40 protein-coding genes (1 of these 40 cut by a window edge) are annotated in these 45133 nt (G+C 61.8%); 30 read left to right on the plus strand and 10 right to left on the minus strand.

Features of this window, described 5'->3' with window-relative positions; translation table 11 throughout:
* The 3 genes in view from L1075_RS09450 to L1075_RS09460 are tightly spaced (at most 27 nt apart) and all read left to right on the plus strand, a layout consistent with a single transcriptional unit that may run on beyond the window.
* Window positions 1-1260, plus strand: the 3' portion of a protein-coding gene (locus L1075_RS09450; RefSeq protein ID WP_246941581.1) for a sugar ABC transporter ATP-binding protein. Its footprint begins 288 nt before the window's first position; the window shows 1260 of its 1548 coding nt (coding positions 289-1548); its start codon lies beyond the left edge, outside the window; the stop codon is at window positions 1258-1260.
* Between the two features lie 27 nt (window positions 1261-1287).
* Complete coding sequence (locus L1075_RS09455) at window positions 1288-2439, plus strand: ABC transporter permease (protein ID WP_246941583.1); 1152 nt, start codon at window positions 1288-1290, stop codon at window positions 2437-2439.
* A gap of 24 nt (window positions 2440-2463) precedes the next feature.
* The gene (locus L1075_RS09460; protein ID WP_246941585.1) at window positions 2464-3414 is read left to right on the plus strand and encodes a D-ribose ABC transporter substrate-binding protein; all 951 of its coding nucleotides are present in this window, start codon (window positions 2464-2466) and stop codon (window positions 3412-3414) included.
* Between the two features lie 64 nt (window positions 3415-3478).
* On the opposite strand, the gene fba is transcribed toward L1075_RS09460, so the two are convergent.
* From fba to L1075_RS09485, 5 genes are all read right to left on the minus strand, one after another.
* The gene (fba, locus tag L1075_RS09465) at window positions 3479-4543 is read right to left on the minus strand and encodes a class II fructose-bisphosphate aldolase (RefSeq protein WP_246894802.1); all 1065 of its coding nucleotides are present in this window, start codon (window positions 4541-4543) and stop codon (window positions 3479-3481) included.
* A 136-nt stretch (window positions 4544-4679) separates the two neighbouring features.
* Window positions 4680-5843 carry a phosphoglycerate kinase gene (locus L1075_RS09470; protein ID WP_246941586.1) on the minus strand — a complete coding sequence of 388 codons (1164 nt, stop codon included), beginning with the start codon at window positions 5841-5843 and terminating at the stop codon, window positions 4680-4682.
* An 11-nt stretch (window positions 5844-5854) separates the two neighbouring features.
* Entirely contained in the window at window positions 5855-6946 is a 1092-nt protein-coding gene (locus tag L1075_RS09475; RefSeq protein ID WP_246941588.1) for a type I glyceraldehyde-3-phosphate dehydrogenase, read from the minus strand.
* Between the two features lie 139 nt (window positions 6947-7085).
* The gene (locus L1075_RS09480; RefSeq protein WP_246941590.1) at window positions 7086-7814 is read right to left on the minus strand and encodes an LrgB family protein; all 729 of its coding nucleotides are present in this window, start codon (window positions 7812-7814) and stop codon (window positions 7086-7088) included.
* Window positions 7807-8172: a CidA/LrgA family protein gene (locus tag L1075_RS09485; protein ID WP_075368854.1), complete on the minus strand. Its 366-nt coding sequence runs from the start codon at window positions 8170-8172 to the stop codon at window positions 7807-7809. Before L1075_RS09485 ends, L1075_RS09480 begins: the two co-directional genes overlap by 8 nt.
* A gap of 196 nt (window positions 8173-8368) precedes the next feature.
* Here L1075_RS09485 and L1075_RS09490 point away from each other — a divergent pair, with 196 nt between their 5' ends.
* From L1075_RS09490 to L1075_RS09525, 8 genes are all read left to right on the plus strand, one after another.
* Entirely contained in the window at window positions 8369-9421 is a 1053-nt protein-coding gene (locus tag L1075_RS09490; protein WP_075368853.1) for a class I fructose-bisphosphate aldolase, read from the plus strand.
* Window positions 9422-9586: 165 nt separating this feature from the next.
* Window positions 9587-10819 carry a 5-demethoxyubiquinol-8 5-hydroxylase UbiM gene (ubiM, locus tag L1075_RS09495; RefSeq protein ID WP_246941592.1) on the plus strand — a complete coding sequence of 411 codons (1233 nt, stop codon included), beginning with the start codon at window positions 9587-9589 and terminating at the stop codon, window positions 10817-10819.
* Window positions 10820-11120: 301 nt separating this feature from the next.
* Window positions 11121-11345, plus strand: coding sequence for a glutaredoxin-like protein NrdH (nrdH, locus tag L1075_RS09500; RefSeq protein ID WP_040240876.1), 225 nt, complete (start codon window positions 11121-11123; stop codon window positions 11343-11345).
* A gap of 15 nt (window positions 11346-11360) precedes the next feature.
* Window positions 11361-11765: a class Ib ribonucleoside-diphosphate reductase assembly flavoprotein NrdI gene (gene nrdI / locus L1075_RS09505; RefSeq protein WP_040240877.1), complete on the plus strand. Its 405-nt coding sequence runs from the start codon at window positions 11361-11363 to the stop codon at window positions 11763-11765.
* Window positions 11755-13944 (plus strand): class 1b ribonucleoside-diphosphate reductase subunit alpha, encoded by a 2190-nt coding sequence (nrdE, locus tag L1075_RS09510; RefSeq protein WP_075368851.1) that lies wholly within the window; start codon window positions 11755-11757, stop codon window positions 13942-13944. The genes nrdI and nrdE overlap by 11 nt, the downstream gene beginning before the upstream one ends.
* 84 nt (window positions 13945-14028) lie before the next feature.
* Entirely contained in the window at window positions 14029-15009 is a 981-nt protein-coding gene (nrdF, locus tag L1075_RS09515; protein WP_040240878.1) for a class 1b ribonucleoside-diphosphate reductase subunit beta, read from the plus strand.
* 234 nt (window positions 15010-15243) lie between these two features.
* Window positions 15244-16242, plus strand: a complete 999-nt coding sequence (locus L1075_RS09520) for an aldo/keto reductase (RefSeq protein ID WP_246941594.1) — start codon at window positions 15244-15246, stop codon at window positions 16240-16242.
* A gap of 62 nt (window positions 16243-16304) precedes the next feature.
* Complete coding sequence (locus tag L1075_RS09525) at window positions 16305-17360, plus strand: aldo/keto reductase (RefSeq protein WP_246894796.1); 1056 nt, start codon at window positions 16305-16307, stop codon at window positions 17358-17360.
* A gap of 121 nt (window positions 17361-17481) precedes the next feature.
* Here the strand turns inward: L1075_RS09525 and tkt are convergent, their stop codons facing one another.
* A complete protein-coding gene (gene tkt / locus L1075_RS09530) occupies window positions 17482-19473 on the minus strand; it encodes a transketolase (protein ID WP_075368848.1) in 1992 nt (663 codons plus the stop codon).
* A gap of 375 nt (window positions 19474-19848) precedes the next feature.
* Here tkt and metK point away from each other — a divergent pair, with 375 nt between their 5' ends.
* The 9 genes from metK (at window position 19849) to L1075_RS09575 (ending at window position 29101) form a co-directional block, all read left to right on the plus strand.
* Complete coding sequence (gene metK / locus L1075_RS09535; protein WP_246894794.1) at window positions 19849-21069, plus strand: methionine adenosyltransferase; 1221 nt, start codon at window positions 19849-19851, stop codon at window positions 21067-21069.
* Window positions 21070-21292: 223 nt separating this feature from the next.
* The gene (locus L1075_RS09540; protein WP_040240888.1) at window positions 21293-22540 is read left to right on the plus strand and encodes a cation:proton antiporter; all 1248 of its coding nucleotides are present in this window, start codon (window positions 21293-21295) and stop codon (window positions 22538-22540) included.
* Between the two features lie 124 nt (window positions 22541-22664).
* Window positions 22665-23915 (plus strand): TAXI family TRAP transporter solute-binding subunit, encoded by a 1251-nt coding sequence (locus L1075_RS09545; RefSeq protein ID WP_082021258.1) that lies wholly within the window; start codon window positions 22665-22667, stop codon window positions 23913-23915.
* Between the two features lie 44 nt (window positions 23916-23959).
* Window positions 23960-24454 carry a DUF1850 domain-containing protein gene (locus tag L1075_RS09550; RefSeq protein ID WP_040240891.1) on the plus strand — a complete coding sequence of 165 codons (495 nt, stop codon included), beginning with the start codon at window positions 23960-23962 and terminating at the stop codon, window positions 24452-24454.
* A 29-nt stretch (window positions 24455-24483) separates the two neighbouring features.
* Window positions 24484-26655, plus strand: coding sequence for a TRAP transporter permease (locus L1075_RS09555; RefSeq protein WP_246941596.1), 2172 nt, complete (start codon window positions 24484-24486; stop codon window positions 26653-26655).
* 124 nt (window positions 26656-26779) lie between these two features.
* Window positions 26780-27316 (plus strand): helix-turn-helix domain-containing protein, encoded by a 537-nt coding sequence (locus L1075_RS09560; RefSeq protein WP_246894792.1) that lies wholly within the window; start codon window positions 26780-26782, stop codon window positions 27314-27316.
* On the plus strand, window positions 27313-28041 hold the full coding sequence (locus L1075_RS09565) for an AzlC family ABC transporter permease (RefSeq protein WP_246941598.1): 729 nt from the start codon (window positions 27313-27315) through the stop codon (window positions 28039-28041). The genes L1075_RS09560 and L1075_RS09565 overlap by 4 nt, the downstream gene beginning before the upstream one ends.
* A complete protein-coding gene (locus tag L1075_RS09570) occupies window positions 28038-28364 on the plus strand; it encodes an AzlD domain-containing protein (RefSeq protein ID WP_178998272.1) in 327 nt (108 codons plus the stop codon). The genes L1075_RS09565 and L1075_RS09570 overlap by 4 nt, the downstream gene beginning before the upstream one ends.
* A gap of 14 nt (window positions 28365-28378) precedes the next feature.
* Window positions 28379-29101: a helix-turn-helix transcriptional regulator gene (locus L1075_RS09575; RefSeq protein ID WP_246941600.1), complete on the plus strand. Its 723-nt coding sequence runs from the start codon at window positions 28379-28381 to the stop codon at window positions 29099-29101.
* A 14-nt stretch (window positions 29102-29115) separates the two neighbouring features.
* Here the strand turns inward: L1075_RS09575 and L1075_RS09580 are convergent, their stop codons facing one another.
* Window positions 29116-30045, minus strand: a complete 930-nt coding sequence (locus tag L1075_RS09580) for an AEC family transporter (RefSeq protein WP_246941601.1) — start codon at window positions 30043-30045, stop codon at window positions 29116-29118.
* Between the two features lie 188 nt (window positions 30046-30233).
* Here L1075_RS09580 and yddG point away from each other — a divergent pair, with 188 nt between their 5' ends.
* The 4 genes from yddG to sodC all read left to right on the plus strand — a co-directional run bounded on the left by yddG (window position 30234) and on the right by sodC (window position 33763).
* Window positions 30234-31130 carry an aromatic amino acid exporter YddG gene (yddG, locus tag L1075_RS09585; protein WP_246941603.1) on the plus strand — a complete coding sequence of 299 codons (897 nt, stop codon included), beginning with the start codon at window positions 30234-30236 and terminating at the stop codon, window positions 31128-31130.
* 57 nt (window positions 31131-31187) lie between these two features.
* Window positions 31188-32156, plus strand: coding sequence for a cation diffusion facilitator family transporter (locus L1075_RS09590; protein WP_246941605.1), 969 nt, complete (start codon window positions 31188-31190; stop codon window positions 32154-32156).
* Window positions 32157-32310: 154 nt separating this feature from the next.
* Entirely contained in the window at window positions 32311-33174 is an 864-nt protein-coding gene (gene metF, locus L1075_RS09595) for a methylenetetrahydrofolate reductase [NAD(P)H] (RefSeq protein WP_040240911.1), read from the plus strand.
* Window positions 33175-33232: 58 nt separating this feature from the next.
* The gene (sodC, locus tag L1075_RS09600; RefSeq protein ID WP_281504135.1) at window positions 33233-33763 is read left to right on the plus strand and encodes a superoxide dismutase [Cu-Zn] SodC; all 531 of its coding nucleotides are present in this window, start codon (window positions 33233-33235) and stop codon (window positions 33761-33763) included.
* Window positions 33764-33860: 97 nt separating this feature from the next.
* Here the strand turns inward: sodC and L1075_RS09605 are convergent, their stop codons facing one another.
* Complete coding sequence (locus L1075_RS09605) at window positions 33861-34121, minus strand: YheV family putative zinc ribbon protein (protein WP_246941607.1); 261 nt, start codon at window positions 34119-34121, stop codon at window positions 33861-33863.
* A gap of 66 nt (window positions 34122-34187) precedes the next feature.
* Window positions 34188-36239 (minus strand): oligopeptidase A, encoded by a 2052-nt coding sequence (gene prlC / locus L1075_RS09610; protein WP_040240915.1) that lies wholly within the window; start codon window positions 36237-36239, stop codon window positions 34188-34190.
* Window positions 36240-36393: 154 nt separating this feature from the next.
* Here prlC and L1075_RS09615 point away from each other — a divergent pair, with 154 nt between their 5' ends.
* The 3 genes from L1075_RS09615 (at window position 36394) to L1075_RS09625 (ending at window position 39127) form a co-directional block, all read left to right on the plus strand.
* On the plus strand, window positions 36394-37734 hold the full coding sequence (locus tag L1075_RS09615) for a sodium-dependent transporter (RefSeq protein ID WP_246941609.1): 1341 nt from the start codon (window positions 36394-36396) through the stop codon (window positions 37732-37734).
* A 54-nt stretch (window positions 37735-37788) separates the two neighbouring features.
* Window positions 37789-38328, plus strand: coding sequence for a gamma carbonic anhydrase family protein (locus L1075_RS09620; protein ID WP_040240919.1), 540 nt, complete (start codon window positions 37789-37791; stop codon window positions 38326-38328).
* A 127-nt stretch (window positions 38329-38455) separates the two neighbouring features.
* Window positions 38456-39127: a metal-dependent hydrolase gene (locus L1075_RS09625; protein ID WP_246941611.1), complete on the plus strand. Its 672-nt coding sequence runs from the start codon at window positions 38456-38458 to the stop codon at window positions 39125-39127.
* A 32-nt stretch (window positions 39128-39159) separates the two neighbouring features.
* Here the strand turns inward: L1075_RS09625 and L1075_RS09630 are convergent, their stop codons facing one another.
* Entirely contained in the window at window positions 39160-39945 is a 786-nt protein-coding gene (locus tag L1075_RS09630) for a GntR family transcriptional regulator (RefSeq protein ID WP_246941613.1), read from the minus strand.
* Between the two features lie 389 nt (window positions 39946-40334).
* On the opposite strand from L1075_RS09630, the gene lldD reads away from it, so the two are divergent.
* The 3 genes from lldD (at window position 40335) to L1075_RS09645 (ending at window position 45082) form a co-directional block, all read left to right on the plus strand.
* On the plus strand, window positions 40335-41516 hold the full coding sequence (gene lldD / locus L1075_RS09635) for an FMN-dependent L-lactate dehydrogenase LldD (protein ID WP_246941615.1): 1182 nt from the start codon (window positions 40335-40337) through the stop codon (window positions 41514-41516).
* Between the two features lie 78 nt (window positions 41517-41594).
* Complete coding sequence (locus L1075_RS09640) at window positions 41595-42230, plus strand: HAD family hydrolase (RefSeq protein WP_246941617.1); 636 nt, start codon at window positions 41595-41597, stop codon at window positions 42228-42230.
* Window positions 42227-45082 carry an FAD-binding and (Fe-S)-binding domain-containing protein gene (locus L1075_RS09645; RefSeq protein WP_246941619.1) on the plus strand — a complete coding sequence of 952 codons (2856 nt, stop codon included), beginning with the start codon at window positions 42227-42229 and terminating at the stop codon, window positions 45080-45082. The genes L1075_RS09640 and L1075_RS09645 overlap by 4 nt, the downstream gene beginning before the upstream one ends.
* The last annotated feature ends 51 nt before the right edge of the window (window positions 45083-45133 follow it).

Consider the following 45133-nt stretch of genomic DNA (forward strand, 5'->3'; position numbering starts at 1 on the left):
CACCAAGAGCTTAGCCTTGCGCCCAATTTGAGCGTCCGCGATAACGTCTTCATGGGGCGTGAAATCGTCGGCAAGGGTGGTGTCGATTACGCGGAGGAAGCGCGTCAAACGCGCCAACTCATGGAAGAGCTGGATGAGCCCATCGATCCACTCACGCCTGTGGAAGATCTACGTCTCGGGCAGCAACAGATCGTCGAGATTGCCCGTGCGCTATCCGTCAATTCGCGCATTCTGATCATGGATGAGCCGACCTCGGCACTGAGCGCTTCGGAAGTCGAGGTACTGTTTCGCGTGATTCGTGACCTGAAAAGCCGCGGCGTCTCGCTCGTCTATATCTCCCACCATCTCGAGGAAGCCCTGACCATTACCGACCATGCCGTGGTATTGCGCGATGGTCGGATGACGGCCTATGCCGCGCGTCAGGAGATCGATCTCGAGTGGATCGTACGCAACATGGTGGGGGAAAACTTCGATCTCGGTTCCCCACCGACGGGCTATGCGATGGGGGATGCCGTGCTGTCGATCGAGGGCGTCACTGTCGCGGATGCTTCGGTACCCGGGAGAGCGGTGGTCGATAACGTGTCTTTGAGCGTGCGGTCCGGCGAGATCGTCTGCATCTATGGGTTGATGGGGGCGGGTCGCACGGAACTGCTCGAAAGCGTGGCGGGACGCGGCGACATGGACGCGGGCCGGGTTTTACTGCATGGCGAGGACATCTCGCGGCTGAGCATCGCGGAGCGTATCGAAAAAGGCTTGGTGCTGGTGCCCGAAGACCGCCAGCGTGATGGCCTCGTGCAGACGATGTCGGTGGGCGAGAACCTGTCGCTTGCCAGCATCGGTGCCTTTACCAAGGGACTGCTGACATCACGTGAGCGTGAGCACGGTGTAGTGCGGGAATCGATCAGCAATGTCCACATCAAGACCGACGGTGCCGCTGCCTCCATCGGTTCGTTATCCGGCGGTAATCAGCAGAAGGTCGTGATCGGCAAGATGATGGCGACGCATCCCCGGGTCGTGCTGCTCGACGAACCCAGCCGAGGGATCGATATCGGCGCCAAGGCCGAGGTCTTCAGGCTGCTCAGCGAGGGCGCGGCGCAACAGGGCTTGGCCGTGGTGTTCTCGACGTCGGAAGTCGGCGAATGCCTGAGTATTGCCCATCGTGTCGTCGTCATGAGTCGTGGCCGGATTGCGGCCGAATTCGGTGCCGATGCCAACAAAGAAGAGATTATGGCTGCCTCGGGCGAGGCCGTGGTCGCTTGATCCACTTGTAAAGCGGAGATAATCACAATGTCTGATGTCAGCCAAGATAACGGCAATGGACGGGGCAAACTATTCGGCGGCGATTTCGATATAAAGCGTATTCTTCTGGAGGGGCGTGCATTCTTCGCCTTGATCGCGATCATCGTCATTTTCTCGCTTCTTTCCCCTGTCTATTTCTCGACCAGTAATTTCCTGACCATGTCGTCTCACGTCGCCATCTTCGGGCTACTGTCGCTCGGGATGTTGCTGGTCATCCTGACAGGTGGGATCGATCTTTCCGTGGGCTCGACGCTTGGTCTGGCGGGTGTCTTCGCCGGCTTTCTGATGCAAGGCGTGTCCTTCGAAATACTGGGTGTCGTGTTCTACCCCCCTGTCTGGGTCGTGGTCATTCTGACGTGTGGGTTAGGCGCTCTAGTCGGGGCGATCAATGGCGTTCTCATCGCGTACTTCAAGGTGCCCGCATTCGTGGCGACTCTGGGGCTCTTGTACGTGGCAAGGGGCGTCGCCCTGCTGATGACCGATGGTCTGACCTATAACAATCTAGGTGGGGGTCCGGAGCTGGGCAATACCGGTTTCGACTGGTTGGGCTTCAACCGATTGTTCGGGATTCCGGTCGGTGTCCTGATCCTGGCAGCCGTGGCGATCGCTTGCATTCTACTGCTGGCGCGCACGCCGTTCGGTCGTTGGGTGTATTCCACTGGCGGTAACGCCCGTGCTGCAGAACTTTCGGGAGTGCCGGTCAAGCGCGTGCAAGTGCTGGTGTATGTGCTTTCGGGCATCTGCGCGGCCATCGCTGGGCTGGTGCTTTCCTCGCAGCTGACCTCGGCGGGGCCGACCGCCGGGACGACCTATGAATTGACCGCGATTGCCGGTGTCGTCATCGGCGGTGCGGCACTCACCGGTGGCCGCGGCAACGTGCGCGGCACTCTGCTGGGCGCCTTCGTGATCGGGTTTCTCTCCGACGGACTGGTGATCATCGGGGTCTCGTCGTACTGGCAGACCGTGTTCACCGGGGCCGTCATCATTCTGGCGGTCTTGCTCAACAGCATTCAATACAGCGGTCGGAAGAAGCAGAAAGCCTCTTCCGATGGCGAGACGACTTCGCCGCAACCGGATAGCGCCACTGAGCGCTCGCCGGCCTCGGGAAGTACTGCCGGTAAAGCCGGTACACAATCATAAGAGTAAAGGTGGTCGATTATGTTCATGAAAGGAAAACGCCTGCTGATAGCTGCACTGGCCGTGAGCACGCCGCTCTTCGCGAGTGGGGTCGCGGCCCAGGACGAAGGACGTATCTCCATTATCGTCAACGATACCTCCAATCCCTACTGGTTCACGGAAGGCAAGATCGCCGAGGAAACCGCCGAAGATCTGGGCTATCGCGCCGAGGTGAGCTCTCACAAGGGGGACACCAATAAGGAAAGCAACCAGATCGATACGGCCATCACCAATGGTGTCGAGGCGATCATTCTCGATCCGGCCAATGCCGACGGCTCCATTGGCGCGGTGCGCAAGGCCGTCGAAGCGGACATCCCGGTATTTATCATCAATGCCGAAATCAACGAGCAGGGGTTAGCCCAGGCACAGCTGGTGTCGAACAACGCTCAGGGTGCGGCGCTGGGCGCCCAGCAGTGGATCAAGAGTGTCGGCGATTCGGCAAGCTACGTGGAACTCAAGGGTGCGCCCTCGGATAACAACGCTGCCACCCGTTCCAACGGTTACGAAACCGTGCTCAGCCAATATCCTGGCCTCGAGCGGGTCGGCGTCGATGTCGCCAACTGGGATAGAACCCAGGGCTTCAATAAGACGCAGAGCATGTTGCAGGCCAACCCCGACATCGATGGCGTGATCAGCGGTAACGACGAGATGGCGCTGGGCGCGATCTCAGCCTTGAAGGAGGCCGGTAAGCTCGACGATGTCGTCGTGGGGGGCTTCGATGGTTCGCCCGACGCGGTCGAGGCGGTAAAAGCCGGTGAGATGGAATATACCGTGCTGCAGCCGGTGGCCATCTTCTCTGAAATGGCGGTGCGTATGGCGGATAAATACATCAAGAACGGTGATACCGGCATCGACGGCGAGAAGAAGCTCTTCGACTGCTTCCTCATCACCGCGGACAACGCCGATCAATACACCGACCCGTTCGTGCTTAAGCAGTAATCCTTCCTTGAATCGCTTGAGAGCGCCAGTGGCGCTCTCAAGTCACTCCCGGTCTCGATAGGTCTTACGAGACCTGCGGCTTCAACTCGCCACGTGCGTAGCGTTCGAACATGCGCTCGAGGTCGAGCGGGGCGATCTTGCTGGCCTGGCCGGCGGTGCCGAAGGCTTCGAAGCGTGCGATGCACACATCGCGCATGGCGGTGACGCTTTCCTTGAGGAACTTGCGCGGATCGAATTCGCTGGGATTTTCGGCCAGGAAGCGACGTACCGCGCCGGTGGACGCCAAGCGCAGGTCGGTGTCGATGTTGACCTTGCGCACGCCGTGCTTGATACCTTCGACGATTTCCTCGACCGGGACGCCATAGGTCTCGGGAATTTCGCCGCCGTGCGCGTTGATGGTCTCCAGCCATTCCTGCGGTACCGAGCTTGAGCCGTGCATCACCAGGTGCGTGTCGGGGATGCGGTCGTGAATTTCCTTGATGCGTTGGATGGAGAGGATGTCGCCGGTCGGCGGCCGCGTGAACTTGTAGGCGCCGTGGCTGGTGCCGATGGCGATGGCCAGGGCGTCGACCTGGGTGGCGGCGACGAACTGCGCGGCCTCTTCCGGGTCGGTCAGCAGCTGGCTGTGATCCAGCGTGCCTTCGGCGCCGACGCCGTCTTCCTCGCCGGCCTGGCCGGTTTCCAGCGAGCCCAGGCAACCCAGCTCGCCTTCCACCGAGACGCCACAGGCGTGCGCCATTTCCACCGCGCGACGGGTGACGTCGACGTTATAGGCGTAGTCGGCAGGGGTCTTGCCGTCTTCCTTGAGCGAGCCGTCCATCATCACCGACGAGAAGCCGAGCTGGATGGAGCGCTGGCACACGCCGGGGCTGGTGCCATGGTCCTGGTGCATGACCACCGGGATATGCGGAAATTCTTCCACGGCGGCTTGGATCAAGTGACGCAGGAAGGGCGCGCCGGCGTATTTGCGAGCGCCCGCGGAGGCCTGCACGATCACCGGTGAGTCGGTGCGGTCGGCGGCTTCCATGATGGCGCGCATCTGTTCCAGGTTGTTGACGTTGAACGCGGGAACGCCGTAAGCGTGTTCGGCGGCGTGGTCGAGCAGTTGACGCAGGCTGATCAGAGCCATGGGGAGTGTGATTCCTCTAGAAGTACAAGGCGGCCCGCAGGCCGCCGATCGTGACGTAGTGGTTTGAGTGGTCGTTTTAAGTAGTGGCTTGAGTAGTAGTTGTAAGTAGTTGTAAGTCGTGGCGTAGTGAGCCGGGTTACCGAGAGGCGGCTTCGAGAGCCGCTACGGCAGGCAGCTGCTTGCCTTCCACATATTCGAGGAAGGCGCCGCCGCCGGTGGAGATGTAGGAGACGTCGTCGGCGACGCCGTACTTGTCGATGGCCGCCAGGGTATCGCCACCACCGGCGATGGAGAACGCCGAGCTGGCGGCGATGGCGCGCGAGAGCGTCTCGGTGCCTTTACCGAACTGGTCGATCTCGAACACGCCGACGGGGCCATTCCACAGGATGGTGCCGGCGTTTTCGAGCAGTTCGGCGAAGCGCTGGGCGGTATCCGGGCCGATGTCGAGGATCATCTCGTCGTCACCGACCTGGTCGACCGGCTTCACCGTGGCCTCGGCCTGCTCTGAGAATTCGGTGGCGACCACCACGTCGGAAGGCAGCGGAATCTCGACCTTGGCCATGATGGCCTTGGCCTGATCGACCAGGTCCGCTTCATGCAGCGACTTGCCGACGTTGTAACCTGCTGCGGCGATGAAGGTGTTGGCGATGCCGCCGCCGACGATCAACTGGTCGCACTTTTCGGACAGTGCGGTGAGCACGTCGAGCTTGGTGGACACCTTGGAGCCGCCGACGATGGCCAGCATCGGGCGTGCCGGCGTGGCCAGCGCCTTTTCTAGGGCGTCGAGCTCGCCCGCCAACAGGGGGCCTGCGCAAGCGGTGGGTGCGTAGCGGGCCACGCCGTGGGTCGAGGCCTGCGCACGGTGTGCGGTGCCGAAGGCATCCATCACATAGACGTCGCAGAGTGCGGCGTAGGTCTTGGCCAACGCCTCGTCGTCCTTCTTCTCGCCCTTGTTGTAGCGCACGTTCTCGAGCAGCACGATCTCGCCGTCTGCGATCTCGACGCTGCCGTCGAGATAGTCCTTTTCCAGGCGTACCTCGCGTCCCAGCAGCTTGCCGAGGTGTGTCGCCACCGGGCCGAGCGAGAACTCGTCGGCGGGCTCGCCTTCGGTGGGACGGCCCAGGTGGCTCATCAGCATCACCCGAGCGCCGGCGTCGAGCGCAGCCTGGATGGTTGGCAGGCAGGCGCGCAGGCGCGCGTCGCTGGTGACTTGGTCGCCCTTGATGGGGACGTTGAGGTCTTCACGAATCAGTACACGTTTTCCGGCGAGATCCAGATCGGTCATCTTGCGCACGTTCATGGGCGTGTTCCTCACTTGGGTGAAGGGATGTCAGACGACAACGACGATGTCGAGGGTGCGGCGCGCGTCGGTGTGGCGGGAGCGGGCTGGGCGGCAAGCGCCAGCCAGTGCGTTGCCACGTCGAGCATGCGGTTGGCGAAGCCCCACTCGTTGTCGAACCAGCACAGCATCTTGATCAGATGGCTGCCGGCCACGCGGGTCTGGGTGGCGTCCACGATACCCGAGCGCGGATCGTGGTTGAAGTCGACCGACGTCACCGGCTCTTGGGTATAGCCGAGCAAACCGTAGAGCCTTTCTTGGCAGGCGGCTTGCAACAGCGCGTTGACCTGCTCGGCCGTGGTGGCCTCGCGCACCGAAAGCGCCATGTCCATGGCCGAGACGTTGATGGTCGGCACCCGCACGTGCAGGCACTCGAAGCGCCCGGCCAGATGCGGCATGAGGCGCTCGATGCCGCGTGCCAGCCCGGTATCCACGGGGATGATCGAATGCATGGCCGAGCGCGTCAGGCGCAGGTCGGTCTTGTGATAGGCGTCGATCACCGGTTGGTCGTTCATCGCCGAATGAATGGTCGTGGTCACGCCATGCTCCAGCCCCAGCGCCTCGTCGATAACCGTCAACAGCGGCACCAGACAGTTGGTGGTGCAGGACGCGGCTGAGACGACGCGCATCTCGGGGCGCAGCTCGGCGTCGTTGATGCCATGCACGATGGTGGCGTCGACATCGGCTTCTGCGGGCTGCGAGAACAGTAGCCGTTGAGCGCCGGCGGCGATATGTCGCTCGGCGGTGGCGCGGTCCTTGAAGCTGCCCGAGCATTCGAGCACCAGGTCGATGCCAAGCTCCGCCCAGGGCAGGCGCGAGGGGTCGGGCTCGGAGAGCACGCGGATGGCGTGACCGTCGATGATCAGCGCGCCGTCGCGGGTTTCCACCTGGCCGGGAAAGCGCCCATGGGTGGTGTCGTAGCGCGTCAGATAGGCGATGGTATCGAGATCGGAAAGCTCGTTGATGGCCACGACGACCAAGTCCGTCGCATGGCGCTCGATGAGGGCTCGCAGGACACATTGGCCGATGCGGCCGTAACCATTGATGGCGATGCGATAGGACATGGACAGACGCTCGGGAGCCCCGCTTCGACAGTGAAGCGCCGATGTTAGCGCAGTTACGCCCCGCTTGCCCAAGACCGCGTGACGTCGGCATGACATGACACGATTCAGCGAGGTGATCCATGCCACCGCAGGCGAGAGCCTACCCCACGAAATGCCACATCAATGGCAGCCATAGCGCAGTGAATACGCCGGTCAGGCTCATGCCCAGCGAGGCGAAGGCGCCGGCGGTGGGGCCGATGTCGAAGGCACGCACGGTGCCGATGGCATGGCCGTTGACGCCCAACGCGAAGCCGATGACGCGCGGGTCATGGATGTTTCCCCAGCGCGCCAGCAGGGTGATGCTGAGCGTGGCCATCACCCCGGTGATCAGCAAGGCGCCCATCAACAGCGGGACCGAGCCTTGCAACTCCTCGACGATGCCCATGGCGATGGGGGCGGTCACCGACTTGGGCGCCAGCGAGGCCAGCACCGTCGGCGTTGCATCCAGTAGCCAGGCGATGCCCACCGCGTAACCGGCCGCGAGCATGGCGGCGGGTGGCAAGGTCAGCACGATCGGCTTCCACAGTGTTCGAATGTGATGCACCTGCTGGTAGAGCGGCACGCCCAGCGCCACGGTAGCGGGGCCCAGCAGCCAGGTCAGCCAGCCGACGCCACGGCGGTACTCGGTGTAGCCGAGTGGCAAAAGTGCCAGCAAGCCGGCCAGCAGGCAGGCGGCGAGCAGAATGGGGGGACACCAGGCGGGCGAGCGCAGCCAGCTAAAAAGTCTCAGGCCTGCGAAATAGGCCGCCAGGGTGAGCACGATGGCGGTTTCGGGGCGTTGCGGGAGCGTGTGGGCCAGGCTTTCCAGGCGGAGTAAAAGCTCACTCATGCGGTCGCTCCCGGGGCGTGGCAACCAGACGTTGCATCAGCCACAGCGTGGTTAACGAGCTGAGCAGCGTGCCCAGGATCAGAGCGATGAAGATGGTCAGCCATTGGCCGCTGAACTCGTCGGCCTGGAAGAAGATGCCGACGACGCCGGGCATGATGAGCAGCGCCAGCATCCCGATCAGCGGTTGGCTGGCGGCGCCGAGGTCGTGGCTCAAGCGGCGGCGTAGCAGCAGCCAGAAAGTGAGCAATAACATACCGGCTACCCCGCTGGAGATCGGGAGTGCGAATAGCTCGACGGTGATGTCGCCAAGCATCAAAAACGCCGTCAGGATCAGAAAACCCCGTAGGATGGACAGCATGCGGATGGCCCTTGCATGAGTGTGCCGGAGATTGATGCGCATCATACCAGAGCACGTGGCGAATGCCGGACGCGACATTGACGCTTACGTGGCGAGCGTGAATTGCTATGCTCCACAAGCATGTGCCAGCCTGACGATCGACGTCGGCTGCCACGCCGTGCGTATAGCCAGGCTTGGATGACAGGGAGGAAGCTACATGACCGATATCGCAAGGCTCTTGGGGGCTGAGGCGGAAACACTGCTGGAGCATCAATGCCAGACGTTTCGCAAGGAAGATTTATACCTGCCGGGGCCGGATTTCATCGATCGGGTGATGTCGGAAAACGACCGCAGCCCGCACGTGCTGCGCAACATGCAGACGCTGTTCAACCATGGCCGCTTGGCGGGAACTGGCTATCTGAGCTTCCTGCCGGTCGATCAGGGCATCGAGCACTCTGCCGGGGCATCGTTCGCGCCCAATCCGCGTTACTTCGATCCCAAGAACATCGTCGAGTTGGCTATCGAGGGGGGCTGCAACGGCGTGGCCTCGACGCTGGGCGTGCTGTCCTCGGTGGCGCGCCGTTATGCGCACAAGATCCCCTTCATGCTCAAGCTCAATCACAACGAGACGCTGACCTATCCGGCGATCTACGACCAGACGCTGTTCGCCCAGGTCGAGCAGGCGCACGACATGGGCTGCGTGGCGGTGGGCGCAACCATCTACTTCGGCTCGCCCGAGAGCCGGCGCCAGATTCAGGAAATCAGCGAGGCCTTCGAACGTGCGCATGAACTGGGCATGGTCACCGTGTTGTGGTCCTATCTGCGCAATCCGGCATTCAAGCACGAGGGCACGGATTATCACGTTGCCTCGGATTTGACCGGCCAGGCAATCCACATGGCGGCGACGCTCAAGGCGGACATCGTCAAGCAGAAGCTCCCGGAGAACAATGGTGGCTATCGTGCCGTCGGTTTCGGACATACCCACGATAAGGTCTACGACGAGCTGACCAGCGACAACCCCGTGGACCTGGCTCGCTATCAGGTGGCGAACTGCTTCATGGGGCGCGCCGGGCTGATCAATTCCGGTGGTGGCTCCAAGGGCCATTCCGACCTCGGTGAGGCCGTGCGCACGGCGGTGATCAACAAGCGCGCTGGCGGCATGGGCCTGATTTCCGGACGCAAGGCGTTCCAGAAGCCCATGAACGAAGGCGTCGAATTGCTCAACGCCATTCAGGACGTCTATCTCTCCTCCGAGGTCACCCTCGCCTGACCCCAGACGATCTAGTGACACTGAATGACGACCCGGTCTTGCCGGGTCGTCATTCCGACTTTTCGTACATAGCGACCCATTGTCACGCTTGTGCCACGCGAGTGTCGTGCCGATTATGATGGTGGCGTGCCTAGTCTGGGTACGCTCATTCGATGCGGAGGGTGCATGTCGCAACCTGCCAGAGATGTCGCGCTTAAGGATATCGCTATCAAAGATGTCGTGATCGTCGGTGCGGGGCCGGTCGGGCTGTGCCTGGCATTGGAGCTGGCGGCGCTGGATTTGTCGGTGACGTTGATCGATGCCGCGCCGTACACGGCGTTGGCTTCGCCTGACGACGACGGACGTGAGATCGCCCTGACCCATGTCTCGCGCGAGCAACTGGCGGCGGCGGGCATCGACATCCCCGAAGAGCAGATGGCACCGATTCGCGAGGCGCATCTTTATAATGGCGCCAGCCCGAGGGGCATGATCCTGGCCAGTGCACGAGGAAAGGGCCAAGGGAGAGAGGGCCAAGACAGTATTGGCCAACTCGTCGCCAATCAGGTCATCCGGCAAGCCGCGTTCGAGGCGGTGCAGGGCGTCGAGCGTATCGAGCTCGTCACCGGGCGCCGGGTGAGTGCATTGGGCGCCGGCCCTGGCTGGCGTAGTGTATTGCTCGACGATCAGGCGCAAATTCCCGCGCGTTTAGTGGTGGCCGCCGATGGTCGTTTGTCGGCGACGCGCCGACTGGCGGGACTCTCTGCGCAGATTCATGATACCGGCCAGCGTCTGCTGGTGCGCCGCATGGCGCATTCGCGTCCCCACCGGCAGACGACGTGGTCGTGGTTTCACGGCGAGCGTGGCCTGGCATTGCTGCCGTTGGCAGGAAACACCGCGTCGTTGGTGATGACGCTACCGTCGCGCGACGCCGAGCGGTTCAAGGCGTTGTCGTCGGACGCATTCGCGGCGGAGGCGACGCGGCTGTATCAAGGCAGTGTGGGCGAGATGACGTGCCTCGATGCGCTGCACGATTATCCGCTCACGGTCAGCCACGCCGACCGCCTGGTGGCCGATCGCGTGGCCCTGGTGGGTGACGCGGCGCTGGGCCTGCATCCCGTCACGGCACATGGCTTCAATGTGGGATTGGCCAGCGTACGTCGCCTGGTCGAGGCGCTGACGAGTCACGCCGGGACGACGGCAGACGTCGGCGCAGCGGCGGGCCTGGCGAGCTATGCGCGTCACCACCAGCGCGCGATCGTGCCGCTGTGGCATGCCTCGCGTGCTCTGGTGGCGTTGTACAGCGATACGCGGCCGCCAGCACGTCTCGTGCGCCATTTGGCCTTGGGGGCCGCGCGCCAGGCCGCGCCGCTTCAGTGGCTGATGGAAGGCTATCTGGCCAAGTCGCCCGTGCGTCGCTGAAAGGGTGTTTATCCAAGGACGGTACTCGGCAATACAGCGTTGAAAATGGCCTCAAAATGCTAGTTCATCTCGTGTAGACTCCGCTTCTTCGTCCAACTCCGTCGTGTCTTCCTTCGTCTTCTTTGTCGATATCCCGCTAGTTACGTTTCTTCATTTCTTACCAGATATACACCACGTCCAGTTTTGTACTACCATATGTGGTGTATTGAGATGCGGTGCCTGATGCGGCATCGCGTCATCCTCGATAGATTATTTTTCGTCTTACCTCGCTTCGTTGCGAAAACAAAGGCTTATCATTCTCATGAGCATTAAGATTTACAGCAAGCCGGATTGCATGCAGTGCCACGCCACCTATCGCGCCCTCGACAAGCAGGGCATCGACTACACGGTGGTGGATATCAGTACGGATCCCGAGGCGGTACGGACCGTCGAATCGCTGGGCTATCGCCAGTTGCCGGTGGTCGTGGCAGCGGAATCGCAGCATTGGTCAGGTTTTCGTCCCGAGTTGATTCGCCAACTCGCGTGAGGGGAAGGGGGCAGCATGCGCGATGTAGTGTACTTTTCCACGCAATCGGGCAATACGCGGCGCTTCGTCGAAAAGCTCGACGTGCCGGCCCAGCGCATCCCGCGTAGCCGCAACGAAGCCCCGCTGCGCGTGGAACGCCCCTATATCTTGATCTTGCCGACGTATGGCGATGGCGATCCACGTACGGCGGTACCGGGGCCGGTGATCCGGTTCTTGAACGATCCCCACAACCGGGCCTTGATCGAGGGCGTGGTGGCCGGCGGCAATACCAACTTCGGTGCCGCCTTCGGCTTGGCCGGTCGCGTGGTAGCGCACAAGTGCCAGGTGCCGTTGCTGCACCGCTTCGAATTGATGGGAACGCCTGAAGATGTCGCCAAGGTGCATGGCTGCCTGGCGACGGAGATGACAGATGCTGGATGACACCGTGGAAACCACCGAGAATACATCGTCCTTGAACACGTCGTCCGTCGAGCTGAGTCGCACGACGCAGACGCTGGACTATCACGCCCTCAACGCGATGCTCAACCTCTACGATAACGAGGGGCGCCTGCAACTGCAGGCGGACCGTGAGGCGTCGCGTCAGTACTTCCTGCAGCACGTCAACCAGAATACGGTTTTCTTCCATTCACTGGCGGAAAAGCTCGAGTATCTGGTCGCGGAGAACTATTACGAGAAGGAGGTGCTCGACCAGTACGACTTCGCCTTCATCAAGTCGCTGTTCGAGCGCGCCTATGCCGTGAAGTTCCGCTTTCAAAGCTTTCTCGGCGCGTTCAAGTACTACACCAGTTATACGCTCAAGACCTTCGACGGGCGCCGTTACCTAGAGCGTTTCGAGGACCGTGTGTGCATGGTCGCGCTGACCTTGGCGCAGGGTGACGAGACGGTGGCTCGGCAGTTGATGGATGAAATCATCCATGGACGCTTCCAGCCGGCCACGCCGACGTTTCTCAATTGCGGCAAGAAGCAGCGCGGCGAGCTGGTCTCGTGCTTTTTGTTGCGCATCGAGGACAACATGGAGTCCATCGGGCGCTCCATCAATTCGGCGTTGCAGCTTTCCAAGCGGGGCGGCGGCGTAGCGTTCCTGCTCAGTAACATCCGCGAAGCGGGCGCACCGATCAAGCATATCGAGAACCAGTCCTCGGGCATCATTCCGATCATGAAGATGCTCGAAGACGCCTTCTCCTACGCCAACCAGTTGGGCGCACGCCAGGGCGCCGGCGCGGTGTATCTCAACGCGCATCATCCGGACATCTTGCGTTTCCTCGACACCAAGCGCGAAAACGCCGACGAGAAGATCCGCATCAAGACGCTGTCGCTGGGCGTGGTGATTCCCGACATCACCTTCGAACTGGCTCGGCGCAATGAGCAGATGTATCTGTTCTCGCCCTATGATGTGGAGAACGTCTACGGCAAGCCGTTCGGCGACATCAGCGTTACCGAGAAGTACGACGAGATGGTCGATGACGCGCGTATTCGCAAGACCAAGATCAACGCGCGCGAGCTGTTCCAGACGCTGGCCGAGGTCCAGTTCGAGTCGGGCTATCCGTATGTGATGTTCGAGGACACGGTGAATCGCGCCAATCCGATTGCCGGCCGCATCAACATGAGCAACCTGTGCTCGGAGATCCTGCAGGTCAATACGCCGTCCGATTACGATGCGGATCTGGGCTATGAGCGTATCGGCGAGGACATTTCCTGCAATCTCGGCTCGCTGAACATCGCCAGGACCATGGACTCTTCGGACTTCGGCGCTACGGTCGAAACCGCGATTCGCGGGCTGACGGCAGTCTCCGAGATGAGCGATATCCGCTCGGTGCCGTCGATTTCCGAGGCCAACAAGCATTCGCATGCCATCGGCTTGGGACAGATGAACCTGCATGGCTATCTGGCCCGTGAGCATATTCATTACGGCAGCGAAGAAGGGTTGGACTTCACCAACCTGTATTTCTACACCGTGACCTATCACGCGCTGCGCGCTTCCAATCAGTTGGCGATCGAGCGTGGCGTGGCGTTCGCCGGCTTTGCGGACTCGGACTATGCCAGCGGCGTGTATTTCGATAAGTACACCGAACAAGCGTGGGGCCCGCGTACCGCGCGTGTTCGCGAGCTGTTCGACAAGGCCGGCATCCATGTGCCGACCCAGGACGATTGGCGTGCGCTCAAGGCGTCGGTCATGGCGCATGGGCTCTTCAACCGTAACCTCCAGGCGGTGCCGCCGACCGGTTCGATTTCCTATATCAACCATTCGACGTCGAGCATTCACCCGGTGGTGTCGAAGATCGAGATCCGCAAGGAAGGCAAGTTGGGGCGCGTCTATTACCCGGCGCCGTATCTCAACGACGACAACCAGGAATACTACCAGGACGCCTACGAGATCGGTCCCGAGAAGATCATCGACACCTATGCCGAGGCCACGCAGCACGTCGATCAGGGCCTGTCGTTGACGCTGTTCTTCCGCGATACCGCGACCACGCGCGATATCAACCGGGCGCAGATTTACGCCTGGCGCCAGGGTATCAAGACGCTGTACTACGTGCGTCTGCGTCAGGCCGCGCTGGAAGGCACGGAAGTCGAAGGCTGCGTGTCTTGCACCCTGTAAGCTGTCGCCCACGCGACCACTCCATCGAGATTACCGGTGCGCGGGTGACCGTGCCCGCGCACCACTGGAATTGAGAGAATCGTCATGACCGCTACCGCCGCACCGCGTCATCTGACGCGTGTCGATGCCATCAACTGGAACCGCCTCCAGGACGACAAGGACCTCGAGGTCTGGAATCGACTCACTGCCAACTTCTGGCTGCCCGAGAAGGTGCCGCTGTCCAACGACGTGAGCGCGTGGAACACGTTGACCGAGCAGGAGCAGACGCTGACCATTCGCGTCTTCACGGGTCTCACGCTGCTCGACACCATTCAGGGCACCATCGGCGCGCCGGCGCTGATCGAGGATGCCGTGACGCCCCATGAGGAAGCGGTGTTCACCAACATCAGCTTCATGGAGTCGGTGCATGCGCGCTCCTACAGCTCGATCTTCTCGACGCTGTGCGCGACGCGTGATGTCGACGACGCCTACCGCTGGAGCGAAGAGAATCCGCACCTGCAGAACAAGGCCGAGCTGATTCTCAACCGTTACCGCATGGACGACCCGCTGATGCGCAAGGTCGCCAGCGTCTTCCTCGAGTCGTTCTTGTTCTACTCCGGCTTCTATCTGCCGATGTACTGGGCCAGTCGTGGCAAGCTGACCAACACCGCCGATCTGATTCGCCTGATCATTCGCGACGAGGCGGTTCACGGCTACTACATCGGTTACAAGTTCCAGCAGGCGCTGGCCAAGGAAAGCGCCGAGCGCCAGCAAGAGATCAAGGACGCCACCTTCGATCTGCTGCTCGAGCTCTACGACAACGAGGTGCAGTACACAGAGTCGCTCTACGACGACGTGGGGCTGACCGAAGAGGTCAAGGCGTTCTTGCATTACAACGCCAACAAGGCGTTGATGAATCTGGGCTACGAGCCGCTGTTCCCCGGTGCCACTGAAGCGGTCAATCCCGCGATCCTGGCCGCGCTCTCGCCGGGAGCGGAGGAAAACCACGACTTCTTCTCCGGCTCCGGCTCTTCCTACGTCATCGGGCGTTCGGAGCGCACCGAGGACGAAGACTGGGCGTTCTAGGTCGCTCTCAGTACGCTCCTATCAACGTTTGCTGTCGCACTGACAACGTTTGCTGTCGCACTGATCGGTCGGCATCTCCTGGGCGCCCGGCACTGGCTCGTGTCGGGGCGCCCGGGCGTGCATATGTCTTCTGCTTCCCCTCTCGTAAATCTTGTCAAAGCCGTCGGCGGCGGCCACGCTGGATAGCGTTCCGGAACGCGGCACGCATGCCGTCGACAGGCAAAGGAGAGCAACATGGAAAGCATCACCATACCGGGGACCGACCTCACGCCGTCACGAGTGGGGCTCGGCACCTGGGCCATCGGTGGTTGGAAATGGGGCGGTGCCGATGACGCCAATGCGGTGCGTACCATTCATGCCGCGCTGGATCGCGGCATTACGCTGATCGATACCGCGCCGGCTTATGGGTTCGGGCATTCCGAGGAGGTCGTCGGTCGGGCGCTGGCCGAGTATGGGCAGCGCGATAAGGTGGTGCTCGCCACCAAGACGGCGCTCGAGTGGCAGGAAGGCAGCGACGGCGTGGTGCGTAATGCCTCGGCGGCGCGCATCGAGAAGGAGGTGGAAGACTCGCTGCGGCGCTTGCGCACCGAAGCGATCGATCTGTACCAGATCCATTGGCCGGACCCCCAGGTACCGATGGAGGAAACCGCCAACGCCATGCAGCGCCTCTATCGTGCCGGCAAGATTCGCGCGATCGGTGTCAGCAACTTCAGCCCCGAGCAGTGCGATGCCTTTCGTGAGGTAGCGCCGCTGCACAGCGTGCAGCCGCCGCTCAACCTGTTCGAGCGCGATGCCGAGCGCGACATGATTCCCTATGCGCAGCGCGAGGAACTGGTCTTTCTGGCCTATGGCGCGCTGTGTCGTGGCTTGTTGACGGGCAAGATGCACGCGGATTCGGCCTTCACCGGCGACGACCTGCGGAAATCCGACCCCAAATTCCAGGCGCCCCGTTTCACGCAATACCTGGCGGCGGTCGAGGCGCTGACGCAACTCGCGCGCGAGCGTCACGACAAGCCGGTATTGGCCCTGGCGGTACGCTGGGTGCTCGATTCCCACCCCAATGCCATCGCCCTGTGGGGTGCGCGACGTCCGGATCAGGTGACGCCCCTTGACGCGCTTGGCGGTTGGTCGCTGACCGCCAGCGATCTACGCGATATCGATGCCATCATCGATGAGCACGTCACGGATCCCGTAGGTCCCGAGTTCATGGCACCTCCCGCGCGGGAGGGCTGATAGTCGCTCAAGCGGCCGTTCAGCGGACGGCTGTCATTTCGTCATCAATCAGGAGAGCCAACATGGAATATCGTCATCTCGGCCATTCCGGCCTGCGCGTTTCTGCACTGACGCTTGGCACGATGACCTTCGGCGGCGTCGGCAAGATGGCCAGCGTCGGCGACACCGGCCTGGGCGACGCCCAGCGCCAGATCGACATGGCCATCGAGCGTGGCGTCAACTTCTTCGACACCGCCAACATGTACTCTGAGGGCCGCTCCGAGGAGATTCTCGGCGAGGCGCTCAAGGCCAAGCGCGACGATGTACTGATCGCCAGCAAGGTGCGCTTCCCGATGGGTGAGGGGCCCAACGACGACGGCCTGTCGCGTTATCACATTCTGCGCCAGTGCGAGGCCAGCCTGAAACGGCTGCAGACCGACCACCTGGATCTCTACCTGATGCACCAGTGGGACGGCCTTACGCCCCTGGAAGAAACGCTGGAGACCATGGATCAACTGGTGCGCGCCGGCAAGATCCGCTACTACGGGATTTCCAACTGGTCCGCCTGGCATGTCATGAAGGCGCTCCAGGTCTGCGAACGGCACAACTTCATCAAGCCGATCTGCCAGCAGATCCACTACACCGCTCAGGCCCGCGACGCCGAATTCGAGCTAATGCCGGCGGCCGTCGATCAGGGGCTGGGCACCATGGTCTGGAGTCCGCTGGCGGGTGGCTTGCTCTCCGGCAAGTATCGCCGCGGTCAGCGCAATCCCGATGGCACGCGCTTCAGCCAAGGCTGGACCGAGCCACCGATCCATGACGAGGAAAAGCTCTTCGACTTGATCGATACGCTGGTCGAAGTCGCCGATGGGCACGGCGTGTCCGCCGCCCAGGTAGCGCTGGCCTGGACGCTGACCCGACCCGGCGTCTCCACTGCGGTGATCGGCGCCCGCAAGGATGAGCAGCTCAAGGACAACCTGGCGAGCGCCGAGCTCACGCTCAAGCCCGACGAGATCGCCGCCATCGAGAAAGTCAGCCGCCCAGAGCTGCTGTATCCGTATTGGCATCAGCATAATACGGCGGCCAACCGCTTGGGCCATGCCGACCGTGTCTTGCATGCCCCGTATCTCGACGACTGACCTTGGGCGAGACGCCGCGGTAACGCGGCCACACAAAAACGCCCGGCAAGCCATGCTTGCCGGGCGTTTTCGTTGTGCGACGGTCATTAAAGACCTGACGAATGGCGCCAGGCCGGGCGCGTTATGCCAACAGCGCTTTGGCCTGATCGACGACGTTATCGACGGTGAAGCCGAAGTGCTTGAACAAATCGCCCGCTGGTGCGGATTCGCCGAAGGTGGTCATGCCGACGATGCCGCCGTCGATGCCTACGTACTTGAACCAGAAGTCGCGATGTGCGGCTTCGATGGCCAGGCGTGCGGTGACGTTACGTGGCAGTACCGATTCGCGGTAATCGGCGTCCTGAGTGTCGAAGGTGTCGGTAGAGGGCATGGAGACCACGCGCACCGGCGTGCCGGCGTTTTCCAGCTCGGCGGCGGCATCCATTGCCAGGCCGACCTCGGAGCCGGTGGCGATGAGGATCAACGCGGGCGTGCCTTCGCAGTCCTTGAGGACATAGCCACCACGCTCGATATTGGCCAACTGTTGCTTGTCACGGGCCTGATGGGGCAAGCCTTGGCGCGAGAGCACCAGCGCCGAAGGGCCGGCCTGACGCTTGAGTGCGGTGTCCCAGGCGACAGCAGTTTCCACGGCGTCGCAGGGGCGCCAGGTGGAGAGGTTGGGTGTCGAGCGCAGCGTAGTGAGCTGTTCGATCGGCTGGTGCGTCGGACCGTCTTCGCCCAACCCGATGGAATCATGGGTGAAGACGTGGATGACTCGTTGCCCCATCAGCGCTGCCATGCGCACGGCATTGCGCATGTATTCCATGAAGATCAGGAAGGTAGCGCCGTAGGGCACGAAGCCGCCGTGTAGGGCGATGCCGTTCATGATCGCGGCCATGCCGAACTCGCGCACGCCGTAATGCAGGTAGTTGCCGCTGGGCTCGGACTGCGTGATGGCCTTGGCGCCTTTCCAGAAGGTCAGGTTGGAGGGTGCCAAATCGGCGCTGCCGCCCAGCAGTTCGGGCAGTTGCGGGCCGAGCTCGTTGAGGCATGCCAGCGATGCCTTGCGCGAAGCGAGGCTTTCGCCTTTTTCCTGGGCGTCTTCGATGAGCTTTTCGCTGGTAAGCGCAGTCGGAAGTTCGCCCTTGAGGCGACGTTCGAGCTCGCGGGCCTCTTCCGGGTAGGCCGCCTGATAGCGCGCGAAACGCGCGTCCCAGTCGGCTTCGGCCTCGCCGCCGCGCTGAGTGGCGTCCCAGGATTGGTAGATGTCTTCCGGCACGTGGAACGGGGGATGCGGCCAGCCGAGCTGTTCACGTGCGGCGGCGACTTCGTCTTCGCCCAATGCCGCGCCATGACTTTCTTCCTTGCCCTGCTTGTTGGGCGCGCCGAAGCCGATGATCGTCTTGCAGATGATCATGCTAGGCTTATCGTCGTTGGTGCGGGCCAGCTCGATGGCGGCTTTGACCGCCTCGGGATCGTGACCGTCGACGTTGGGCACTACGTGCCAGCCGTATGCTTCGAAGCGTTTGGCGGTATCGTCGGTGAACCAGCCGTCGACTTCACCGTCGATGGAAATGCCGTTGGCATCGTAGAAGGCGATCAGCTTGCCCAACCCCTGGGTACCGGCCAGCGAGGAAACTTCATGCGAGATGCCTTCCATCAGGCAACCATCGCCGACGAAGACATAGGTGTAGTGGTCGACGATCGCATGGCCGGGGCGATTATATTGCGCGGCGAGGGTGCGCTCGGCGATGGCCATGCCCACGGCGTTGGCCAGCCCCTGGCCCAGTGGTCCGGTGGTGGTCTCGATGCCCGGTGCGTAGCCGAGTTCCGGGTGGCCGGCAGTCTTCGAGTGCAGCTGGCGGAAGTTCTGCAAGTCTTCCAGCGAAATGCCGTAGCCCGTCAGGTGCAAAAGCGAGTAGAGCAGCATCGAACCGTGCCCGTTGGAAAGCACGAAACGGTCGCGGTTGGCCCAGTGCGGATTGGCCGGGTTGTGCGCGAGGTAGTCATTCCACAGCACCTGCGCGATGTCGGCCATGCCCATGGGGGCGCCGGGGTGGCCGGAATTGGCCTTTTGGACGGCATCCATGGATAGGGCACGAATGGCATTGGCCATTTCGAAACGGGACGGCATTGGCTAGCTCCTCGCCTGCGGCATCGGGTAAAGCGGCGTAGGAAAGAGCCCCGGCGCGTGAGCGCGTGTTCGGTTTTCTTCACTCTTTCCTACGCCGCCGATATCGAGCGCGGGGCGCCGCCTGTGCGGGCCCCGGGATTCGGTCCGGTATTGTCGCCGAGAAGCCACGTGGCATCAAATGTCGCCGAGGGCCAATCGCTAGGCAGCTAGTCATCCAGCGTGTAAACTTTGCACCCCCGAGCCGGCCTCGTCTCGCGCCGGACCTGTCATGCGTCGTGCCGACATCGCCATCGGCTGACGGCGTAATTTCATCTCCTTAATGATGGCGGTCGTGTTCCGGCTCGCCAGCATGTGATTGAGAGAGTCGAGGACGCCATGAGCGAATACTCCCTGTTTACTTCCGAGTCCGTCTCCGAGGGGCACCCGGACAAGATCGCCGATCAGATTTCCGACGCGGTACTGGATGCCATCATCGCCCGCGACAAGCAGGCGCGCGTGGCCTGTGAAACCATGGTCAAGACCGGTGTCGCCATCGTCGCCGGCGAGATTACCACGTCCGCCTGGGTGGATCTGGAAGACTTGGTGCGTAACGTCATCAATGACATCGGTTATACCTCCTCGGAAGTAGGCTTCGATGGAAACACCTGTGGCGTGCTCAATCTGATCGGTAAGCAGAGCGTGGATATCGCCCAAGGCGTCGATCGCAGCAAGCCCGAAGATCAGGGCGCGGGCGACCAGGGGTTGATGTTCGGCTACGCTACCGACGAGACCGAATCCTATATGCCGGCGCCGATTCACTATTCTCACCGTCTAGTGGAACGCCAGGCCGAGTTGCGCAAGCACGGCTTGTTGACGTGGCTGCGTCCAGACGCCAAGAGCCAGCTGACTTTCCGCTACGACGCTCAAGGCAAGCCGTGCAGCGTTGATGCCATCGTGCTTTCCACTCAGCATGATCCGGACATCGACCAGGATGAACTGCGCGATATGATCAAGCGCGAGATCATCGAAGAGGTGATTCCCGCCGAGTGGTTGACCGAGAACACCAAGTACCACATCAACCCGACCGGCAACTTCGTTATCGGTGGCCCGGTGGGCGACTGCGGCCTGACGGGGCGCAAGATCATCGTCGATACCTATGGCGGCATGGCACGCCATGGTGGCGGAGCGTTCTCGGGCAAGGATCCGTCCAAGGTCGACCGCAGTGCTGCCTATGCAGGACGTTACGTGGCCAAGAATATCGTCGCCGCCGGTCTCGCCGAGCGCTGCGAGATTCAGATCTCCTACGCCATCGGCGTGGCCGAGCCAACGTCCGTCTCGGTGGATACCTTCGGTACCGGCAAGATCAGCGATGCCAAGATCGTCGAGCTGGTCCGTGAGCACTTCGACCTGCGCCCGAACGCGATTACCAGCATGCTCAATCTGCTGCATCCCATGTATCAACTCACGGCGGCTTACGGACACTTCGGCCGCGAGCCGTTCGAGCATAGCTACACCTGGACCGATGCCAACGGCAAGCAGCAGACCGAGACCTTCACGGCCTTCCCCTGGGAGAAGACCGACCGCGCCGAAGCCCTGCGGAAGGCGGCTGGTCTGTGATGGGAAGCCTACTGGAATAAGAGCCGACATCTGAGGCTTGATCGACAAGCGACGGTATGACGGCATAGCGGATCCGGAGTCTCGGGTCCGCTTTTTTGTTCAATTACCGGCGCAATGAATCCGCGTCATGGTCGCCTCCCTCAAGAGCCTCTATCGTTAAAGGATAGAGGTGAGAGTTCCATCGACAATTCGCCATGGTCGTCGGCGACAGGGAAGTCCTTGCATGCTGGAAATCGCAGCAGTCTTCATTACGATCACCGCGCTTTTTGCGTGGTTCAACTACCGCTTCGTCAAGTTACCGGCAACAATCGGCGTGATGTTCATATCGCTGTTGGCGTCGGTGTTGCTGATTGTATTGAGCCACTTCGGTTTCGATGGCATTACCGATTGGGCCGAAGCCTGGCTGGGCCAGATAAACTTCAATGTCTTGCTGATGGACGGCATGCTGTCGTTTCTGCTGTTTGCCGGTGCGTTGCACGTCGATTTTCACAAGCTCAAACGCTATCGCTATTCGATAGGCTTTCTGGCCACCATTGGCGTGGTGATCTCGACCGTGGCGATTGGCAGTGCAGCGTGGTGGCTCTTTGGCACTTTCCATATGGCGGTGCCTTATCTCTACTGTCTGGTCTTCGGGGCGTTGATCTCGCCAACGGACCCGATTGCCGTGCTCGGCATCATGCGCAGTGCTGGTGCGCCCGAGGATATGGAGATCAAGATCGTCGGCGAATCCCTGTTCAATGATGGCGTCGCGGTAGTGGTGTTTACCATGATGCTGGGGGCGGCGACCGCGACCGAGGCGCTGACAGTCACACATTCCGCGATGCTGTTTCTGGAAGAGGCAGGCGGCGGCATTCTGCTCGGGCTGATCATGGGTTACATCGCCTACTGGATGATGAAGAGCATCGACCAGTATCAGATCGAGGTGCTGGTCAGCCTGGCGCTGGTACTGGGTGGCTATACGCTGGCGACGCACCTGCACGTTTCGGGACCGATCTCGATGGTCATTGCCGGCCTGTTCATCGGTAATCGCGGCCGCGAACATGCCATGTCGGACACGACCCGTCGCTATGTCGACGGCTTTTGGGAACTGATCGACGAGATTCTTAACGCGGTGTTGTTCGTGCTGATCGGACTCGAATTACTGCTGATTCCCTTTCAATGGTCATATTTGATCGTTGCGGGCCCGGTAATAGGCGTCATTCTGGTGACGCGCCTGCTCACTATTGGCCTCCCCATGATCGTATTGAGGCGTTGGGTGCCTTATCGTCGCGGGACCACAAGAGTGCTCACCTGGGGTGGGCTGCGCGGCGGCATCTCGGTGGCGCTGGCGCTGGGGCTGCCCGAGAGCGACTATCGCAACACCATCGTGATGGTGACCTACATCATTGTTCTCTTTTCGATTCTGGCTCAGGGGCTGACGATCGGTCGCCTGGTTCAGCACATCTTGTCTCAAGACTCCAAACAGAATTAGACTTTGGTAGTAGTTGCCAGTTCAGGCATGGTATCGGCGCCGGGTGTTCCCTACTCTATCCTTCATCGTGTTGAGTTTTTCTTCGGCCGAATGAGTCGATGACGTTCAAATGACGGGGTGAATAATGATGTTACGCACAGGCGTGTTGGTCGCGGCGTTGGGCCTTTCCGGTGCCCTGTTGGCCGGCTGCGGTGACGACGGGAGTGACTCCGAGAGCGAGGAGGCGACGCAAAACGGCGAGTCGAGCTCGCAGGCGTCCGAAGAACAGGCCTCGGGCGAGGCCAGTGACACCAATGGCGAGGGCGACACGCAGACCGCGAGTGCCGATCCGGTCAGCCTGATCTTTGGCACCGGTGGTACGGGTGGCACCTACTATCCCATCGGCGGCGCCTTGAAGGGTGTCTTCGAAGCCAGTGATCTCGTCGATGGCGTTCAGGTCGTCTCCACCGGCGCGTCCGTGCAGAACATCAACAACATCACTGATGGTCTCAACCAGATCGCCATCGTGATGAGCGATGTCGCCTACGATGCCGTCAACGGCGAAAACCAGTTCGATGGTCAGCCCGCCGATATCCAGGCGCTCGCCGGGCTTTATCCCAACGTGGTGCAGGTCGTGGCCACCGAGGACAGTGGTATCGAGAGCATTGCTGATCTCGAAGGCAAGCGCGTCGGTGTGGGCAAGGTTGGCTCCGGCGTCGAGCAGAGTGCCGCCAAGGTGATCGAATCCGCCGACCTGAGCTATGACGACCTGGCTCAGGTCAGCCATACCGGGTATGCCGATAGCGTGACCAGCATGAGCAACGGCAACCTGGACGCGGCTTTCTTCACGTCTGGCGTGCCTAACTCGAGCATCACCGGATTGATGCAAAGCACCGACATCACCTTCGTGCCGGTGAGCGGTGACGTGGCGGACAAGCTGCTGGAAGCCTACCCATATTACGAGACGTATACGCTGCCGGCGGGCGCGCCCGAGCGTTATGACCTCGGCGAAGAAGTCGACACCGTGGCGATCCGCAACATGTTGATCGTCAGCGGCGATATGCGCGATGACGTCGCCGAGGAGCTGACCCAGCGCTTCCATGATTACCTCAACTCCGAGAACGTTTCGGTCGGCGCTCTCAAGCAGTTCGAACCCGACACCATGAATCAGAACCTGGTGGCGCCGGTGCATCCGGGCGCTGAAGCCTTCTACGAAACGCTCACTTCCAACGGCGACAGTTCGAGCAGCGGTGACAGTTCGAGCGCAGATGCCGGTGATGGCGTGGACAAGTCCAAACAGACCAGTGCCGATACGCCAGAAGATAACGTCGAGGCCGCCGAGGGTAGCGAAGCCAGTGGTAGTGAGAATGCCCAGGACAAGGAGCCGCAATCCTGAGCCGGAGTTCTTTCGTTCTTGGCAGGCCATGACGCGTACTCGTAATGCGTAAAATCTGGCTGAGTATCGCAACGGTGGCGATCATGGTGATCGCCACCGTGTTGTATCCATGGCCTTGGTTGGCGGTACGCGAAGGGTCGCAATGGCGCTATGCCTTCCCGGGCTGGGAAGGGACATCATTCACTTTGCGCTGGACGCACTCGGTCGAGAAGGAAGACTGGGAAGAGTGGTTCGAGGTGACCGAAGGTGGCGCGATCGAGATCACAGGCACTCGTTTCAAAACCTTTGGGGCAGGCGTACCGGCATCGGCGGGTAAGGAAACACACCTCGAGGATGGCTGGGTGGTGATGACGGGCATCGACCGCGTCGTTGATCCTCTCGCCGTGCAGGCAGCCCCCGCTGAGCATTATCGCATGCGCTATGCCGGGCATATGTTCGCGTTATCGCATGCCTCTCCGCCGCCGATTTACACATTTAGCGTCCGCAGGGCCCCCCTCTGGCGAGTATTGCCAGCATTGGTGCGCCCCTGGTTGTCGTAATGACTCGCCTTGCGAGGATGAAGATCCCTATGTCTCAAGATAAAAGTGCACCAGCCGCCGATGATGACAAGGCGGTCCAGGAAGCGCTGGAAAAGTTTGACCGTGAAAGTTTGGTACGCGATGCGTTGCCGGGGATGGTGATCAAATTCGTCACCGGACTGGCGGTATTGCTGGCGCTATTTCACCTTTATACCTCGTTCGCGGGACCGCTGGTCGATGTGGCACAGCGCAGCATCCACCTGTATACCCTGCTGGGCCTGACGTTCATTCTCTACCCGTTGACCCGCAAGGGCGCGCGTGACCGGGTGCCTTGGGGGGATGCCATTCTGGCGGTGCTGGCGTTTGGTGTCGGCGTTTACATGCTGATGGTGTCCGATCGCGTCATTGCCTCGGCGGGACGCATCAACGACGTCGATATGCTGGTGGGCTTTCTGGCCATTCTGCTGGTGCTCGATGCCACCAGGCGCGCGACGGGGTGGGGATTGACGCTGCTGGCGACGATTTTCCTGGTCTACGGTTTTTACGCCAAGTTGTCGTTCTATCCGCAGTTGAACGAGTCGGTCATCTTGGCCACCTGCCGCCAGATCATGTCGCATCTGGTGTTCATCACCGAGGGCTTGCTGGGTACCGCCATCGGCGTATCGGCCAGCTATATCATTTTGTTCATTTTGTTCGGTGCCTTCCTGGGCAAGTCGGGGCTAGGGCAGCTGTTCAATGACCTGGCGCTTGCCGTGGCGGGCCATACACGCGGCGGGCCGGCCAAGGTGGCGGTCATCGCCAGCGGCTTTCTGGGCTCGATCAACGGTTCGGCGATCGCCAATGTGGTGACCACCGGCGCGTTCACCATTCCGTTGATGAAGCGTACCGGCTACAAGCCGAATTTCGCGGGCGCCGTCGAGGCCTCGGCGAGTGTCGGCGGACAGATTCTACCGCCGATCATGGGCGCGGCTGCCTTCATCATGGCGGAAGTCCTTTCGGTGCCTTATACCCAGGTGGTCCTGGCCGGGATCATTCCCGCCTTGCTGTTCTATCTGGGCGTGTTGTTCCAGGTGCACCTGCGTGCCCTGCGCAATGGTCTCGAAGGGATTCCACGCTCCGAGCTGACGCCGCTCAAGGCCGTGATGCTCAAGCGCGGTCATCTTCTGGTGCCGATGGTGGTATTGCTGTGGTTGCTGTTCGATGGCCGGGCGCCGTTCTTTGCAGCCTTTTGGTTGATTGCCGCCACCGTGCTGATCTGCGGCACGCGCCGAGTCACCGTGGGTGTCAGCGCCATTCTGGCGCTTTTGATCTTCGAGCCGCAATTGCGCGCGTTGTTTGCCGGTTATGCACAACCCAATATGCCGGTCAGTCGCTGGTCACTGTTCCTGATCATTGCGGTGCCGGTGGCGCTCAACGCCGTGCGTGCCAAGCTCGGCCTGGTAGCGGAAAAAATGGATATCGCCGAGTGCCGTGATGCCATGCACGATGGCGTACGCAATGCCATTCCGGTGGCGGTCGCCTGTGGTGCGGTGGGCATCATCGTGGGTATCGCCACGCTCACGGGCATCGCCCTGGACGCTGCCGATGCCGTGGTCACTCTGGGGCAGCAGATTCCGATCCCCATGATTCAGCTTCTGGTTACGCTGTTTCTGACCATGATCGCGTCCATCGTGCTAGGGATGGGGCTGCCGAGCATTCCCACCTACATCATCACCAGTACCATGGCGGCGCCGATCCTGCTCAACCTGCCGTTGTTCCGTGAATTGGCGGGTAGTAACGAGACGGCGATTTTCGTGGCGCACATGTTCGTGTTCTATTTCGGGTTGTTCGCCAACCTGACCCCGCCGGTGGCTCTGGCCGCCTATGCCGGCGCCGGCATCAGCGGTGGATCGCCCAATGCCACGGGCTTCCAGGCCATGAAACTGGCTGTCGCCGGGTTCGTGGTGCCCTACATGTTCGTGTTCGCGCACAGCATGTTGATGATTGACGCTACGCTGGGCAATATCCTGTGGGTGATCGTTACCGGTGTGGTTGGCGTCTTGTTGCTGGCCGTGGCGGTGGAAGGCTATCTGCGTCGGCCGCTCAATCCGTTCTGGCGTCTGCTGGCAGCCGTTGGGGCGCTGACACTGATCTATCCTGGCTTGATCAGCGATATCGTCGGTGCGGCAATTACGGCCCTCTTGTTCCTGCTGGCCAAGAAGACGCAACCCGAGACGGCGTGACAGGCGGGTGCGACTGCGCATGTCGATAATGCGTATTGATAATCAGGGGCGCCAGCCGGCGCCCTTGTTTTTTAGCCTGCCGTTCGTTAAAAAGAACGGAAGCGTTCTTTATGGTGAACACGCCATGCCATCACCGAGTCCTGTCATTGTTGCCAACTTGCGCCGCCTCCGCGAGATGCGGGGTTATTCATTGAGCGCGCTGGCCGAGCGGGCCGCAATCAGCAAATCGACGCTCTCGCAACTCGAAGCCGGCAAGGGCAACCCCACCATCGAAACGCTCTGGACGCTCGCGAATACGTTGGGCGTGGCTTTCAGTGAGCTGCTCGCCGAGGGCGAAGATGGCATGACCGTCAGCGAACCTGGTGGCGGCGATGTGCAATTGATGATGCGCGGGCAGCAGTCACCTCGAGTGGAGGTCTACTTCATGCGACTAGCGCCGGGGGAAATGAAAACCTCGCGAGCGCATCCGCGAGGCGTGCGGGAGCATGTCATGGTAATCGAGGGCACGTTGCGCGTGGGGGCGCTCCATGCGCTGGCCGTTTGCCGGCCGGGTGAAGGGCACGAGTTCGCGGCGGATGTCGAGCATCGCTATGAAGCCCTGCTGGACACCACACGGCTCGTGGTCAGCATCGTGTATCCGCATGACGAGGTGGCTCAATGAATCCCGAACGGGCAATCTCGACGTCCTGGCGCTCAGCCGGCCAAGGCTTGCGCGAGAGTCTGTCGCTGGTCGTCGGCTATGCGCCGATCGCGTTCTCGTTCGGGGTTATAGCCGTGCAGTCTGGGCTGACGCCATGGCAGGCCGTGGGTATTTCGTTGCTGGTCTTCGCCGGCGCCAGCCAGTTCGTGATGGTGGCGATGATGGCGGCGGGTAGTAGCGGGCTCGTGGTGTTGTCGGCGGTATTGATGATGAACCTGCGCCACCTGTTCTATGGTCCGGCCCTGGCGACACGCCTTGTGGCACTACCGCGTCGCCTAGCGCCCTGGCTGGCCTTCGGGCTGACCGATGAAGTCTTCGCCACGGCGATGTCCAAGGGAACGTCGCGGCCTCTCGAGCCAGCCTGGTGCCTCGGACTCGCCGCGGGCGCTTATCTGGCCTGGGTCGGCGGTACGGCACTGGGGGCCGGTGTCGGGGCGGGATGGGCAAGCGATGGCGGCTACGTGGCGCAGGCGCTCGACTTCGTGCTCCCGGCGCTCTTTTTGGCCTTGCTGGCGCAGGCGTGGCGTCGCGCGCGATGGCCGGTGGTGGTGGCGGCAGCCGGCGCCACGCTGTTGGGAATGGTGTGGTGGCCGGGGCATGTCGCCATGCTGGTCGGCATGCTGGCAGGTGCCTTGGTGGGTAGCCGTCGATCCCGTACCCAATGCTCTCAGGAGGCGACGACATGACATGGTGGAGCATCGTGATCGCGGCGGGAGCGGGCACGTTTCTGATACGTTATCTGCCGCTGCTTTTTGGGACGCACCTGGCGCGTGGTGAGGGCAGGCTGAGCCGCTTTCTCGGGGCGCTGGGGCTTGCCGCTATTGCGGCTTTGATCGTCCTATCGATGAGCGATCTATGGTGGCAGGCGCCGCACTGGCGTGGCGGGGTGCGCTTGGCACTGGGCGCGGCGGCGGTGTTGCTGGTGCAGCGTTTGACGCCTAACGTAGGGTTAGCCACGTTGGTCGGCGCCGGCGTCTATGGCGCGGCCGGATGGGCCCTGGCCGATTGAGATGAGCCGTTGCCATGTCGAATGAATGCTTACTGCCCACCGCCGAGACACGCCGCTACCCAGACCGGGTGCTGACCGATCGCCATGGCTTTCATCAGTGGCTGATCGGACTTGAGGGTGTTGTCGAGCTGGAAACGGGTGGGCGTGGTGCGCACGTGGATACGGGGCGGCTCGTCACTATCGATAGCGGCGACGAGCACCACTATCTGGCGCCGAGGCACAACCGTACGCTGGTACTCGATCTGCCCGTCGCGTGGTGCGAGGCGGCGGGGTTTGGCGATGTCACATCGCGCCGCTTGCCGTCGACCGTGCACGCGGATATCCCCGCTCTCGTCGACGCGCGTCCCGAGGTGCTGGCGAGGCGGCTCCATGCGCTGCTCGATATGGGGCGCATGACGCGTACCGAGCCGCGCTTGCGCTTACTGCGTTTGTTGCCGGAGGTCGAGGCGGATCTGGCGGCCCCCTGGCGTGTACGCGACTGGGCGGCGCGCTGCCACATGGCGGAGGCGGCGTTCGCGCGGCGTTTTCGCACCCTCACCGGTTCCTCGCCGCATGCCTGGCTGATAGAGCGTCGTCTTCAACGCGCCTGCACGCTGATGCAGGATGTCCATCGCCCCCTTACCGAGATCGCCCAGGCATGCGGCTTTCACGACAGCGCGCATTTTTCGCGTGCCTTTCGCGCACGCCATGCGTTGTCACCACGTGAGTGGCGGCAGCGTCGCCAGTCGGCAGGTTGATGATAGCCGTTACGCTAACCGAGTCCTGCGATTCGCCAGAGAACGTCGAGATAGGGCGGAATGATCAGCGGCGCTGCCACGGTCGTCAGCAGCACGGCGATGGCGCCCTTGGCGGGGCGGATGTTGAGCTCCATGGCGATGACCACGACATTGGCCGCCATGGGCACCACGCCCAGCAACAGCAGTGCGCCGGCCAGCGTCGCCGAAATGCCCATTGTCGCTTGCAGGACGAGCACCAGGCCTAGCATCACCAAGGGCCACATCACATAGCGCGCGGCGATGCAGATACCCAAAAAGCGCCCGTCGAATGCGCGCATCGAGACGCCGCCCAGCGTCATGCCGATGATCATCATGCCGAGTACGGTATAGCTAGCACGGAAGTAGTCGAGCCCTTCGATCACCGCGCCGGGCACCGACCAGGGCAGATGATAGGCGAGCAGGGCGGCGATGAAGGCATAGAGCAACGGCAAGCGGACGATCTTGCCAAGGCTCTCGCGGACCGAGAATTGACCTCGGGCGCTGATGTAAAAGCCCACGCTGAATTCGAAGAGCGTGACGCCTAGCAGGCAGAACAGGTAGGCGGCGACGCCCTCCGGCGGGAGTAACGCCATGGCCAGGGGCAGCCCGAAGTAACCGGTGTTGCCGGTGCCGGCGGAAAATGCCAACAGCGCGGCTTCCTGCGGGGCGAAGTAACGCCGCACGACGGCGTGGGTGGCCAGGCACAGTAGGCTTGCCAGCGCGAACATGCCCGCCGTCAGACCCAGCAAGGCCGGTGAGGGCTCGCCCAGATAGAGCCCGCGAAAGAACGTCAGCGGTGCGATGAGATAGATCAACAGCGTGGCGATGGGACGTGGATCGACGGCGAGACGCCGCGCGCAGAGCCAGCCCAGTGCCACGAAGATCAGCAGCATCCATAGCGGTTGAGAAAGGTCGACTTGAGACATGCGGCATTCCTGATAATGAACGCCCATGATGCCCGTTATGCGCCTTGTTGGGCAGCCCTCGCTTTGACCTGTCCCTGAGGCGCTTGTAATGCACCTAATGCGGTAGTCCTCGGGTCAGGATTCGACAAGTTTGCGGGTCGCGCGCATGGCAGGCTGAGCGAACGTTCGCATCTGCAAGGGGAGTCGACATGTCACTCGAGTCGTCCGCGTCTCGCCGGGCCACCTTGATCGGTGCCACCACGGTACTCAATTGGGCATTGCTGGCGGCGTTAACGCAATTGGCGGGGCCGGTGCCGCCGTTTTTGCTCACTGCGTTGGCGTTCGGTCTGGCGTTCGTGTGCTTCATGGCCTGGTTGCGACTACGCGGCGAGTCGCTGCGGGCGCCGCTGCGTCAGCCGCCGCGCGTCTGGGCGTTGGGTGTCGGCGGGCTGTTCGGCTATCACGCCTTGTACTTCATCGCCCAGCAGAATGCACCGCCGGCCAATGCCGGGTTGATCAGCTATCTATGGCCGCTTTTGATTGTGTTGTTCGTGGCGCTGCTGCCTGGCGAGCGACTGCGTGCACGTCACGTCGTGGGAGCGCTGTTGGGCTTCGTGGGCGCTGCCTTGCTGGTGGGAGGCGATGTCAGTGCCTCGGGTAGCGCCGTGGGCTACGTCGCTGCCTTTGCCTGCGCCTTCCTGTGGAGCGGTTACTCGGTGCTCTCGCGCGCCAATCGCGCGGTGCCCACGGCGGCCGTGGGCGGATTCTGCCTGGCGACGGCCGTGCTGGCGGCGTTGTGTCACTGGTTGTTCGAGCCCTCACGGTGGCCGCAAGGCATCGGATGGCTGGGCGTGATCGGCTTGGGCCTCGGCCCGGTGGGTAGTGCTTTCTTTACTTGGGATGTGGGCGTCAAGCATGGCGATCTGCGCTTGCTAGGGCTGCTGGCCTATTTTACGCCTCTGCTATCCACTCTGGTGTTGATCGCGACCGGTTATGCCTCGGCAACCGCCTGGCTAGTGCTGGCGGCAGGCCTGATCACGCTGGGCATGCTCATCGGCAGTGGCTGGTTACGCGTGCCTATACGTGGCACAAGATCGACGGATTGACCCTGAAGTCCACTCCAGACATTACACTGGAGGAAAGCCACTCAGAGGCAGGACGGCATGGGACATTCGACTTCCGGTCACGATCATGCGGCGCATGATCATCACGACCACGACCACGACCACGACCACGCGCCCACGGTCACAGCGGATAGCGCCAAGCGCGTCAAGTGGGCCATGTACTTGACCGCCGGTTTCATGTTGGCGGAGGCAATTGGCGGCTGGGTGTCGGGCTCGCTGGCGTTGCTGGCCGATGCCGGGCACATGTTCAGCGACAGCTTTTCGCTGGGGCTGGCGTTGTTCGCCTTCTACATGGGGGGCAAGGCACCGGACAAGCGGCGTACTTTCGGCTACCAGCGCTTTCAGGTGTTGGCGGCCTTCATCAATGGACTGACGTTGCTGGGGATCGCGGTGTGGATATTCATCGCGGCCATCGAACGTTTCACGCAGCCGATAGAGGTGCTGGCCGGACCGATGATGACCATCGCGATCCTCGGCTTGTTGGTAAATCTCGTGGTATTCAAGATCCTGCACGGAGGGGATCAGGAGAACCTCAACCTGCGTGGAGCGCTTTTGCACGTCATGGGCGATCTGCTGGGATCGGTGGCGGCGATTGTGGCCTCGCTGGTGATCATGTTGACCGGATGGACGCCCATTGACCCGTTGCTCTCCGTGCTGGCTGCGGCCTTGATTCTGCGCGCCGCCTGGAAAATTCTGCGCCGCTCGACCCATACCCTGCTCGAAGGAACGCCGGAAGGCGTCGATGTCGACAAGATTCGAACGGCCCTGGAAGACATCGAGGGTGTGGTGAGTGTGCATGACCTGCATGTCTGGGGGCTGACGCCGCAGGATCCACTACTGAGTCTGCATCTGGTGGTGCGCGATGACATGTCGCACCAGGTGATGCTTCAGGCTGCCTATGCGCGCTTGCAGGAACGCTTCGGGATCAGCCATGCCACCTTGCAAGTCGAAGGTGAGGCGTGCCTGACCGGTGGAGATTGCCAGGTCACGTCGACTACGCACCCCTGAGCCATGCAGCGTCTGACCGTGCGTTATGACCCGGATTAATGCCAAGCCGCGAAACTTTCATTGGTCAGCGTGGATGGGGCACGGCAGAATGCGCGGCATCGAATACCAACGTGACCCGATGTCGGTCGCGCCATGTCATGAAGAGGGTTGTACGATGAGCACTCGCGAACATCCGTTGGGCATCAGCTTCGAATTCTTTCCGCCCAATACCGATGCTGGGCGGGAAAAGCTGAAAGGCGTGCGTGACACGCTGGCTGAGCGGCGTCCGCGTTTTTTCTCGGTCACCTACGGCGCCGGGGGCTCGACGCAGGCTCGGACCTTCGAGACCGTCAAGTCGGTGCGCCAGTGTGGCATCGACACGGCGCCGCACCTGTCCTGCATCGGCAGCGACAAGGGCGAATTGCGCGAGCGTCTGGAGAGTTTCCGTGAAGCGGGAATCACCAATCTGGTGGCGCTGCGCGGTGACCTGCCCTCGGGGATGGGGGGCATGGGCGAGCTGCGTTACGCCAACGAGCTGGTCGAGTTCATCCGTAAGGAAACTGGCGATCATTTCCAGATTGCGGTGGCGGCGTATCCCGAAGTGCATCCTCAGGCACCCAGCTACGAGCATGATCTGCAGAATTTCGTGCGCAAGATGCAGGCCGGTGCCGATCTCGCCATCACGCAGTACTTCTTCAGTGCCGACGCCTACTTCCATTTCCTCGAGCGGGCCCGCGCGCAAGGGGTCGAAGCGCCGATCGTGCCGGGCATCATGCCGATCAGCAATTACACTAAGCTGGCGCGTTTCTCGGATGCTTGCGGGGCGGACATTCCGCGTTGGATCCGCAAGCAGCTCGAGGCCTATGGTGACGATAGCGAGAGCATCCAAGCCTTCGGCGAGGAGGTGGTGTCGAACCTTTGCCAGCGTCTACTCGACGGCGGTGCCCCGGGGCTGCATTTCTATACGCTCAACCAGGCGACGCCGGCGCTGCGAGTGCTCGACAACCTACGCTGCGATAGCCTGATGCATGGCGTCTAGCGTGCTCTTCATCTAGCCTGAGAGAGGTAGACGTCTCACCCACGGATAGGAGAAAGGCATGCTACGTACCCCTCGTATTGCGCTCGGTATCGGCAGTGCCCTGTTGATGCTGGGAAGCGCCCAGGCAGCGCAACATGACATTGAGATGCACCAGGTCGATGCCCAGGGAACCGGCGACAGCGTGGGCAGCGTGACCCTCGAGGACACCGATCACGGCCTGCTGCTCACACCGGAGCTTTCAGGCCTCGAACCGGGTATGCACGGCTTCCACGTGCACATGAACCCGAGTTGTCAGCCCGCGGAAAAAGACGGTGAAACGGTGCCGGGCGGCGCCGCTGGCGGTCACTACGACCCCGAAGACACGGGCACGCACCAGGGCCCCTACGCGGAAGGGCATCTCGGTGACTTGCCGGTGCTGATGGTCGATGAGGATGGCAACGCCACGACACCGGTCTTGGCGCCGCGTCTTGAAGCCTCCGATTTGGATGGCCGTGCTTTGATGATTCATGCCGGTGGCGACAATTACTCCGACGAGCCAAAACTGGGCGGCGGCGGCAAGCGTGTCGCGTGCGGCACCTTGTCTGATTGATAGCACTATCGGTCACGTAGGTAACGAAAAGGCTCCCCAGCGGGAGCCTTTTTTATGCGTCTTGCTTTATACCGCGGCGGTGCGGCGTGGTCCGCGATCAGTGCGTCTTGCCGTCACTCGGATCGATTAGGCGTACGGTTTGGATGTCGTCGGATGTATCGTCTTCGCGTGGCTGGTTGACGCGCGTGGCGAGGTCTTCGGCGAAGCCATTTTCATCGATGGCCAGCTGCTCCAGGTAATCGCAGGACACGCATTCCCGATAGCGGATGCCGTTCTGCTCCCAGGCAAGGATGCGATCCATGGCCGCGCAACGCGGGCAGATGGCGCCGGCGATGAAACGCTTGGGGGTAGCCGTCATCACGCACTCCTCTTGAAACGGCAACCGGGCGCGCGGCCCGGTCGAAAGTTGGGCTTGAACGCGCTGTCAGGCCGCGTCGGCATTTTCGATGCCGGAGTGGCGCAGTAGCGGTTCGATGCTCGGTGCACGCCCCCGAAAGGCTTCGAACAAGACGGCGGCGTCACGTGAACCACCGCGCTCGAGGATTTCCTGACGGAACCGCTGGCCCGTCGTGGCATCGAAGATGCCGGCTTCCTCGAAGGCGCTGTAGGCATCCGCCGAGAGCACTTCGGCCCACTTGTAGCTGTAATAGCCCGCCGCGTAGCCACCGGCGAAGATATGCCCGAAGCCGTTCTGGAAGCGATTGAAATCGACGCGTGGCGTGACGGTGGTCTTGTCGCGTACGTCGTCGAGCAGAGCCTGGACCTCGCCGGCATCGGGCGCTTCGAGTTCATGGTGCAGGCGGAAGTCGAACAGCGACAACTCGAGTTGGCGCATCATGCCCATGGCTGACTGGAAGTTGCGTGCAGCCTGCAGCTTGTCGAGCAAGGCGTCGGGCAGTTTTTCGCCGGTATCCACATGGGCGGCGATCATGTCCAGCCCCTCGCGCTCCCAGCAGAAGTTTTCCATGAACTGACTGGGCAGCTCGACGGCATCCCAGGCGACACCATTGATGCCGGACACATCGGCAACCGTTTGACGCGTCAGCATGTGGTGCAGGCCGTGGCCGAATTCGTGGAACAGCGTCAGCACTTCGTCATGGGTAAGCAGCGCCGGCTTACCGCCCACTGGGCGCGTGAAATTGCAGGTCAGGTAGGCGACGGGCAACTGCAGATTGCCGTCCTCGCGGGTGCGACGCACACGGCATTCGTCCATCCAGGCACCGCCACGCTTGCCTTCGCGGGCGTAAAGGTCGAGGTAGAAGCCGGCGATGGGCGTATCACCGTCGAGGATCTCGAAGTAGCGCACGTCCGGGTGATAGCGCGGCACGTCGTCACGCTCGGCGAAGCGAATGCCGTACAGCGTACCGGTAACCTGGAACAGGCCCTCGATCACCTTGGGGGCCGGGAAATAGGGGCGCAGCTGTTCTTGCGAGATGGCATAGCGTGCCTCGCGCAGCTTCTCGCTGGCATAGCCGATATCCCACGGCATGAGCGTCTCGAGCCCCAGCGATTCGCGGGCGAAGGCCTCGAGTTCATTGAACTCGCGCTGTGCCTGGGGATGTGCGCGATCGGCCAGATCGCCGAGAAAGCCCAGTACCTGCTGGGGCGAGTCGGCCATCTTGGTGGCCAGCGAATAGTCGGCATAGGTGTCGAAGCCGAGCAGTTCGGCCAGTTCACGACGCAGGCGCAGCGTTTCCTCGATGATCGGGGCGTTGTCGAAACGCCCGGCGTGTGGGCCCTTGTCCGAGGCACGGGTCACGAAGGCGGTATAGACTTCTTCGCGTAGCGCGCGGTCGTCGGCGAATGAGAGCACCGGGTAGAAGCTGGGGAAGTCGAGCGTGATGCGGTATCCCTCGACGTCCTTGGCTTCGGCGTTGGCCTTGAGCGTGGCCAGGGCGCTGTCCGGCAGCCCCCCAAGGCGCGCATCGTCGGGTAAGTCCTTGTGCCATGCCTGGGTGGCGTCGAGCACATGATTGGAGAACGTGTTGGCCAGTTCCGACAGGCGCGCTTGAATCTCGCCGTAGCGGCGCTTCTCTTCTTCGGGTAGATCGACCCCGGCGAGACGGAAGTCGCGCAGGGTATTGTCGATGGAGCGCTGCTGGCCCTCCTCGAGATGTGCGTATTCATCGCTTTCCTTGAGTCGCGTGAAGGCCTCGAACAGCCCCTGATGCTGGCCCAGCCAAGTGCTGTAGTCGGAGAGCATGGCGAGACACGCTTGATAGGCTTCGCGCAGCGCTTCGTTATTCATGGTGGAATTGAGGTGCGATACCGGCGACCAGGCCTGCGAGAGGCGGTCGTTGAGTGCCTCGAGCGGCGCTGCGAGGCGCTCCCAACTGATCTGCGACTGGTTGGCGAGGGCCTCGATGTCACGGCGATTCTCCGCCAGAAGCTGCTCGATGGCCGGCACTACATGCTCGGGCTGGATGTCATCGAATGGCGGCAGAACATGCGATTCGAGCAAGGGGTTGCGTGACATGGGCACCTCGATATGAACGTGTGAATGAAGCATAAGTGGGGGTGGGCCCGGCTGCTTTCAATGTCAATGCGATTGGCCGCCAACCGCGCGCCTGCTAGGCTTGGCGCTTTCGGCGCCGTGTGGGGCGCCAGGTCGTAACGAAGGGTGTAACACCATGAGTGAAACGCTGGAACGCTGGGGGTCGCGCCGTGCCTTCATTCTTGCGGTGACCGGGGCGGCCGTGGGCCTGGGCAACATCTGGCGCTTTCCCTACATGACGGGCGAAAACGGCGGAGCGGTATTCCTGCTGCTGTATGTGGTGTTCGTGCTGATCCTGGGGCTGCCGATCATGATGGCCGAGATCCTCGTGGGGCGTGCCGGACGCCGCGGGCCGATGCATGCCCTGGCGCATCTGGCGCGCCAGGCGGGGGTATCGCCGCATTGGCGCTGGTTGGGGCTATTCGGGGCCGTGACGGTGTTCTTCATCCTGTCGTTCTATTCGGTGGTCTCGGGGTGGTCGATCGAGTATTTGATCGAGTCGGTGAATGGCAACTTCAGCGGCCGCACGCCGGATGAGATCGGCGCCAGTTTCGATGCCTTCCTCGCCGATCCATTACGTATGACGTTTAACCATACGTTGTTCATATTGCTGACCATGTCGGTGGTCGCGGCGGGTATTTCAGGCGGCCTGGAACGGCTCAATAACCTGTTGATGCCACTACTCTACATCCTGCTGGTGGTGCTGGTCGGTTACGCCGTGACCACCGACGGTTTCGGCACCGCGATGGCGTGGCTATTCACCCCCGATCTCGAGGCTATCACCTTGAGCGTGGTGCTCAATGCCATGGGGCACGCCTTCTTTACCCTGGCGGTAGGCGCCTGCGCGCTGATGGCCTATGGTGCCTACATGCCCGATCATCAGAGTCTGCCGCGTGCCGTGGCGGCGGTGGCGGTGTTGGATGTCGCCGTGGCGCTGCTGGCGGGCATCGCGATTTTCTCGGTGGTGTTCTCGCAGGGTATGGATCCCGCCGAGGGGCCGGGATTGATGTTCGTGACCTTGCCCATTGCTTTTTCGGACCTGCCGGGCGGGCCGTTGTGGCTGGGCGTTTTCTTCCTGCTGTTGTTGCTGGCGACCTGGACCTCATCGATCAATCTGGCCGAGCCGTTGGTGGCGATCTGCACCGATGCCGGTCTCAAGCGCGGCAAGGCGGCGGCGTTGATCGGCTCCTTGGTGTGGTTGGTCGGTTTGCTGTCGGTGTTCTCGTTCTCAAGTCTGTCGGAGGTGAAATGGCTGGCAGGCATGAATTTCTTCGAGTTGGTGACCACCGTGCCGCTGGAGTTCTTTCTGCCCATCGGCGGATTGTTGATCGCCATCTTCGCCGCCTGGATCATGCCGGCGAACACGGCCATGCGGTCGCTGGACGCGGGCCCCGGTGGGTTCCGGCTATGGCGTGGGCTGGTACGCTATGTGTCGATCCCGCTGGTCGTCATCGTGCTGTTGTCGGCGCTATGGTGATGCCCGTCCATCGTGAACTGCCTCACCACCATGCATGGAATAAGGAGAGAGTGGATGACATTGCGGACGTTCAAAGGGACGACGCCGCGCCTGGGCGCGCGGGTCTATATCGATCCGGCATGTGTCGTGCTGGGTGATGTCACCTTGGGTGACGATTGCTCGGTATGGCCGATGACCGTGATTCGTGGCGATATGCATCGCATCCGTATCGGTGCGCGTTGCAGCATTCAGGATGGCAGTGTGTTGCACATTACCCATGCCAGCGATTACAACCCCGACGGCCATCCACTAACGCTCGGCGATGACGTGACGGTGGGTCACAAGGCACTGCTGCACGGATGTACCATTGGCAGCCGTGTGCTGGTGGGAATGGGCGCTACGGTCATGGATGGCGTGATCGTCGAGGACGAGGTGATCATCGCTGCCGGGGCGGTGGTAACGCCGGGCAAGCGCCTGGAAAGCGGGCAGGTCTATGCGGGCAATCCCGCGAAGCCGCTCAGGGCGCTCAAGGAGGCCGAGCGCGCGTTCTTCACCTATACGGCGGGGAATTACGTAAAACTCAAGGACGAGTACCTGGCCCAGCCACCCGTATAACGATGCGTCCGCATGTGCCAGGCCCCACGAGGCGGTATTTTCTTGCTTAACGCATTGTTTTGTCTCGTCATGAAGCCCCATAATCTGGTTTTTCATCCAGTATTGTCGAGGGCGTCCCGGGCGGGCCATGGCCAACTTTCGCACACATTTCGGCGTTGCCTTGGGCGGTGGCGCGTTGGCCGCCTATGCTGGCTGGCAGGCAAGCCTATGGAGCTTCAACGAGGGCTGGCCTCTGGCGATATTGACGGCGTTTGGCGGCATCCTGCCCGATATCGACTCCGATCATTCGCACGCCATTCGTTTGATTTTCACCCTGCTGGCCGTCCTGGCAGTGATTGCCGGCGCGCTATGGCTGCAATCGCGCCTTGCGCCGGGTCCATTGGTCCTGGCATGTGGCGGTTTGTATCTCGGCGTGCGTTACCTGGCCGGCGCGATCTTCAAGCGTTTCACCGTGCATCGTGGTATCTGGCATTCGCTGCTGGCGAGTCTGCTGTGCGGCATGGGCACGGCGGCGATGAGCTTTCATCTCTTGGATCAATCCGCACCGATGGCCTGGGCCCAGGGGCTGGCACTTAGTGGGGGCGCGCTGATCCACCTCCTGCTTGACGAGCTGTACAGCGTTGATCTGGTCGGCTCACGCCTCAAGCGTTCCTTCGGTACCGCCTTCAAACTCTTCGATTACCGCGAACCTGGCAACGCCGTGCTGTGGTTTTTGTTGGGCATTGCCTTGGCGCCGTGGCTGCCGCCCTGGGCCACGTTACTAGAGCTGGTTAGCCGTGGCGTGGCCTCATGGACGTGACGTGGCCTGGCGCACCCATTGGCGGAGCCAGCTCAGGCGTGCGACTCGGGTAGTCCTTGGGAGCGGCGTTGCGCGCGCTGGGCGCGTGTTTCGGCGCGCTCTAGCTCAAGCAGCCCCTTCTCGACGAAGGCCAGGTGTTCGTGGGCACGTGCCCGTGCTTCGTCGGCGTTGCCGGCGACGATGCTCTCGAACAATGCACGGTGTTGATCCATGAGACGATCGCGAGAATCAGGTTTTTCGAACAGGTGGGCCAAGTTGGCGACGATGCTCTTTTCCAGCAGGTGGAACAACCCACGCATGGTGTGCAGCAGCAGGACGTTGTGTCCTGCCTCGGCGATGGCCAGATGAAAGGCCGCGTCGGCACGTGCCTCGCGCATGGGGTCGCTGCTTCGGTCGGGGTGTCGGTAACTGGCTTCGAGCGCCTCGAAGCGCGTTTGCAGCATGGCCTTATCGTCGGCTGTGGCACGCAGGGCGGCGTAATAGGCTGATATGCCTTCCATGGCGTCGCGGAATTCGAGCAGGTCGAGATTGAACTCACCGTGCCGCGTCAGCATTTCCAGGAGCGGATCGCTATAGCTATTGTTGAGTTGTTCGGAGACAAAGGTGCCGCCGCCCTGGCGGCTGGTGAGCAGGCCGCGTGCGGCTAACTTCTGGATGGCCTCGCGCAGAGAAGGGCGCGACACACCGAAATGCTCGGCCAGTTCCCGCTCGGGGGGTAGCTTCTCCCCCGGCTTGAGGCTGCCTTCGAGCAGCATGGCCTCGAGTCGCTCGGTGATTACGTCGGCAAGACGCGGTTGTCTGAGGTGTTGTGGGGCCATGAGTGTCGCTCGTTACTCGGTGGTTGATGACAGGTGTAAAACCAACCAGTAAATGGTATTACCAATTTTACGCAATCTTCCCGCGCTACTCCAGCCTTCGTATAGGGCCTGACACTACGGTCTTGACTAAAGTTTAAGCCCATTTTTGTGCCATAAATGGGTTCTTTATTGACACTCTTCAGTACACGCTTATAGAGTTATATCCATCTCTTTTTGTAAATTGGTAAAACCAATAAAGAAAGGTGGTGAGGTGCCGCTTCCATCTCTTCGTCCGCCTATGTCTTGACCACTTTATGTCTTAATCACTCTGTTACCACCACTCTCCAAGCGCTCGGCACGACTCTTCAAGGGCCATTCAACGATAGCGCATCACTTGCACAGGGTTCGTCATGATCATTTCAGCCTCTACGGACTACCGCCAAGCCGCCAAGCGACGTATTCCGCCCTTTCTATTTCACTATGCCGACGGGGGCGCCTACACCGAGCGTACGCTGCGACGCAATGTCGAGGATCTTGCCGGTATCGCGTTGCGTCAGCGCGTGCTGAAGGACATGTCCAGCTTGTCCCTGGAGACCGAACTATTCGGCGAATCCCTCGCCATGCCAGTTGCCCTTGCCCCCGTGGGGCTGGCCGGGATGTACGCCCGACGCGGCGAGGTACAGGCAGCGCGCTCAGCAGCCGGGAAAGGCATCCCGTTCACGCTGTCGACGGTATCGGTCTGCCCCATCGACGAGGTGGCCTCGGCCATCGATCGCCCTCTCTGGTTCCAGCTCTATGTGTTGAAGGACAGGGGCTTCATGAAGCATGTGCTGGAGCGCGCCAAGGCCGCCGGTGTCAAGACGCTGGTCTTCACGGTCGACATGCCCGTGCCGGGGGCGCGCTATCGCGATGCGCATTCCGGCATGAGCGGTAAGCATGCGGCGGCTCGGCGCATGCTCCAGGCCGTGACGCATCCTTCCTGGGCCTGGGACGTGGGCCTTCATGGCCGCCCTCATGATTTGGGTAACGTCTCGGACTATCGCGGACAACCGACGGGGCTCGAGGACTATATCGCCTGGCTCGGTAACAATTTCGACCCCGCTATCTCCTGGAAGGACCTGGAGTGGATTCGCGAGTTCTGGGACGGGCCGATGATCATCAAGGGCATTCTCGACCCCGAGGATGCCCGTGATGCGGTGCGCTTCGGCGCGGATGGCATCGTCGTGTCCAATCACGGCGGTCGTCAGCTCGACGGTGTGCCCTCCACAGCGCGTGCCCTGCCGGCCATCGCCGATGCGGTCAAGGGCGACCTGGCCATCCTGGCCGATTCCGGCGTGCGCAATGGGCTCGATGTCGTGCGGATGATCGCCATGGGGGCTGATACTGTATTGTTGGGGCGTGCCTATATCTATGCGCTGGCCACCGCCGGCGAGGCGGGCGTTGCCCACCTGCTCGAGCTGTTCGAGAAGGAGATGCGTGTCGCGATGACGCTCACCGGTGCGCGCTCCATCGCCGAGCTCGGGCCGGACTCATTGGTGCCGGGCCAGGAGTCGGCGTCGATCGAGCGCACGCTTTCGCCGCTATTGGAATGATCGATGCGCCTTTCATGTTTGTCGTGAACGGGATGTGGGTCATGCTTAGGGTGTTGAGACATGAACGAGGGGAAGTCGATGGCTGACGAGACGGTATTGCTGTTCGACGCTGGCGGAGTGTTGGTCGACTGGCGTGGCACATCCGGGCTAGTCGAGCTGACTCAGGGGCGTTTCGATGCCGAGCAGGCGCGGCGCTTCTGGATGGGCTTCGAAGCGATCACGCCGTTCGAAACTGGTGGGGACGATGGCACACGCTTTGCCCGGGCAGCGCTTGAGGCACTCGAGTTGGACATGTCGCCAACGGCATTCCTGGCAGTGTTCGACGACTGGATGCGGGGACCCTATGCGGGCGCGATGGCATTGGTCGAGCGCATCCGTCCCGCCTATCGTCGCGCTATACTCAGCAACACCAACCCCGTTCACTGGCGGCGGCTAGTCGATGACTATCGTATTGATTTGCCCTTCGAGAAAGCTTTTGCCTCGCATGAGATCGGCGCGCGTAAGCCTGACCCCGAGGCCTTCGAGTTCGTCTGTCGCGCGCTCGACGTGGTGCCCGGCCAGGTACGTTTCTTCGACGACAACCCCGAGTGCGTCGATGCTGCCCGTGATTTGGGCATGACGGCGACCCAGGTGCGTGGCCTGGACGAACTTCGGAATGCCCTCGCCGAGTTCGAAGCACTGCGCCCGCCGGCTGATAATCGGAATCCACGATGAAAGCGCCCTATAGAGAGCTGCTTGAAGCGCTGCGTAAAAGGTTGCCCGCGCACAAGCTGATCGACGACCCGCTGCGATTGCTCGCCTATGGCACCGATGCCAGCTTCTATCGATTGATCCCGCAACTGGTCGTCCGTCCCGACAACGAAGAAGAGCTGATGGGCGTGCTCGCCGAGTGCCGGCGTCGACACCTGCCGGTGACGTTTCGCACGGCGGGGACGTCGCTTTCCGGACAGGCGGTGACCGACTCGGTGCTCGTTCAGTTGAACCAGGGGTGGCGCGATTACCGCATCCTCGACGCGGGACGGGCGATCAGCCTGCAACCCGGCATCATCGGAGCCCGCGCCAACCAGTTGCTGGCCCCTTACGGGCGCAAGATTGGCCCCGATCCTGCTTCGATCAATAGCTGCATGATCGGGGGGATCGCCGCCAACAATGCCTCGGGCATGTGCTGCGGCACGGCACAGAACAGTTATCGCACGTTGCGTGACATTCGCGTCATTCTCGCCGACGGCACGCTGCTCGATACCGCGGACGCGGATAGCCGGGCGTCGTTTCGTGCCTCGCATGGCGAGCTGCTCGAGGCATTGGAGCGGCTGGGGCGCGAGACCCGGGAAAACGCGCAGCTGGCCGAGCGCATCCGTCACAAGTACCGGCTCAAGAACACCACCGGCTACGCGCTCAATAGTCTGGTCGATTTCGAGGATGGCTTCGATATTCTCGCCCACTTGATGATCGGCTCCGAGGGAACGCTGGGTTTCATTAGTGCCATCACCTACGACACCGTGCCGGACGCGCCCTTGAAAACGGCGGCGTTGGCCTTCTTCCCTGACATGGCGACGGCGTGTCGGGCCACGCTCGCGCTCAAGTCGGCGCCAGTGTCGGCGGTCGAATTGATGGATCGAGCGGCCTTGCGCTCGGTTGAGGGGAGTCCAGGCATGCTGGGGCGCCTCAAGACGTTGCCCGCCGCTGCCACGGCACTGCTCATCGATGTGCGTGCCGAGGATGAGGCGACGCTGGCTCAGCGTATGTCGGCGGCGCACGCGGCGCTCGAGGGCATCAAGACATTGGAGCCGCTGGGCTTCACGCGGGATCCCGAGGAGTACGCGCGATACTGGAAAGTACGCAAGGGACTGTTTCCTGCCGTGGGCGCGGTGCGCGATGTGGGAACCACGGTCATCATCGAGGATGTCGCCTTCCCGATCGAATGTCTCGAGGCAGGTGTGGCGGCGTTGACCGAGGCATTCCGGCGTCATGGTTACGAGAGCGCCATCCTGTTCGGGCATGCGCTGGAAGGCAATTTGCACTTCGTCTTTCCCCAGGGCCTCGAGACGCCGGCCGAGATACAGCGATACGCCGCATTGATGGAGGACGTTGCGACCCTGGTGGCCGACGAGTATGGCGGCTCGCTCAAGGCGGAGCACGGGACGGGGCGCAACATGACGCCTTATGTCGAGCGTGAGTGGGGCGCCGAGGCGTATGCGTTGATGTGGCGTATCAAGGCGCTCTTCGACGTGGATAATGTACTCAACCCTGACGTCGTGTTGAGTCGCGATCCCGAGCAGCATATCCACAACCTCAAGCCACTGCCTGCCGCCGACCCCATTGTGGATAAGTGCATCGAATGCGGCTTCTGCGAGCCGGTATGTCCGTCGCGGGATCTGACCCTGACACCACGCCAGCGTATCGTGATTCAGCGCGAAATGTCGCGGCTCGAAGCCTCCGATGGGCAGGAGGACGCATCGCGCCTGTCGACACTGCGCGACGCCTATCAATATCAGGGCATCGATACGTGTGCGGCCGATGGCCTGTGCGCCACGCAGTGTCCGGTCGGGATCAATACCGGTGACCTCGTGCGTGGATGGCGGCACCGGCAGGTCGTCGAGCGAGGCGGCACGGCCCGCTTGGTTGGGCGTCACTTTTCCGGCACGACCCGCATCGGGCGAGGTGCGTTGCGCCTCGCGGATACCACGCACGGTGTGCTGGGTACGGGCATGATGAGCGCCTTGACGCAGAGCGTGCGTCGACTCAGCGGTGAGCGTCTGCCGCAGTGGATTCCCTCACTGCCAGCGCCCGCACCGGTACGCATTCTGGAACGTCGGGCAGGAAAGACAGTCGGTGGCAAGCGTGACAAGGTCGTCTACCTACCGGCATGCGCTACGCGAGTCTTCGGCGCCTCGCGTGGGGATGATGGGGTCGATGCCGTGACGCGCACGACCCTGGCGTTGCTCGAGAAGGCCGGTTACGAGGTCGTCATTCCCGCAATGATTGGGCATCTTTGCTGTGGCATGGCGTTTCAATCTCGGGGCTATTTCGACGAGGCAGATCACAAGGCGCGCGAGCTCAACCGCGAGTTGTTACTGGCCTCCCAGAATGGGCGTTATCCGGTGCTCTGCGATACCAGTCCGTGCACGCTGCGCATGAGTGAGCGACTCGATGCACGCCTGACGGTGAAAGATCCCGTCGCGTTCGCACACGACCACTTGTTGCCGCGCCTGGAGATCACGCCGAAGCGGGCACGCATCGCATTGCACATCACTTGCTCAAGCACGTGCATGGGGCTGGGCGATAAGTTCCTCGCTCTCGCCGAATACTGCGCCGACGAGGTCGTGGTGCCGCCGGAGATCGCCTGTTGCGGATTTGCCGGCGATAAAGGTTTCATGGTTCCTGAGCTGAATGCCGCGGCACTAAGGGGGCTGGCCGACGCTGTGCATGGCTGCGAGGTAGGCTACTCCAACTCACGCACCTGTGAGATGGGGCTGAGCCAGCATGCCGGTATTCCCTACCGCTCGATTCTCGATCTGCTCCATGAAGTCAGCCGCCCCTGTGTGATCGAAGACGTTGCCACATAAGTGCCGGACGACTATTTTTAAAATATGCTCTTGCGTTCAGCCGCTGTGGAT

It is taken from the genome of Chromohalobacter beijerinckii (assembly GCF_023061185.1).
GTDB classification, from domain to species: domain Bacteria; phylum Pseudomonadota; class Gammaproteobacteria; order Pseudomonadales; family Halomonadaceae; genus Chromohalobacter; species Chromohalobacter beijerinckii.

What these genes read in the sequence shown, in the direction of transcription:
- nrdH (WP_040240876.1), top strand. Translation starts at nt 11,121, where the DNA reads ATGAGCATTAAGATTTACAGCAAGCCGGATTGCATGCAGTGCCACGCC.
- L1075_RS09645 (WP_246941619.1), top strand. Translation starts at nt 42,227, where the DNA reads ATGAAAGCGCCCTATAGAGAGCTGCTTGAAGCGCTGCGTAAAAGGTTG.
- L1075_RS09640 (WP_246941617.1), top strand. Translation starts at nt 41,595, where the DNA reads ATGGCTGACGAGACGGTATTGCTGTTCGACGCTGGCGGAGTGTTGGTC.
- L1075_RS09490 (WP_075368853.1), top strand. Translation starts at nt 8,369, where the DNA reads ATGACCGATATCGCAAGGCTCTTGGGGGCTGAGGCGGAAACACTGCTG.
- L1075_RS09470 (WP_246941586.1), bottom strand. Translation starts at nt 5,843, where the DNA reads ATGAACGTGCGCAAGATGACCGATCTGGATCTCGCCGGAAAACGTGTA.
- L1075_RS09460 (WP_246941585.1), top strand. Translation starts at nt 2,464, where the DNA reads ATGAAAGGAAAACGCCTGCTGATAGCTGCACTGGCCGTGAGCACGCCG.
- lldD (WP_246941615.1), top strand. Translation starts at nt 40,335, where the DNA reads ATGATCATTTCAGCCTCTACGGACTACCGCCAAGCCGCCAAGCGACGT.
- L1075_RS09630 (WP_246941613.1), bottom strand. Translation starts at nt 39,945, where the DNA reads ATGGCCCCACAACACCTCAGACAACCGCGTCTTGCCGACGTAATCACC.
- L1075_RS09580 (WP_246941601.1), bottom strand. Translation starts at nt 30,045, where the DNA reads ATGTCTCAAGTCGACCTTTCTCAACCGCTATGGATGCTGCTGATCTTC.
- L1075_RS09550 (WP_040240891.1), top strand. Translation starts at nt 23,960, where the DNA reads ATGCGTAAAATCTGGCTGAGTATCGCAACGGTGGCGATCATGGTGATC.
- L1075_RS09575 (WP_246941600.1), top strand. Translation starts at nt 28,379, where the DNA reads ATGTCGAATGAATGCTTACTGCCCACCGCCGAGACACGCCGCTACCCA.
- nrdE (WP_075368851.1), top strand. Translation starts at nt 11,755, where the DNA reads ATGCTGGATGACACCGTGGAAACCACCGAGAATACATCGTCCTTGAAC.
- nrdI (WP_040240877.1), top strand. Translation starts at nt 11,361, where the DNA reads ATGCGCGATGTAGTGTACTTTTCCACGCAATCGGGCAATACGCGGCGC.
- metK (WP_246894794.1), top strand. Translation starts at nt 19,849, where the DNA reads ATGAGCGAATACTCCCTGTTTACTTCCGAGTCCGTCTCCGAGGGGCAC.
- nrdF (WP_040240878.1), top strand. Translation starts at nt 14,029, where the DNA reads ATGACCGCTACCGCCGCACCGCGTCATCTGACGCGTGTCGATGCCATC.
- prlC (WP_040240915.1), bottom strand. Translation starts at nt 36,239, where the DNA reads ATGTCACGCAACCCCTTGCTCGAATCGCATGTTCTGCCGCCATTCGAT.
- L1075_RS09560 (WP_246894792.1), top strand. Translation starts at nt 26,780, where the DNA reads ATGCCATCACCGAGTCCTGTCATTGTTGCCAACTTGCGCCGCCTCCGC.
- L1075_RS09625 (WP_246941611.1), top strand. Translation starts at nt 38,456, where the DNA reads ATGGCCAACTTTCGCACACATTTCGGCGTTGCCTTGGGCGGTGGCGCG.
- L1075_RS09590 (WP_246941605.1), top strand. Translation starts at nt 31,188, where the DNA reads ATGGGACATTCGACTTCCGGTCACGATCATGCGGCGCATGATCATCAC.
- ubiM (WP_246941592.1), top strand. Translation starts at nt 9,587, where the DNA reads ATGTCGCAACCTGCCAGAGATGTCGCGCTTAAGGATATCGCTATCAAA.
- L1075_RS09525 (WP_246894796.1), top strand. Translation starts at nt 16,305, where the DNA reads ATGGAATATCGTCATCTCGGCCATTCCGGCCTGCGCGTTTCTGCACTG.
- sodC (WP_281504135.1), top strand. Translation starts at nt 33,233, where the DNA reads ATGCTACGTACCCCTCGTATTGCGCTCGGTATCGGCAGTGCCCTGTTG.
- L1075_RS09485 (WP_075368854.1), bottom strand. Translation starts at nt 8,172, where the DNA reads ATGCTGTCCATCCTACGGGGTTTTCTGATCCTGACGGCGTTTTTGATG.
- L1075_RS09615 (WP_246941609.1), top strand. Translation starts at nt 36,394, where the DNA reads ATGAGTGAAACGCTGGAACGCTGGGGGTCGCGCCGTGCCTTCATTCTT.
- L1075_RS09520 (WP_246941594.1), top strand. Translation starts at nt 15,244, where the DNA reads ATGGAAAGCATCACCATACCGGGGACCGACCTCACGCCGTCACGAGTG.
- L1075_RS09565 (WP_246941598.1), top strand. Translation starts at nt 27,313, where the DNA reads ATGAATCCCGAACGGGCAATCTCGACGTCCTGGCGCTCAGCCGGCCAA.
- L1075_RS09540 (WP_040240888.1), top strand. Translation starts at nt 21,293, where the DNA reads ATGCTGGAAATCGCAGCAGTCTTCATTACGATCACCGCGCTTTTTGCG.
- yddG (WP_246941603.1), top strand. Translation starts at nt 30,234, where the DNA reads ATGTCACTCGAGTCGTCCGCGTCTCGCCGGGCCACCTTGATCGGTGCC.
- fba (WP_246894802.1), bottom strand. Translation starts at nt 4,543, where the DNA reads ATGGCTCTGATCAGCCTGCGTCAACTGCTCGACCACGCCGCCGAACAC.
- L1075_RS09555 (WP_246941596.1), top strand. Translation starts at nt 24,484, where the DNA reads ATGTCTCAAGATAAAAGTGCACCAGCCGCCGATGATGACAAGGCGGTC.
- L1075_RS09455 (WP_246941583.1), top strand. Translation starts at nt 1,288, where the DNA reads ATGTCTGATGTCAGCCAAGATAACGGCAATGGACGGGGCAAACTATTC.
- L1075_RS09620 (WP_040240919.1), top strand. Translation starts at nt 37,789, where the DNA reads ATGACATTGCGGACGTTCAAAGGGACGACGCCGCGCCTGGGCGCGCGG.
- L1075_RS09480 (WP_246941590.1), bottom strand. Translation starts at nt 7,814, where the DNA reads ATGAGTGAGCTTTTACTCCGCCTGGAAAGCCTGGCCCACACGCTCCCG.
- L1075_RS09605 (WP_246941607.1), bottom strand. Translation starts at nt 34,121, where the DNA reads ATGACGGCTACCCCCAAGCGTTTCATCGCCGGCGCCATCTGCCCGCGT.
- tkt (WP_075368848.1), bottom strand. Translation starts at nt 19,473, where the DNA reads ATGCCGTCCCGTTTCGAAATGGCCAATGCCATTCGTGCCCTATCCATG.
- L1075_RS09475 (WP_246941588.1), bottom strand. Translation starts at nt 6,946, where the DNA reads ATGTCCTATCGCATCGCCATCAATGGTTACGGCCGCATCGGCCAATGT.
- L1075_RS09570 (WP_178998272.1), top strand. Translation starts at nt 28,038, where the DNA reads ATGACATGGTGGAGCATCGTGATCGCGGCGGGAGCGGGCACGTTTCTG.
- metF (WP_040240911.1), top strand. Translation starts at nt 32,311, where the DNA reads ATGAGCACTCGCGAACATCCGTTGGGCATCAGCTTCGAATTCTTTCCG.
- L1075_RS09545 (WP_082021258.1), top strand. Translation starts at nt 22,665, where the DNA reads ATGATGTTACGCACAGGCGTGTTGGTCGCGGCGTTGGGCCTTTCCGGT.